General features: G+C 38.9%; 52 protein-coding genes, 1 riboswitch and 3 other annotated features (1 of these 56 running past the window's edge). Of the genes, 34 read left to right on the top strand and 18 right to left on the bottom strand.

The genetic code is table 11. The features are described 5' to 3' along the window. A protein-coding gene (pckA, locus tag AC1VU3_RS14050; protein WP_480390141.1) for a phosphoenolpyruvate carboxykinase (ATP) crosses the window boundary here: on the bottom strand, positions 1-214 show its beginning. It extends 1,373 nt beyond the left edge of the window; 214 of the gene's 1,587 nt are visible here — the first part of the coding sequence; the start codon lies at positions 212-214; the stop codon falls past the left edge of the window. Positions 215-403: 189 nt separating this feature from the next. Beyond that, positions 404-517, top strand: a riboswitch (SAM riboswitch). A gap of 192 nt (positions 518-709) precedes the next feature. Here pckA and metK point away from each other — a divergent pair. Beyond that, on the top strand, positions 710-1,909 hold the full coding sequence (metK, locus tag AC1VU3_RS14045) for a methionine adenosyltransferase (protein ID WP_482983826.1): 1,200 nt from the start codon (positions 710-712) through the stop codon (positions 1,907-1,909). A gap of 163 nt (positions 1,910-2,072) precedes the next feature. On the opposite strand, the gene AC1VU3_RS14040 is transcribed toward metK, so the two are convergent. Next, positions 2,073-2,582, bottom strand: a complete 510-nt coding sequence (locus tag AC1VU3_RS14040; protein WP_482983823.1) for a gamma carbonic anhydrase — start codon at positions 2,580-2,582, stop codon at positions 2,073-2,075. Between the two features lie 81 nt (positions 2,583-2,663). Here AC1VU3_RS14040 and AC1VU3_RS14035 point away from each other — a divergent pair, with 81 nt between their 5' ends. Further along, positions 2,664-3,455: an alpha/beta hydrolase gene (locus AC1VU3_RS14035; protein ID WP_482983822.1), complete on the top strand. Its 792-nt coding sequence runs from the start codon at positions 2,664-2,666 to the stop codon at positions 3,453-3,455. Between the two features lie 108 nt (positions 3,456-3,563). Here the strand turns inward: AC1VU3_RS14035 and AC1VU3_RS14030 are convergent, their stop codons facing one another. From AC1VU3_RS14030 to mnmL, 4 genes are read right to left on the bottom strand one after another with little or no spacing between them, the layout of a single operon-like run. Then, positions 3,564-4,106: an isoprenylcysteine carboxyl methyltransferase family protein gene (locus tag AC1VU3_RS14030; protein WP_482983821.1), complete on the bottom strand. Its 543-nt coding sequence runs from the start codon at positions 4,104-4,106 to the stop codon at positions 3,564-3,566. 1 nt (position 4,107) lies between these two features. Then, on the bottom strand, positions 4,108-5,190 hold the full coding sequence (locus AC1VU3_RS14025) for a type III polyketide synthase (protein ID WP_482983820.1): 1,083 nt from the start codon (positions 5,188-5,190) through the stop codon (positions 4,108-4,110). 47 nt (positions 5,191-5,237) lie between these two features. After that, on the bottom strand, positions 5,238-5,807 hold the full coding sequence (gene mnmM, locus AC1VU3_RS14020) for a tRNA 5-(aminomethyl)-2-thiouridylate-methyltransferase MnmM (RefSeq protein ID WP_482983819.1): 570 nt from the start codon (positions 5,805-5,807) through the stop codon (positions 5,238-5,240). Further along, complete coding sequence (gene mnmL, locus AC1VU3_RS14015) at positions 5,804-6,763, bottom strand: tRNA modification radical SAM protein MnmL/YtqA (RefSeq protein ID WP_482983818.1); 960 nt, start codon at positions 6,761-6,763, stop codon at positions 5,804-5,806. The genes mnmM and mnmL overlap by 4 nt, the downstream gene beginning before the upstream one ends. Before the next feature lie 120 nt (positions 6,764-6,883). Here mnmL and AC1VU3_RS14010 point away from each other — a divergent pair, with 120 nt between their 5' ends. Then, the gene (locus AC1VU3_RS14010; protein ID WP_482983817.1) at positions 6,884-8,053 is read left to right on the top strand and encodes an MDR family MFS transporter; all 1,170 of its coding nucleotides are present in this window, start codon (positions 6,884-6,886) and stop codon (positions 8,051-8,053) included. Between the two features lie 144 nt (positions 8,054-8,197). On the opposite strand, the gene AC1VU3_RS14005 is transcribed toward AC1VU3_RS14010, so the two are convergent. Further along, positions 8,198-8,857: a suppressor of fused domain protein gene (locus tag AC1VU3_RS14005; RefSeq protein WP_482983816.1), complete on the bottom strand. Its 660-nt coding sequence runs from the start codon at positions 8,855-8,857 to the stop codon at positions 8,198-8,200. 274 nt (positions 8,858-9,131) lie between these two features. Here AC1VU3_RS14005 and AC1VU3_RS14000 point away from each other — a divergent pair, with 274 nt between their 5' ends. The 4 genes from AC1VU3_RS14000 (at position 9,132) to leuS (ending at position 14,134) form a co-directional block, all read left to right on the top strand. Further along, positions 9,132-9,272: a hypothetical protein gene (locus tag AC1VU3_RS14000; RefSeq protein ID WP_482983815.1), complete on the top strand. Its 141-nt coding sequence runs from the start codon at positions 9,132-9,134 to the stop codon at positions 9,270-9,272. Between the two features lie 620 nt (positions 9,273-9,892). Continuing rightward, on the top strand, positions 9,893-10,582 hold the full coding sequence (locus AC1VU3_RS13995) for a CoA transferase subunit A (RefSeq protein WP_480390133.1): 690 nt from the start codon (positions 9,893-9,895) through the stop codon (positions 10,580-10,582). A 12-nt stretch (positions 10,583-10,594) separates the two neighbouring features. Beyond that, entirely contained in the window at positions 10,595-11,248 is a 654-nt protein-coding gene (locus AC1VU3_RS13990) for a 3-oxoacid CoA-transferase subunit B (protein ID WP_480390132.1), read from the top strand. 177 nt (positions 11,249-11,425) lie between these two features. Beyond that, positions 11,426-11,640, top strand: a binding site (T-box leader). Between the two features lie 82 nt (positions 11,641-11,722). Beyond that, positions 11,723-14,134: a leucine--tRNA ligase gene (leuS, locus tag AC1VU3_RS13985; protein ID WP_482983814.1), complete on the top strand. Its 2,412-nt coding sequence runs from the start codon at positions 11,723-11,725 to the stop codon at positions 14,132-14,134. A gap of 441 nt (positions 14,135-14,575) precedes the next feature. On the opposite strand, the gene AC1VU3_RS13980 is transcribed toward leuS, so the two are convergent. The 3 genes from AC1VU3_RS13980 to AC1VU3_RS13970 form a co-directional block, all read right to left on the bottom strand. Beyond that, positions 14,576-15,148, bottom strand: a complete 573-nt coding sequence (locus AC1VU3_RS13980; RefSeq protein ID WP_482983813.1) for an anthranilate synthase component II — start codon at positions 15,146-15,148, stop codon at positions 14,576-14,578. Further along, positions 15,145-16,533 (bottom strand): anthranilate synthase component I, encoded by a 1,389-nt coding sequence (gene trpE / locus AC1VU3_RS13975; protein ID WP_482983812.1) that lies wholly within the window; start codon positions 16,531-16,533, stop codon positions 15,145-15,147. Before trpE ends, AC1VU3_RS13980 begins: the two co-directional genes overlap by 4 nt. Positions 16,534-16,583: 50 nt before the next feature. Continuing rightward, positions 16,584-16,804, bottom strand: a binding site (T-box leader). A 23-nt stretch (positions 16,805-16,827) separates the two neighbouring features. Continuing rightward, positions 16,828-18,087: a BaiN/RdsA family NAD(P)/FAD-dependent oxidoreductase gene (locus AC1VU3_RS13970; RefSeq protein WP_482983811.1), complete on the bottom strand. Its 1,260-nt coding sequence runs from the start codon at positions 18,085-18,087 to the stop codon at positions 16,828-16,830. 105 nt (positions 18,088-18,192) lie between these two features. Here AC1VU3_RS13970 and AC1VU3_RS13965 point away from each other — a divergent pair, with 105 nt between their 5' ends. Together AC1VU3_RS13965 and AC1VU3_RS13960 are read left to right on the top strand one after the other, a co-directional pair. Then, positions 18,193-19,809 carry a putative polysaccharide biosynthesis protein gene (locus AC1VU3_RS13965; RefSeq protein ID WP_482983810.1) on the top strand — a complete coding sequence of 539 codons (1,617 nt, stop codon included), beginning with the start codon at positions 18,193-18,195 and terminating at the stop codon, positions 19,807-19,809. 9 nt (positions 19,810-19,818) lie between these two features. Beyond that, positions 19,819-20,541, top strand: coding sequence for a pseudouridine synthase (locus AC1VU3_RS13960; RefSeq protein WP_482983809.1), 723 nt, complete (start codon positions 19,819-19,821; stop codon positions 20,539-20,541). A 31-nt stretch (positions 20,542-20,572) separates the two neighbouring features. Here the strand turns inward: AC1VU3_RS13960 and AC1VU3_RS13955 are convergent, their stop codons facing one another. After that, positions 20,573-20,794: a DeoR family transcriptional regulator gene (locus AC1VU3_RS13955; protein WP_480390125.1), complete on the bottom strand. Its 222-nt coding sequence runs from the start codon at positions 20,792-20,794 to the stop codon at positions 20,573-20,575. Positions 20,795-21,139: 345 nt separating this feature from the next. On the opposite strand from AC1VU3_RS13955, the gene pepV reads away from it, so the two are divergent. From pepV to AC1VU3_RS13920, 7 genes are read left to right on the top strand one after another with little or no spacing between them, the layout of a single operon-like run. After that, a complete protein-coding gene (gene pepV, locus AC1VU3_RS13950; protein ID WP_482983808.1) occupies positions 21,140-22,543 on the top strand; it encodes a dipeptidase PepV in 1,404 nt (467 codons plus the stop codon). A 1-nt stretch (position 22,544) separates the two neighbouring features. Continuing rightward, positions 22,545-23,396: a D-amino-acid transaminase gene (gene dat / locus AC1VU3_RS13945; RefSeq protein ID WP_482983807.1), complete on the top strand. Its 852-nt coding sequence runs from the start codon at positions 22,545-22,547 to the stop codon at positions 23,394-23,396. After that, positions 23,393-23,935 carry an RNA 2',3'-cyclic phosphodiesterase gene (thpR, locus tag AC1VU3_RS13940; RefSeq protein WP_482983806.1) on the top strand — a complete coding sequence of 181 codons (543 nt, stop codon included), beginning with the start codon at positions 23,393-23,395 and terminating at the stop codon, positions 23,933-23,935. Before dat ends, thpR begins: the two co-directional genes overlap by 4 nt. A 1-nt stretch (position 23,936) precedes the next feature. Beyond that, positions 23,937-24,908, top strand: a complete 972-nt coding sequence (locus tag AC1VU3_RS13935; RefSeq protein WP_480390121.1) for a nuclease-related domain-containing protein — start codon at positions 23,937-23,939, stop codon at positions 24,906-24,908. Continuing rightward, a complete protein-coding gene (locus tag AC1VU3_RS13930; protein ID WP_480390120.1) occupies positions 24,901-25,842 on the top strand; it encodes a diacylglycerol/lipid kinase family protein in 942 nt (313 codons plus the stop codon). Before AC1VU3_RS13935 ends, AC1VU3_RS13930 begins: the two co-directional genes overlap by 8 nt. Continuing rightward, entirely contained in the window at positions 25,839-26,480 is a 642-nt protein-coding gene (gene trmB, locus AC1VU3_RS13925; RefSeq protein WP_480390119.1) for a tRNA (guanosine(46)-N7)-methyltransferase TrmB, read from the top strand. Before AC1VU3_RS13930 ends, trmB begins: the two co-directional genes overlap by 4 nt. A gap of 18 nt (positions 26,481-26,498) precedes the next feature. Beyond that, positions 26,499-27,344 (top strand): YtnP family quorum-quenching lactonase, encoded by an 846-nt coding sequence (locus AC1VU3_RS13920; RefSeq protein WP_482983805.1) that lies wholly within the window; start codon positions 26,499-26,501, stop codon positions 27,342-27,344. A 644-nt stretch (positions 27,345-27,988) separates the two neighbouring features. On the opposite strand, the gene AC1VU3_RS13915 is transcribed toward AC1VU3_RS13920, so the two are convergent. Further along, complete coding sequence (locus tag AC1VU3_RS13915; protein WP_480390117.1) at positions 27,989-28,303, bottom strand: hypothetical protein; 315 nt, start codon at positions 28,301-28,303, stop codon at positions 27,989-27,991. A gap of 174 nt (positions 28,304-28,477) precedes the next feature. On the opposite strand from AC1VU3_RS13915, the gene AC1VU3_RS13910 reads away from it, so the two are divergent. The 10 genes from AC1VU3_RS13910 to AC1VU3_RS13865 all read left to right on the top strand — a co-directional run bounded on the left by AC1VU3_RS13910 (position 28,478) and on the right by AC1VU3_RS13865 (position 37,993). Then, on the top strand, positions 28,478-29,551 hold the full coding sequence (locus AC1VU3_RS13910) for a M42 family metallopeptidase (protein ID WP_480390116.1): 1,074 nt from the start codon (positions 28,478-28,480) through the stop codon (positions 29,549-29,551). A 57-nt stretch (positions 29,552-29,608) separates the two neighbouring features. Further along, positions 29,609-30,130 (top strand): DUF84 family protein, encoded by a 522-nt coding sequence (locus tag AC1VU3_RS13905; RefSeq protein WP_482983804.1) that lies wholly within the window; start codon positions 29,609-29,611, stop codon positions 30,128-30,130. Positions 30,131-30,211: 81 nt separating this feature from the next. Next, positions 30,212-30,733, top strand: a complete 522-nt coding sequence (locus tag AC1VU3_RS13900) for a hypothetical protein (RefSeq protein ID WP_482983803.1) — start codon at positions 30,212-30,214, stop codon at positions 30,731-30,733. A gap of 3 nt (positions 30,734-30,736) precedes the next feature. Beyond that, on the top strand, positions 30,737-31,048 hold the full coding sequence (locus AC1VU3_RS13895; protein ID WP_480390113.1) for a thioredoxin family protein: 312 nt from the start codon (positions 30,737-30,739) through the stop codon (positions 31,046-31,048). 59 nt (positions 31,049-31,107) lie between these two features. Then, positions 31,108-31,917, top strand: a complete 810-nt coding sequence (locus tag AC1VU3_RS13890; RefSeq protein ID WP_480390156.1) for a DUF1444 family protein — start codon at positions 31,108-31,110, stop codon at positions 31,915-31,917. Further along, a complete protein-coding gene (gene ytpR / locus AC1VU3_RS13885; RefSeq protein WP_482983802.1) occupies positions 31,914-32,522 on the top strand; it encodes a YtpR family tRNA-binding protein in 609 nt (202 codons plus the stop codon). Before AC1VU3_RS13890 ends, ytpR begins: the two co-directional genes overlap by 4 nt. A 403-nt stretch (positions 32,523-32,925) precedes the next feature. Then, positions 32,926-35,274, top strand: coding sequence for a DNA translocase FtsK (locus tag AC1VU3_RS13880; protein ID WP_482983801.1), 2,349 nt, complete (start codon positions 32,926-32,928; stop codon positions 35,272-35,274). Positions 35,275-35,385: 111 nt separating this feature from the next. Continuing rightward, positions 35,386-36,687, top strand: coding sequence for a UDP-N-acetylmuramate--L-alanine ligase (murC, locus tag AC1VU3_RS13875; protein WP_480390110.1), 1,302 nt, complete (start codon positions 35,386-35,388; stop codon positions 36,685-36,687). Between the two features lie 259 nt (positions 36,688-36,946). Continuing rightward, positions 36,947-37,405, top strand: coding sequence for a DUF948 domain-containing protein (locus AC1VU3_RS13870; RefSeq protein ID WP_480390109.1), 459 nt, complete (start codon positions 36,947-36,949; stop codon positions 37,403-37,405). 18 nt (positions 37,406-37,423) lie between these two features. Then, positions 37,424-37,993 carry a YtxH domain-containing protein gene (locus AC1VU3_RS13865; RefSeq protein ID WP_480390108.1) on the top strand — a complete coding sequence of 190 codons (570 nt, stop codon included), beginning with the start codon at positions 37,424-37,426 and terminating at the stop codon, positions 37,991-37,993. A 52-nt stretch (positions 37,994-38,045) separates the two neighbouring features. Here the strand turns inward: AC1VU3_RS13865 and AC1VU3_RS13860 are convergent, their stop codons facing one another. Then, on the bottom strand, positions 38,046-40,178 hold the full coding sequence (locus AC1VU3_RS13860) for a cell division protein FtsA (RefSeq protein WP_482983800.1): 2,133 nt from the start codon (positions 40,176-40,178) through the stop codon (positions 38,046-38,048). Positions 40,179-40,343: 165 nt separating this feature from the next. Here AC1VU3_RS13860 and AC1VU3_RS13855 point away from each other — a divergent pair, with 165 nt between their 5' ends. Both AC1VU3_RS13855 and ccpA read left to right on the top strand, forming a co-directional pair. Next, the gene (locus tag AC1VU3_RS13855; RefSeq protein WP_480390106.1) at positions 40,344-41,429 is read left to right on the top strand and encodes a bifunctional 3-deoxy-7-phosphoheptulonate synthase/chorismate mutase; all 1,086 of its coding nucleotides are present in this window, start codon (positions 40,344-40,346) and stop codon (positions 41,427-41,429) included. Positions 41,430-41,601: 172 nt separating this feature from the next. Beyond that, positions 41,602-42,600, top strand: coding sequence for a catabolite control protein A (gene ccpA, locus AC1VU3_RS13850; RefSeq protein ID WP_480390105.1), 999 nt, complete (start codon positions 41,602-41,604; stop codon positions 42,598-42,600). An 829-nt stretch (positions 42,601-43,429) separates the two neighbouring features. On the opposite strand, the gene AC1VU3_RS13845 is transcribed toward ccpA, so the two are convergent. Genes AC1VU3_RS13845 through AC1VU3_RS13835 form a run of 3 tightly spaced genes read right to left on the bottom strand, consistent with a single transcriptional unit; the run spans position 43,430 to position 45,892 of the window. Further along, positions 43,430-44,584: an acetoin utilization protein AcuC gene (locus AC1VU3_RS13845; RefSeq protein ID WP_482983799.1), complete on the bottom strand. Its 1,155-nt coding sequence runs from the start codon at positions 44,582-44,584 to the stop codon at positions 43,430-43,432. Continuing rightward, entirely contained in the window at positions 44,581-45,225 is a 645-nt protein-coding gene (locus AC1VU3_RS13840; protein WP_482983798.1) for an acetoin utilization AcuB family protein, read from the bottom strand. The genes AC1VU3_RS13845 and AC1VU3_RS13840 overlap by 4 nt, the downstream gene beginning before the upstream one ends. Positions 45,226-45,259: 34 nt before the next feature. Next, positions 45,260-45,892 (bottom strand): GNAT family N-acetyltransferase, encoded by a 633-nt coding sequence (locus tag AC1VU3_RS13835; protein ID WP_482983797.1) that lies wholly within the window; start codon positions 45,890-45,892, stop codon positions 45,260-45,262. Between the two features lie 170 nt (positions 45,893-46,062). Here AC1VU3_RS13835 and acsA point away from each other — a divergent pair, with 170 nt between their 5' ends. After that, positions 46,063-47,781, top strand: a complete 1,719-nt coding sequence (gene acsA / locus AC1VU3_RS13830; RefSeq protein WP_482983796.1) for an acetate--CoA ligase — start codon at positions 46,063-46,065, stop codon at positions 47,779-47,781. A 200-nt stretch (positions 47,782-47,981) separates the two neighbouring features. Continuing rightward, on the top strand, positions 47,982-48,542 hold the full coding sequence (locus AC1VU3_RS13825) for a hypothetical protein (protein WP_482983795.1): 561 nt from the start codon (positions 47,982-47,984) through the stop codon (positions 48,540-48,542). Between the two features lie 40 nt (positions 48,543-48,582). On the opposite strand, the gene AC1VU3_RS13820 is transcribed toward AC1VU3_RS13825, so the two are convergent. Further along, positions 48,583-51,492 (bottom strand): transglycosylase domain-containing protein, encoded by a 2,910-nt coding sequence (locus AC1VU3_RS13820; RefSeq protein ID WP_482983794.1) that lies wholly within the window; start codon positions 51,490-51,492, stop codon positions 48,583-48,585. Between the two features lie 99 nt (positions 51,493-51,591). Continuing rightward, positions 51,592-51,789 (top strand) — a binding site (T-box leader). 92 nt (positions 51,790-51,881) lie between these two features. On the opposite strand from AC1VU3_RS13820, the gene tyrS reads away from it, so the two are divergent. From tyrS to AC1VU3_RS13805, 3 genes are all read left to right on the top strand, one after another. Beyond that, positions 51,882-53,147, top strand: coding sequence for a tyrosine--tRNA ligase (tyrS, locus tag AC1VU3_RS13815; protein WP_480390098.1), 1,266 nt, complete (start codon positions 51,882-51,884; stop codon positions 53,145-53,147). Between the two features lie 304 nt (positions 53,148-53,451). Continuing rightward, positions 53,452-53,700 carry a DUF3006 family protein gene (locus tag AC1VU3_RS13810; protein WP_482983793.1) on the top strand — a complete coding sequence of 83 codons (249 nt, stop codon included), beginning with the start codon at positions 53,452-53,454 and terminating at the stop codon, positions 53,698-53,700. Between the two features lie 205 nt (positions 53,701-53,905). Further along, positions 53,906-54,652, top strand: a complete 747-nt coding sequence (locus AC1VU3_RS13805) for an alpha/beta hydrolase (protein ID WP_482983792.1) — start codon at positions 53,906-53,908, stop codon at positions 54,650-54,652. Between the two features lie 84 nt (positions 54,653-54,736). On the opposite strand, the gene rpsD is transcribed toward AC1VU3_RS13805, so the two are convergent. Then, positions 54,737-55,339, bottom strand: a complete 603-nt coding sequence (rpsD, locus tag AC1VU3_RS13800; RefSeq protein ID WP_480387330.1) for a 30S ribosomal protein S4 — start codon at positions 55,337-55,339, stop codon at positions 54,737-54,739. A gap of 401 nt (positions 55,340-55,740) precedes the next feature. Here rpsD and AC1VU3_RS13795 point away from each other — a divergent pair, with 401 nt between their 5' ends. Beyond that, on the top strand, positions 55,741-57,594 hold the full coding sequence (locus AC1VU3_RS13795; protein ID WP_482983791.1) for a sensor domain-containing diguanylate cyclase: 1,854 nt from the start codon (positions 55,741-55,743) through the stop codon (positions 57,592-57,594). Positions 57,595-57,671: the final 77 nt, after the last annotated feature.

Genomic DNA, 57,671 nt, shown 5'->3' with positions numbered 1-57,671 from the left:
TTGCTCTAGAGATAGGTTCATCCACGATATATTTATCTTGCGGAGAGCGACCAGTATATTTTCCGGTTTCTGCTTTTACAGCCCCGGTGGAAGTAAGTACTGCTTCTCCTCGAGCTGTTGCTTTTTCAACAAGCTCTGGCACTGATAATTGAAGGCAAATATTATTCCCGGATAACAATTGGGTCAGTTCACTCATAGTATCAATTGAATTCATGTGATATTACCATCCTTTTTTATATTTTCCCTCTACAGGTGGAGGTGGTTATCTGATATGTGAATTAGTATAACACATTTGACTATATAATCTATACTAATTAGCATAAAATTTTTAAACTGTGAAATTTTGGACAAAAATTATTGACTTCTATTTTATGTTTACGTATGATGATAAATTGAACGGATACTCTTATTCCGAGTCGGTGGAGGGATGTCAGGCCCTGTGAAACCCGGCAACCTGTAATACTATTATTACAAAGGTGCCCAACCTGAGACAAGGTATAGCCTTGATTGATAAGAGTGAAAGGTGTTTATGATATGAATCCCTTTCCTCATTGTTTATTTGAACATGAGTGAAAGGTTTTTTTATTTACATCGCCCTAAATCCTTGTGTGCCAAGTCCGAAACGGCTTCAAGTTTAATATAGGCTTGACATGGGAATGAGTACCGTATCAATTCCTGAGAGAAATCTCGCAGGATATAGGAGGAAAGCATTTTGACACAACGTCGATTATTTACATCGGAATCAGTAACAGAAGGGCATCCAGATAAGATTTGTGATCAAATCTCTGATGCTATTCTAGATGCAATTTTAGCAGAGGACCCTAATGCTCGTGTAGCTTGTGAAACTACCGTGACAACAGGACTTGTTTTAGTTGCAGGTGAAATTACCACATCTACGTACGTAGATATCCCTAAAGTAGTACGCACAACTATCAAAGAAATTGGATACACAAGAGCTAAATATGGTTTTGACTCTGAAACCTCTGCAGTGTTAACTGCGATTGATGAGCAATCTCCAGATATTGCTGCTGGTGTAGACCGAGCACTTGAGGCAAGAGAAGGCTCAATGTCTGATTCAGATATTGATGCGATTGGAGCAGGTGACCAAGGTCTTATGTTCGGTTATGCTTGTAACGAGACACCGGAGCTTATGCCATTACCAATCAGCTTAGCTCACAAGCTATCTCGACGATTAGCGGATGTTCGTAAAGATGAAACGTTACCTTATTTACGTCCAGACGGAAAAACACAAGTAACAGTAGAATACGATGAAAATAACAATCCAGTACACATAGATACAATTGTTATTTCTACACAGCACCATCCAGAAGTGACGTTGGAGCAAATCCAACAAGACCTGAAGGAGGTTGTAATCAAACCAATCGTCCCTGCTGAATTAATAAGCGATAAAACAAAGTACTTTATTAACCCGACTGGTCGATTTGTAATCGGTGGTCCTCAAGGGGATGCAGGATTAACAGGACGTAAAATTATTGTAGACACTTATGGTGGTTATGCACGTCATGGCGGTGGAGCATTCTCAGGTAAGGATCCAACAAAAGTAGACCGTTCTGCTGCTTATGCTGCACGCTACGTGGCAAAAAATATAGTTGCCGCTGGACTTGCAGATCGCTGTGAAGTTCAATTGGCTTATGCTATTGGTGTAGCTCAGCCAGTATCTATCTCTGTAGATACATTTGGTACTGGTAAGATAATGGAAGCAGAGCTAGTAACATACATCCGTGAATTATTTGATCTTCGCCCAGCTGGTATTATTAAAATGCTTGATTTACGTCGCCCAATCTATAAGCCTACAGCAGCTTATGGACACTTTGGCCGTACAGACATCGATGCTCCTTGGGAGAAAACAGATAAAGCAGATGAGCTAAAGCAAAAGGCAGGAATTTAAAGAGAAAGAGACTTTCGTAACAGAAAGTCTCTTTTTTATTTAAGGAAAACTCATCATAATAGACAAAATGATAAATGTATATTTTTAGATTAGATATAGTGTATATACGTAAAGAATGCCTGTCCAATTACCACGCCATGTTTTCGCCTCTCTTATAGAAAGCTTATAAGAGTGATTTATAATATTTTCCTTTTTCTACGTATTCATTTATGATTCGATCCATATCTTTTTTGTCCTCATCATTTAATTCTCTTACGACTCTTGCTGGGTTACCTAAAGCTAATGTATTTGGCGGTATTTTCTTGCCTGGAGGAACTAAACTTCCCGCGCCAATAAAAGCACCTTCTCCAATTTCAGCTCGGTCAAGAATGATAGAGCCCATTCCTATTAAAGCTCTTTTTCGAATAGTACACCCATGTAATGTCGCCTGATGGCCGATGGTCGCTTCATCTTCAATAACTAAAGGATTATTTGGGCTTTGATGGAGACAGCTCAAATCTTGGATACTCACTCGGCTACCAATAATTGTTGGAGCGACATCTCCACGAATTACTGAACCAAACCAAATAGAAGTGTCAGGACCTATCGTCACATCCCCTGTAATCGTTACATAATCAGCGATATAGGCGCTCTGGTCTATTTTTGGTTCCTTACCTTTAAATGGATAAATCATTTTTTACTCGCTCCTTTGTATTTTAGAATATAATTAATGGTATCAAACTAATAATTTTTCAACAATAATGAGGTGGTTGTCATGTGGAAATGGGAAGCAGAAGAAAAACCGAAAGCTGTCGTTGTGATTGTTCATAGCGCATATGAGCACCATAGAAGGTATGCATGGTTAATCGAAAAGCTAAGAAGCTCCAACTGCCATATTGTGATGGGGGACTTACCAGGACACGGAGAGCTCGTAAAGCCAGATGCTGTTCACGAGGAATCCTTTGATGAGTATTATGATTATATAAAAAAAGCACTGAAAGTTGCTTTAGAATATGATTTGCCTATATTTTTGTTAGGACATGGTCTTGGAGCCACATTAATAATGAAGGTTTTCAATAAGCTTGAAATAGAATGTGCTGGAGTTATCCTAACCTCTCCATGGTTAGAACTGAAAAAAACTCCACCAAAATGGACAAATGCATTGGCAAAGCTTTCTGTACAGCAAAAGATACATCATGATATTCATCTGAAGGAGCTTACAAGGAATTATGAGGTTTTTAGACTCCTGCAGGACGACCATGTCTATCGTTCTGTTATTACAAATGATTGGTATCGAGAGCTTCATTTGTTAATGAAAAGTATTCAGCATTCGACCGAATCGATTAAAAACATACCGATATTAATCATGACTGCTGAAAGAGATAAGATTATAGAAACGGCTCCTGTAAAAAGCTGGCTTAAGAAACAGGAACTTTCTGAATTTCAATGGAAGGAATGGAAGAACTGTTATCATGATCTGTACTTAGAACCAGAACAAGAAGAAATATTCGCTTATAGCCATTCCTTTATCGATAATGTACTCCGTTCTATTGGTTATATTGTCTAACTTGGTTCTATCAAACATACAACTAGTAAGCTAGTATTGCTCCAAAATAAAATCCTTGAGACTAGAGCGTCACAAGGAATCTGTCTAAAGTAGAAGAGGGTCTGCTCTTTAAGGAGTAGGAACCCTCTTTTTCATTGTTTCGTTATAATCGGTTGCTTCCATTAATGCTTTTTCCTCCGTAGGAATACGGACAGAAAGCATGGCAAAGTTTAAAAGAGTAAATAGTATCGCTGTAAAATATGCTTGAAACATTAATGGCAATAAAAGAATTTCGGCACATACTACTACATAATTCGGATGGCGAATAAGGGAGTAGGGCCCCTTGGCTACTACCTTTGCTCCAGGCAAGATGATAATCTTTGTATTCCAAAATTGCCCTAGAGACATCAGACACCAAACTCTCATGCCTTGCACCAAAACAAATAGGCCAAATAGATATGGGAAAATAGGGGATAAGCCTCGTTCCACCAACAGAACCTCTAGTAGGAGAGAAAGGAAAAAACTCACGTGCAGGGCTATCATGATAGGATAATGAGAGGCACCCACTTCATAAGCTCCTTTTGCTAGCATCCTTTTCTCATTCCTTTTTGCAATCACTACCTCAATAAGTCTTTGGAGAATTACGAATGAGAGAATGATAGTAAATATCATGCTAGTCCCTCCATTTCAATAGAACTGCTTCCCCGCAAAAACCAGGACCTAGTGCCACTAGTAATCCTTGTTCTTCTGCAGGAATATCCTGCAACATGAACTGTTCTAAAACATACAGCACAGTAGGAGAAGACATATTTCCATGTTTTTTTAAAACCTCTCTAGAGACAGATGTCTGATTCGTGTGTAAGTGAAGTGTATCCTCGTATGCTTGAAGAACTTTCTTACCGCCTGGATGGGCAACGAAATGTTTAATCTGCTCACTAGATAACTGTTCTTCAGAAAGGAATTCACTCATAAAAGGGCCTAGCCATTTTGAAATAATGGAAGGAATACTTTTAGCAAAAACAACATGTAATCCACTATTTTTCACTTCCCAGCCCATCACGTCCTCGGAATCTGGCATCCATTTGGACGCAGTGTTCACAATTGAAGGTACAGGCTTCTTGAGTTTCACATCTGCTTCATCTCCGCAAACAAGGACACATGCTGCACCATCAGAAAATAGCGAAGCGCCAACGAGGTTACTTTTAGAATAATCATTTGGTTGGAAGGTGAGGCTGCAAAGCTCTATGCAGACTACCAAAACCTTAGATGTTGGATGTACCTTACAAAAATCGAAGGCTCTGCTTATTCCTGCAGCCCCGCCTGCACAGCCAAGTCCCCAGATGGGAATTCTTCTAACGCGGTCTGAAAAAGGAAGTACATTCATTACGCGAGCATCGATACTTGGTGTAGAAATCCCTGTACTGCTAACAAATATGATGGCATCTATATCTGTTGTAGCGATTGGATCTTGTAAAAAAGTATTATTTTGTAGGCAGCTACTGATAACCTCACTGCTGTATCTAGTTGCAAGCTTTACATACTCGGCATTTCTTTCCTCAAATGAATGCTCTTCTTTATGCCAGTCAAGTGGTACGCAGAAATTTCTTGTTTCTATTTCGCCATTTTTAAATACTCTTAATAATCTATCAAGCTGAGGAACCTTCTCCGAAAAAAGCTCTTTTGTTAATTCCTCAATATTTTCCTGCTTTAAAGTATAGGGGGGATTATATGTACTAACAGAAGCAATTTTGGGCATGGTATTCTCCTTTTATGTTAGTTTCCCCGCTCTAATTCCAAATATGCTTATTTAGCTTTCATTTTTTCAAGGGCTATAATGAAAGGAGGGTCATTTGCTTGATTTAAAAACTGGTAGCATAACACATGGACATAAGATTGGGGTAGTTTCTGAACAAAAGATAATAATTCCTCTTTTTCCTCTTTACCACCTTCATGTCCATGATAAACTACTAGGACAATTAAACCGCCAACCTTTAGTAAATCTAAAATCGTAGATATTGCCTCAATAGTAGAAGAACCCTTCGTTATGATTTCATGATTACTTCCTGGTAGATAACCTAAGTTAAAAATCGCTCCTGCAACTTCCTTCTGTACATAATTCCCCACTTTTTCATGCCCGTCTTGTATAAGTGTGACACGTGAAGCTAGATTAGCTTGAGCAATCCTTTCGGCAGTGGCCTGGATAGCCTGTGCTTGGATATCAAAGGCAAAAACTTGTCCAATATCTCCGACAAGTTCTGCTAAGAATAAGGTATCGTGCCCATTTCCTGCTGTTCCATCGATGGCTATATCTCCCGCAGAGATGGTAGTGCTTAATAATTCTTTTGCAAAGGGTAAAATTCTTTTTAGCTTCATGTTGTGGCACCATTCTTCTTATAGTATTTTCCTTGATAACTGTCTCTTCGTTTAAGCTCCGCATCAATTCCATTTAATACTTCCCATTTGTATACACTCCACATTGGTCCGATCATCTGATCGATTGGTCCGTCTCCTGTTATACGCTGAACAACCATAGTTGGAGGGATAACCTCTAGCTGGTCGGCAACGAGCTGAATGTAAGCATCTTTCTCTAAAAATTCAAGCATCCCTTTTTCATATTGTTTCACCATCGGAGTTCCTTTTAATAAATGAAGTAGATGGATTTTGATCCCTTGCACATCTAACTTTGCAACCTCTCTAGCTGTTTCCATCATCATTTCTCTATCCTCCATAGGAAGTCCATTTATGATATGGGTGCAGATAGAGATATTGTGCTTGCGTAATTTATCAACGCCTTCTTTATAGGTTTGATAATCGTGTGCTCGGTTTACTAGTGCAGCTGTCTTTTCGTGAACAGTTTGTAAGCCTAGCTCAATCCAAAGGAAGGTTCTTTTATTTAACTCAGCTAAGTATTCCACCACGTCATCCGGTAAACAGTCAGGTCTAGTCGCTATGGATAATCCGACAACTCCATCCAAAGCTAATGCAGCTTCAAACTTTTCTTTTAGGACAGGCAGAGGTGCATGCGTATTTGTGTATGCCTGGAAGTATGCAATGTATTTTCCGTTCTTCCATTTTTCATGCATTTTTTCTTTGATTTTTTCAAATTGAACTGGAATAGGATCTACACGATCACCGGCAAAATCACCGCTTCCTGCTACACTGCAAAATGTACATCCGCCATATGCCGCCGTGCCATCTCTATTTGGACAATCAAAACCGGCATCAAGGGCCACTTTAAATACTTTCATTTGAAATTGGTCTCGTAAATAACGGTTCCATGTATAATATCTTTTTCCGTCTGAGGGAAAAGGGAATAAATTATTTGTCATCTTCTTTCACTCCTAACAAGCCTATTTTACCATGGAAATCGGCATTTTAGATTTCCATATTGATGTGCCTGTAAAAAAGGAATACAATAGCTTGAGCATCATTAGAAAAGAGGGAAATAGATGCCAAAAGTAGTCTGGCTTTTAATTATAGGGATGTTCATCAATACTACTGGTAATTCTTTTTTATGGCCTTTACATACTATTTATATGCATGATTATTTAGGGCAGAGTTTAACTACCGCAGGCTTTGTGTTAATGCTTAACGCGGGAACCGGGGTTATTGGAAACCTGATTGGTGGTTTTTTATTCGACAGAATTGGTGGTTTTCGAGCGATTATAACCGGAATTGTTTTGTCTGTGCTCGCTCTCATCGCTCTAACATTCTGGAATGGTTGGCCAGAGTATATTTGGCTTATTGCTATTCTTGGCTTTAGTGGTGGACTTATATTCCCGAGTATGTATGCCATGGTAGGGAGTATATGGCCGGAAGGAGGAAGAAGAGCATTCAATGCCATTTATCTAGCGCAAAATGTGGGAGTAGCAATTGGCCCTGCTTTAGCTGGTGTAGTTGCTGCAAATAATATAAAGCATATCTTTCCAGCTAACTTGCTTTTCTACGTGCTATTTTTTATTATTGCTTTTCGGTATTATCGAAAAATTTCGGTGCCAGATTCTAAATCTACAACCATGCTTCCTGAAGAAAATAGTGTGAATCTAAAAGCACCGTTATATGCAATGGCTATCTTGACGTTTGGTTATATGCTGACATGGCTGGTATACGTTCAATGGACCTCTACTATTTCCACTCATATTACTGATTTGGGAATCTCCTTAAATGAGTATAGTTTGCTATGGACAGTGAACGGGGCTTTAATTATTCTTCTTCAGCCTGTGATTAAGCCTATTATTAGCAGAATGGAAGGACAGTTAAAATCTCAAATGGTACTAGGCCTGATTATTTATATGGGTTCCTTTATCGTTGTGGCTTATGCAGATAGCTATAATATGTTTGTTGCGGCAATGGTCATCCTTACAGTAGGAGAATTATTTATCTGGCCAGCAGTTCCAACTATAGCTAGTCAATTGGCTCCAAAAGGGAAGGAAGGCTTTTATCAAGGGATTGTGAATAGTATGGCTACAGTAGGAAGAATGATTGGACCAATGGTAGGTGGTGTGTTGGTAGAAGCCTACGGTACGCAGGCTATGATCCTTATCCTAACAAGCCTTGTTCTTATTTCTATTGCTACAAGCCTTTTATATGATTTACCTCTTAAGAAACGTGCTGAGTAGCGTGACTGGTTCAGATATCGAAAGCATTGATAAATATAGAAATAATAAAAAGCACTGGGAAAGCGGTGCTTTTTATATGTATTTGATTTTTGCGGATTGGGATACTTAGTAAAAAAATGATGTTACTAAACTAATGGGACTTCTTTATAAATAAGAGTTTTTCCTAAACATATCCGTGACCAGATGCGGATTGTCTATTTGCATATTTTCAATAAGTTTTAGAGCCTTAGTACTATCTTCTTTAAGCACCTCTAATTCTCTTTGTGTAATACCAACCAATTGCAAAAAATCTGCTTTTCCGTGTACAGTGTCTATGCTCTTGGCCTCGGTATCGTTCATTATAAGTAGAGCTGTTATTGCCGATTCAACTCCAGGATATAGGGAGCTTCCATTTCCTGCAATGAACTGCATTGGTTCGAAAAACCTCTCTTGTGTATATGTATATCGGGCGAGATTCGCTAGAAGATCTAGCACCCATAAACAATCATCATTAGATTGTTCTTTTATTTTAATTGTTAATTCAAAACCCCAACCGCTCCATTCACCTCCAAATGATTCCTCATTTACATAAAGTTCGCTGAAACCATATGTTAATATGTGTTTATAACCATTTGGGGATTGATAGATGCTATAGCCATCTAGATATTGGTCACCACCCAAAATAGCACGTTCATGTAGAGGTGTTCCATAATGTAAAGGTTCTTGATTCGGATAGAGCTCATCAAACACCTCATCAATAGCCTCCCACCCTGGAGCCCAATCTTCCTGGGTTGCCGCCTGTTCTTTATATTGTTTTAAATCCATCTAAGTATATACCTTCTTTCGCAACTCTTTATTATCCGATTCAGACATTCCTTTACCTTCAAGAAATAACAGAATTATATTAATTATACTTCATATTCTTCCTAGATTCTTCCGCAAGTTTGTTAGCATTCTGAAATTCCGATTAAGCTAGAGTATATTTTTTAGAGGGAACATTTATATGGAGCAGAATACAAAGTTTTAGAAGTGGTAATTGTCCTAGTAAAAAAATTGGTAATATAAGGATAAAAGGGGTCAAAATGATCGGAGAGACAGAATGACAAAGAAAAAGAAGCAGGATGGATTTTTTAAAGATGTGTTTGAAGAGATTGCTGGCACGTTCATTGTCGAGGTACTTTGGAATATCATCATCTTTATCCCTAGAATAATTATTCGTGCGATTTCAAAAATATGGTGAGTGTATGCTGGAAGGAAAAGAGCTGAGAACTAAAATTCTCAGCTCTTTTTTCATGCTACTTATCACTTTCAATTAACCAGCCAAACCTTGGATTAAGCAAAAGTGAAAAGCATGTTTCCAACGTTCTTCCAATACTTGCGGTTTTGTGATTGATACATGCGGTTGGCAGGTGGTTACTTGCGGAAACTGGGTACTTACTTGCTCTCATTCTAATGTTACTTGCAAATCCAAGTGAAATACTTGCGAAAGTCAATACTCTACTGTCAGGGAGGTACGCTGTCTGTTTACATGCCTCCAACTAGACAGTTTCTTAGGTAATGGCCCTTTTTTGCGGGCGAAAAGGGGGTTGCATTTCCAACGTTCTTCCAGTACATGCGGTTTTAGGATTGATATGTGCGGTTGTCGGGTGGTTAGTTGCGGAAGCAGGTTGTTTACTTGCGGTAGTTCCAAGGTTACTTGCGAATCCAAGGGGAATATTTGCGAAAGTCAATCCAATCTGACGCTCTTCGTTTATTTGCTTATGTATTTTATTTCCAGATTTATTGTTATTTGCGTAATTGTGGGATTTTTGAGAATATATAATAGAGTAATATATTTATTTTACGAAGGGGGACTGTACGATGAAACCTATTTATTCATCAGCTCGCGAGGCTGTCGAAGGTATTCAAGATGGTATGACGTTAATGGTAGGAGGCTTTGGATTAGTAGGTATTCCTGAGCAGCTTATTTTAGCGTTAGTGGAGAAGGGTGTAAAAGATTTAACGGTAATTTCGAATAACTGTGGAGTAGACGATTGGGGTCTAGGATTGCTCCTTAAAAATAAGCAAATAAAAAAGATGATAGGCTCTTATGTTGGGGAAAATAAAGAGTTTGAGCGCCAAGTTATTTCCGGGGAAATTGAAGTTGAGCTTACTCCTCAAGGTACCCTAGCTGAGAAGATTCGTGCGGGTGGAGCAGGAATTCCAGCATTTTTTACGCCTGCAGGAGTGGGAACTGTTGTAGCTGAAGGAAAGGAAATCCGTCAGTATGATGGGAAAGAGTATGTGCTAGAGGAAGCACTAAAGGCTGACTACGCATTAATTCGAGCTGCGAAAGCAGATAAATTCGGGAATTTAATCTATAACAAAACTGCACAGAACTTTAATCCGATGATGGCTGCAGCTGGGAAAATAACCATTGCAGAAGTGGAAGAAATTGTGGAAACAGGAGATTTAGATCCTGCACACATACATACACCAAGTATTTACGTACAAGGTTTGCTACAAGCAAAACAGGAAAAAAGAATCGAGCGTCTAACAACACGTTCTTAAGGGGAGATTCTAATGAATACACGTGAAAAGATAGCAAGAAGAGCAGAAAAGGAAATTGAACACGGCAACTATGTAAATTTAGGAATCGGTATTCCGACATTAGTTGCGAATTTTATTTCTCCAGATAAAACTGTAGTACTTCAATCCGAAAATGGTCTATTGGGGATTGGACCATATCCAACAGAAAATGAAGTGGACCCTGATTTAATCAATGCTGGGAAGGAAACAGTTACAACAATTCCTGGATCATCCTTTTTCTCTAGCGCTGAATCGTTTGCGATGATCCGTGGAGGACACGTGGACGTTGCAATTTTAGGTGCCATGGAGGTTTCCGAAACAGGAGATTTAGCTAACTGGATGATTCCAGGAAAAATGATTAAGGGAATGGGAGGCGCGATGGATTTAGTGCATGGTGCCAAAAAAATCATTGTCATTATGGACCATTGTGCGAAGGATGGCTCTCCTAAAATTAAAAAAGAATGCTCTTTGCCTTTAACAGGTAAAGGAGTAGTGAATAAGATTATTACAGAACGGGCAATGATAGAAGTGACAGAGGCTGGTTTGGAATTGAAGGAAGTATTTGAAGGCTATTCTATTCAGGATATTGTCGACGCTACTGAAGCAGAGCTAATCGTAAAAGATGTAAAGGAAAATGTAGCTATCTAAAACTTTTAAATAGTTCACCGTTTTCCGTCTTGCAGCTCAAGGTCAAAAGTTTGCCAGCGGTAGCTGGGGAACTCACTTGCTGAACTCCATTTGGGTGTCGGAGTTTCCATCTTGCACTTTTCTTTTATGGGCTATCTTGTATTTTCCATCAATATCGATTACAATAAATCACAATAATATGTGACTGAGAGAAGGAATAGTAAATAATACTCGTTTCTTTAGAGAGCTGACGGATGGTGCAAGTCAGTGGAGCGGATTATTGAACTCGCCTTGGAGTCTGTGTGGGTGAACTTATAGTAGCCTATACCGTTTTCCGCGTTAAGGAAACAAGTTGAGTGAAGCATATTCACTAATTTGGGTGGTACCGCGTGAGTATATCTCTCGTCCCTTAGTTTTAAGGGGCGAGTTTTTTTATTTTCACGTATAACGAAGTGGCTCGACGAAAATGTGGGCTTAATTCAAGGAGGAAGACTTATGAGCTTTAATCATGAAGCAATCGAAAAAAAGTGGCAACAGTATTGGAAGGATAACAAAACCTATAAAATGACAGACGATCCTTCTAAACCAAAATTTTATGCGTTAGATATGTTCCCGTATCCATCAGGAGTTGGTTTACACGTTGGGCATCCACTTGGATATATCGCGACTGATATTCTAAGTGCATACAAAAGAAAGCAAGGCTATAATGTGCTTCATCCAATGGGCTGGGATGCGTTTGGTCTTCCGGCAGAACAGTATGCGATTGATACAGGAAATGACCCTGCTGAGTTTACAGCGAAAAATATCGCTACCTTTAAGCGCCAAATGACGGACTTAGGATTTTCTTATGACTGGGACAGAGAAGTAAATACAACAGACCCATCCTATTACAAATGGACACAATGGATTTTCATCCAGCTTTACAAAAAAGGATTGGCTTATGTAGACGAAGTGCCAGTAAACTGGTGTCCTGCATTAGGAACAGTGCTTGCAAACGAAGAGGTAATCGATGGAGTTTCTGAGCGAGGTGGTCACCCAGTAGAACGTCGTCCGATGAGACAATGGGTACTTCGTATTACTGCTTATGCAGATAGATTATTAGAGGATTTAGATGACCTTGATTGGCCAGAAAGTCTGAAAGAAATGCAACGAAATTGGATTGGACGTTCAGAGGGTGCAGAAATCACGTTTGAAGTAGCTGATACAAATGAAAGCTTTGTAGCATTTACAACTCGTCCAGACACAATTTTCGGTGCCACATATGCAGTGCTTGCTCCTGAGCATAAACTAGTGGACGTTATTACAACGCCAGAGCAAATGGAAGCTGTTCAAGCATATAAGGACCAAGTGAAAATGAAGAGCGATTTAGAAAGAACAGACCTTGCGAAGCATAAGACAGGTGTGTTTACAGGGGCTTATGCAGTGAATCCAGTGAGTGGAGAGAAAATGCCTATCTGGATTGCTGACTATGTGTTAGCTTCTTATGGAACTGGCGCTATTATGGCTGTTCCTGCTCACGATGAGCGTGACTATGAATTTGCGAAGCAATTTGGTCTACCGATTGTAGAGGTAGTTTCTGGCGGAAACGTAGAAGAGGCTGCTTATACAGAGGATGGAACGCTTGTAAATTCTGATTTCCTAAATGGTTTAAATAAGGAAGAAGCTATTGCGAAAGCGATTGAATGGTTCGAGGCAAATGGTAAGGGTGAGAAGAAGGTTACGTATCGTCTACGTGACTGGTTGTTCAGCCGTCAACGTTATTGGGGAGAGCCTATTCCAATTATTCATTGGGAGGATGGTACTTCAACAGCAATCGATGAATCAGAATTACCATTAATGCTACCTGTTACAAATGATATTAAACCTAGTGGTACAGGAGAATCTCCACTTGCAAACATTACGGAATGGGTAAATGTAGTAGATCCTGTTACAGGGAAAAAAGGACGTCGTGAAACGAATACAATGCCACAGTGGGCTGGAAGCTGCTGGTACTACCTACGCTATATCGATCCACACAATGACGAAAAGCTGGTAGATCCTGAATTAGCAGAACGCTGGTTACCGGTAGATTTATATGTTGGTGGAGCAGAGCATGCTGTACTTCACTTGCTATATGCTCGTTTCTGGCATAAGTTCCTTTATGATATCGGAGTTGTGAAAACGAAGGAGCCATTCCAAAAGCTATTTAACCAAGGAATGATTCTTGGGGAAAACAACGAGAAAATGTCCAAGTCTAAAGGGAATGTAGTAAACCCTGATGATATTGTGAAGAGCCACGGTGCAGATTCCCTACGCTTATATGAAATGTTCATGGGACCACTTGATTCTTCTAAGCCTTGGTCTACTAACGGCTTAGACGGAGCACGTCGTTTCTTAGATCGTATTTGGCGTTTATTTGTAAACGAGGATGGAACACTAAGCGCGAAGGTAACAGATTCTTCCTCAGAGAATATGGAGAAGGCATATCACCAAACAGTCAAGAAGGTAACAGAAGACTATGAGGCAATGCACTATAACACAGCCATTTCTCAAATGATGGTATTCATCAATGAAGGATATAAAGCAGAAAAAATCTCTAAGGAGTTTGTAGAAGGCTTTGTGATTCTTATTTCTCCTATCGTTCCTCACCTTGCAGAAGAGCTTTGGAGCATTTTAGGACACGAAGAATCTATCTCTTATGTGGCATGGCCAACATATGATGAGTCTAAGTTAGTGGACAATGAAGTAGAGATTCCTGTTCAAATTAAAGGGAAAGTTCGTGCGAAGTTAGTGGTTGCGAAGGACGCTTCCAAAGAAGAGCTAGAGAAATTGGCTTTGGAATCTGAACAGGTTCAGCAATGGATTGATGGGCAAGAAGTGAAGAAAATTATCGCAATACCAGGGAAACTGGTTAATATCGTAATCTAAATTTATAATCGACGGTGAGAAAATACTTTATTTTCTCACCGTCTTTTTTATTCTATAGGTCAACGCAAGATTGGATTGCTAAATCGCAAGATACTCCCACTAAATCGCAAGATCAAGCCGCATAACCGTAAGATACAGGAAGATAATCACAAGATACTAAGAAGCCGCTTCGTTGAACGCAAGATTGGATTGCCAAATCGCAAGATACTCCCACTTAATCGCAAGATCAAGCCGCATAACCGCAAGATACAAGAAGAGAGCCACAAGATACTAAGAAGCCGCTTCGTTAATCGCAAAATTGGATTGGTAAATCGCAAGATACCCCCACTTAATCGCAAGATAAAAGCAGATAATCACAAGATACTAAGAAGCCACTTAATGTAGGATCCAATATTAAGGAGAGCACCTTTCTGAATACCCTCCAATCCTTCTTCAATAGAACTAGATCATTTGCTTGCTTCTAGCTATCTCCTCAAGCAAGCTCTTCACCAGTTGATCCCCGTTATCTGTACCAATGGACTCTGGGTGAAATTGAAGTCCGTATATCGGGTACTTTTCATGCTTTATTGCCATTATTTCATCATCATCTACTGCTTTCGCAAGAATCTTGAATTCTTTCGGTAATGAAGCTTCCTCGATAATAAGCGAGTGGTAGCGCATTACTTGAAGTGAATGGAGGAGATGGTCTCCATATAAGGATGACTGTTTTCCATGCTTGATGGACTTAGATTTAATAATATTTGCTCCAAAGGCTGCTCCTATTGCTTGATGTCCAAGGCAGATACCGATGATCGGAAGGCTTTTATGAAGTCTCTCGATTAGTTCAATGCATATGCCAGCCTCATATGGATTACCTGGCCCGGGAGAGAGTACAATGACCTCTGGCGAAAGACTTTTAACTTCTTCTATTGTCACCGCATCATTGCGCAGTACCGTTACCTCTTTTCCAAGACTGCTGATTTGCTGGTAGAGATTGTAGGTGAAGGAATCATAATTATCAATTAAGAGAATCATTGAAATACCTCCAATAATGCTTTTGCTTTGTGAAGGGTTTCATAGTACTCACTCTCTGGGTCAGAGTCATAGACGATACCGGCGCCGGCCTGGACATGTGCCATGTTGTCCTTCACAATCATTGTACGAATAGCCAATGCCATATCCATATCACCTGATGAAGAGATATAGCCTACCGCTCCAGCGTAGACTCCACGTTTTATTGTTTCGAGCTGGTTAATAATCTGCATAGCACGTATTTTGGGAGCTCCTGACACGGTTCCAGCTGGCAAGCAGGACGTTAATACATCTAGGGGATGACTCTCCTGTTTTAGCTTGCCTGATACCTCTGAAACAATATGCATTACGTGCTTATAGCGTTCGATTTTCATATATTTCTCTACCTGAACAGAGCCTATTTCAGAGATTTTTCCAATATCGTTCCTGCCTAAATCTACTAGCATTCGATGTTCTGCTACTTCTTTCTCGTCCGCTAAAAGCTCCTCGGCTATTCTTTGATCTTCTACAGGTGTTTTTCCACGTGGCTTCGTTCCGGCGATAGGGTTCGTGATAACACGATTATCCTTTACCTTTACTAAGCTTTCTGGAGAAGTCCCTAAAATAATGTAGTCCTCAAAGTCCATATAAAACATATATGGAGAGGGATTCGCGGTCCTCAGCTGCCTATATAAGCAAAAGGAGTCTCCGGTAAACGGAGAGCTAAATCGTTGGGAGAGAACGCCTTGAAAAATGTCTCCACGGCAAATATGTTCCTTTACAGTGTCAACCATGTGGAGAAACTGGCTTTTCTGCATCTGCGGTTGAAAATGTAGAGATGGTCTTTCATTTTCCAAGAACGATTCGGCTGATTGAAGCTGTTGAATAATTTCCTCCACAGATGCATTCATTTCTTCAAAATCTCTGCCGTCTTGAAATAGGTCAATTGCGGCAATTGTTATCGTTAACGTTAGATGGTCAAAAATGATGAATGTATCATAAAACAAGACATGGATATCTGGCATCTGGAGTGGATCTGCTAGTTGTTCTCCAATATCCTCATGATAAAAGGCATATTCATAGCCGAAATAGCCGATTGCTCCTCCGAAAAAGGGGAAGGGATACTTCTCTGGATGAATTGGTATGACTCTTTTTAATTCTTCTACGATCGATTCTGGATGATGGGAAGTGTGACCATCTTGGTCGACTAGTGAGAAGCCGTCTTCTGTCCCGATGATTTCTCTTATAGGATTTAATGCAATAAACGAATACTGGCCACTTTCCTCATGCTTCGCATGGGATTCAAATAACACCTTCTTTTTTCCCTTTACCTTTAAATAAAGGGAAACTGGAGTATCAGCATCCCCTTGTATTTCTCTACTTACAAAATTCCTCGTCTCTACTAACATGTCTCATCTCTCCTCGTCTCAGCTAAATAAATACAAAAAGGCCCCCTGTCAAAAAGGACGGGGAGCCGTGGTGCCACCTTTATTGATTACATTTGTAATCCACTCATTTGCGATTGTTCGCTTATCTTTAACGCAGACCTACGCTAAGGCATACTGATTTTCCGCCCGAGAACTCAGAAGTCCATTCAGCAAATGCTCTGTACTGACTTACACCATCCATCAGCTCTCTAAGACATTGCAAAAGCCTACTACTCTTCGTCATTGTTATTACCAAACATTCTACCTTAAATAGTTTCAACATTCAATCAATTTAGCGGCACTCATTCCTGCAATTTTTCCAGTTACTAAAGCAGAAGTGATGTTATAGCCACCAGTATAGCCATGTATATCAAGGATTTCGCCACAGAAGTAGAGGCCCTTCTTTTTCTTTGAAGCCATTGTCTTAGGCTCAATTTCTTTTACAGAAACTCCTCCGCCTGTCACAAACGCTTTTTCAAGAGGCTGTGTACCGTTTACCTGCACTTTAAATTGTTTCAGAAGATTTGCTAATACTCGAAGCTTTTCATGAGAAAGATTTTGACTATCTTCGTTTTCTGGGATACTTGCTTTTTCTAATAAAAAGAGAAGCCATCTTTCTGGCACGATACCTTTCCAAACATTTTTCACTGCCTTTTTAGGCTCTTCCTTCATTGCTTTTAATAGTGTTTGAAAGGTTTCCTCCTCATTTAAATGTGGGAGACTATCAATTCGAACATTCACTGGTGCTCCATTTTTCTTTATTTCCTTCACAACAAATTGACTGCAGCGTAAAATCGCGGGCCCACTTAATCCGAAGTGAGTAAAGAGCATGTCCATTTGATGGGTAATAATTGCTTTTCCTTTTTTATTTAACACGGAAACAGCGACATCTCTTAGGGCAAGGCCTTGCAGCTCTTTGGACTTGATAAAAGGCTCACTGGAAAGGAGGGGAACTTCAGTAGGATAAAGATCTGTTACTGTATGTCCTGCTTTTTCTGCCCAAGGATAGCCATCTCCAGTAGAACCTGTTTGTGGAACAGCTTTTCCGCCAACCGCAACAACGACTGCTTTTGATGTAATTTCTTCTCCTGTACTAAGACGTACTCCTAATATTTTTTCGTCATTCATTAGCAGTTTAGAAACAGGGGAGTTAAGCTTTACTTCTACGTTTAATCTTTTCATCTCGTTTAAAAGCGCATTTACGACATCCATTGCCTTATTGGATACAGGGAACATTCTTCCGTGATCCTCTTCCTTAAGAGGTACTCCTAAATTCTCAAAAAACGCAATAATATCTTCATTATTAAAGACAGAGAAGGGACTAAATAAGAATCGTCCATTCCCAGGGATATTTTTTACGATTTCCTCTTGTGGTAATCTGTTGGTCACATTACAGCGACCTCCACCAGAGATTGCAAGCTTTTTTCCAAGCTTGTTTCCTTTTTCAAGTAATAAAACCTTTTTCTGTTCTGCTCCAGCAGCAGCTGCGGCCATTAGTCCCGAGGGACCCCCGCCAATAATAATAACGTCATACATAGTAATTATTCACACTTTCATTTTTTCTTTATTATACATGATTGTAGTTTTGGATAGACAGTTGTAAACTGTTAGATAGACATTTTATAGGATTGGACGGGTTAGATGGCTTCAAATTTGCTCAAAGGGACGATGATTTTAACCATTGGTCTCTTATTATCAAGAATTCTAGGGGTTTTATATGTTATTCCTTTCTATCAAATCATCGGGGAAGAATATATGGCTCTTTATCAATATGCATATACACCATACTCCATTATGCTGGCAATTGCCGTTTCTGGAGTTCCGGTAGCAGTATCGAAATTTGTTTCCAAATATAATGCATTAGGCGATTATGCTACGGGACGAAAGCTTGTAAAATCGAGCATGGTTCTGATGTCGATTACAGGATTTTTAGGGTTTTTAGCTTTATTTTTCTTAGCTGAGCCAATTGCTCATTTAGTTATCAAGGACGATGAAGCGGACTTTTCAGTTCAGGACGTTGCAAGTGTCATTAAGTTTGTCAGCTTTGCTGTAATCGTAGTGCCTGTCATGAGCTTGGTCAGAGGATTTTTCCAAGGGTATCAGCATATGACACCGACCGCTGTTTCTCAGCTTTGGGAGCAGGTGGTGCGTATCTTATTCGTACTTGCTGGAGGATTCTTCGTTGTTTACGTGTGGAATGCTTCTGAAAAGACGGCAGTTTCTTTCGCAGTATTTGCTGCTTTTCTGGGTGCGATTGCAAGCTTATTGGTTCTAGGCTGGTATTGGAAGAAGTTAAAGCCAGAGTTTGATGATTTAATGAATGAGACAGGGAAAGTTAGCTCTGATATATCATTGAAGAATATTTACAAGGAAATTCTTATTTACACGGTGCCCTTTGCTTTAGTTGGGGTTATTAATCCATTATTCCAGTTTATTGACATGATTACGTTCAACCGAGCGATGAATATAATTGGTGTCACTGGAGATGTTTCCAATACGCTACTCGGTATGTTGAATTTTGGTACGCATAAATTAGTCATGATTCCAGTAATGCTTGCCACTGGCTTTAGCATGACGCTGATTCCCTTGATTACTACATATTATGCGAAAAAGGACTTTGGAGAGGTTCGAAAATCGCTAGACCAATCTTTCCAGATTTTATTATTTTTGACCCTTCCTGCTGCGTTGGGGATATCTGTCCTTGCAAATGAGTTTTACCATGTCTTTTATGAGCAAAGTGCTGCGGGAACGGATATACTAGCACATTATGCTCCAGTTGCTATTCTTTTTGCATTATATCCTGTTACTACTTCCATATTGCAAGGTATAGACCGACAAAAAATTATTATTTTAAACCTGCTTATTGGGATATTCACGAAGCTAATTCTCAATACGCCGCTTATCAAGCTTTTCGAAACAAACGGTGCTATTTTAGCTACGGCTACTGGTTATATGGTTGCAATTGCCTTGAACTTGTTCGCAATCCGTAAGATTTTACAATATAAATCAACGATGGTACTAAGAAGAGTATTACTTATTGGGATAATAAACGTTCTTATGCTGGCTATTGTATATATAGTAAAGCTGGGATTGGTGAACTGGTTTACAATCGATGGAAAAATAGATGCTCTTCTTGTAATCTTTGTTTGTGCTGGAGTAGGAGCGGTATTCTATGGATATGTGACGCTTCGCTTAGGATTGGCACAAAAGTTGTTTGGAGAAAGATTAACAAGATTTACGAAAAAATTTGGTTTTTAGGAGAACGGTATGCGATTAGATAAATTTCTTGCCCATATGGGATTCGGCACTAGAAAAGAAGTGAAGTCATTGATTAAATCAAAGGCGATTCAAGTGAATGGTGTAACAGTAAAGGATAGTGCTATGCAAGTAAATGAGCTAGAGGATAGCGTTATGGTGTACGGAGAAAAGGTCGAATACAAGCAATACATTTACTTGATGATGAACAAGCCTTCAGGCGTAGTCTCTGCTACAGAGGATACAAGAGATCGGACTGTGATTGATTTATTAGAGGAGGAAGACCGCCATTTTGCTCCTTATCCAGTTGGAAGGCTGGATAAGGATACGGTTGGTTTACTGTTGCTTACAAATGATGGAGATTTGACTCATCGCCTGCTTTCCCCTAAGAAGGACGTTCCGAAGGTTTATTACGCGAAAGTACAAGGTAGGGTAACGGAAGAGGATATACAAGCTTTTGAAGAAGGCGTAACGTTGGACGATGGGTATCATACAAAGCCAGGATATTTAAAGATCCTTTCACGTGGAAATATTTCAGAAATTGAGTTGACCATTACAGAAGGGAAGTTCCATCAAGTGAAGAGGATGTTTGAGGCTGTTGGTAAAAAGGTTATTTATTTAAAAAGGCTTTCTATGGGGGATTTAGTGCTCGATGAAGCATTGCAGGAAGGCGAATATAGAGAGCTTACAGATGAAGAATTACATATACTTGAACAAAAGAAGGACCAAGCTTAACAGCAAGGTCCTTCTTTTTCATATGGAATTTCTAAGATGTCATTCTCACTCTTTTGTTCGTCGTGGTCCATTTACCTCTTGTCGGGCTAATGACTAAGTCATTAAAAGCTAGCACATTCAAGTCTCGTTGAATTGTGCGAGGAGTGATGCCAAATTCATCGACCAGATCTTGTGTTGTAACAGTTCCGTTGTCTCGGATGAACATATACATGTCTTTGATTCGATTGAGCATCCGATCAGTAGTTGGTTTCAAAAGTACCCACTCCTTCATCTTCATATCTCATGGCAAGACTAGCGGACGACATGGGGTAATAGCAATAAATTGATTGCACTTAAGGTCCCCTTTACTATATAGGTATCAGAAAAAATATTATCTGACAATTATATTATAATAGATAGAAACAGAAAATTCTATAAAAAAACTAATCTTTTTGTGAAGAATTCGTAAATATTTCTTTTCTTGTGGTGGTTAAAAAGGGTTTGAAAAGATATAAAGGACTAAATCCTTATTTTCCCCGTCTTTAATTTTTAGAAGATATAATGTGAATAAATTCAAACTGGTGTAGAATAGTCATAAATATAAGTTGGAGGTAGCTACATGAATTGGTTAGAAAAAGTAGAAACGAAAAAAGAAGAGATAATTAGTGAGTTACAGAATCTAATAAGGATTCCATCTGTACTAGATGAAAAGAATGCAACAGAGGAAGCGCCGTTTGGAGCTAAACCACTCGAAGCATTAAATCATATGCTACAAGAGGGAGAGAAAGAAGGCTTTTTAACAAAAAATGTAGATAATATGGCAGGTCATATTGAAATGGGTGGAGGGGAGGAAATCTTAGGGATACTATGTCACGTAGATGTGGTACCTGAAGGAAAAGGATGGACTTATCCACCATACGAGGGGGTAGTCGCAAATGACAGAGTGTATGGTCGAGGAGCAATCGATGATAAAGGACCAACAATTGCTGCGTGGAATGCGATGAAGCTTGTCAAGGAATCTGGTATAGAGCTTTCTAAAAGAGTGAGATTAATCATCGGAGCAGATGAGGAAAGTGGTTTCCGTTGTATGAAGCGTTATTTTGAAAAAGAAGAAATGCCAGATATGGGCTTTGCACCTGATGCTGATTTCCCGATTATCAATGCGGAAAAAGGAATTGCAAATTTAATCTTTTCTCAAACAGGCTCCTCTGATGTAGAAACCATTCAATTTTTCCAAGCAGGAAAAAGAACGAACATGGTGCCAGATGAGGCATTTGCGTTTGTATTTGGCGGACTTCCTTCTATTAAACAAAAATTTCAGGAATTTTCTGCTGAGAATGGAATAACAGGAGAAGTAACACAGGAAGGTCCTGGAGTAAAGGTTTTGGTACATGGCAAATCTGCACATGCAATGGAACCAGACCAAGGCGTAAATGCAGCTGTTGTACTTGCAAAGTTCTTACAGCAGATTCCTCTTACTCCACACTCGAAGGCATTTGTAGACTTTTTAGTAAATGCATTTGGAGAAGACAGCAGAGGTCATGCATTAGACTTACATTTCACTGACGAGGTTTCTGGCGATACTACATTAAATCCAGGCGTCATCCATTATGCACCTGCACAAGGCTCCTGCACACAGGTTAGCATGAGGTACTCTGTGACCTATCCATTAGATGAAAAGCTTGCTGCATGCAGAGAAAAGTTGAAGGATACAGGTATCACATTAGACCTCGGCTCTAATTCAAAGCCGCATTTTGTGGATCAAAACGATATCCTCATTCAATCCTTACAGAAGGTTTATGAGCGTCAAACTGGAGAAAAAGCAAACCTGCTATCCATTGGGGGAGGCACTTATGCAAGAACTATGGAAAAAGGGGTTGCATTTGGAATGGTCTTCCCTGGCAGAGAAGATGTTGCTCACCAAGCGGATGAGTATGTAGATATTGAAGATCTGTTAAAGGCTACTGCCATCTATGCGGATGCTATAGTCGAACTAGCAGGCAAAAAAGGAAAGGAAGAGTGAGATGACAAAAATTCTTTGGAATAACCAGCTGATAGAAGAGGATAAGGTAGTCATTGGCTTTGAAGACAGAGGCTATCAATTTGGCGATGGCGTATATGAAGTAATTAAGGTATATGATGGAAATTTATTTACAGCAAAAGAGCATATTGATCGATTATACGAGAGTGCAGATAAAATCCAATTAGTGATTCCTTATACAAAGGATAAGCTGCATCAAATGATTTATGAGTTGATGGAGGAAAATAAATTAGAGAATGGTCATGTATACTTACAGTTTACTCGAGGTACTTGCTTTAGACAGCATCATTTCCCAAATCCTGCTGTAGACTCTGTATTAACTGCTTATACAAAGGAAACAAAGCGACCACTTGAAGATTTAGCTCAAGGAGTGAAGGCTTGCTTTGTGGAAGATATTAGATGGCTTCGCTGTGATATCAAATCCTTAAATCTGTTGGGGAACGTTATGGCTAAACAAGAAGCAGTAGGCAAAGGCTGCTTTGAAGCAATTCTTCATCGTGGGGAGATTGTAACAGAGGGCTCCTCCTCAAATATGTACGGAATTAAGGATGGTGTGATCTATACACACCCAGCAACAAACTTAATTCTTAACGGTATCACTCGCCAAGTAATATTAGATTGCTGCAAAGAAATAGGAGTGCCAGTAGTTGAAGAGGCTTTTACCAAGGAACAGGCACTTCAAATGGATGAGTTTTTTATGTCCTCAACAAGTGCAGAGGTAATGCCGATAATAAAGATTGAAGATACAACTATTGGAAATGGAGAGCCAGGAGAGATCACTCAAAAGCTTCAAAAAGCTTTTGAGAAAAGAATTCCTACATCTATACATGCATGAGTAACCACTATTTTATAGGAGTGAAAATTCCTCAATGGATTGCAGAGAAGATTGTCCAAGCAAGGCAAGAGACGACGCTTCGAAAAACGCATAAAAGCCTTCCATTAAAAGAGGATTTGCATATAACACTTAGCTTTTTAGGAGCTGTTGCCCCTGATGACTTAGAGGAGCTGATCCAGTCACTCGAGCAGATTGACTGGACTCCTTTTTCTTTAATGACTGATGGACTAGCCTTCTTTGGCAATGAAAGGACTCCTCGTGTTGTATTTGTTGGTGTTCAACATAAGGAAGAACTTCATACGTTACAAATGGAAGTAGCAAAAGTAGTTTCCTCCGTACTGGGTATTACTGATACAAGAGCCTATCGTCCGCATATCACCATTGCTAAAAAGTGGGCTTCTAGGGCTAGCTTAGATATAGAGAATTTTGATATAGAGGAAATGTCTTTTCAGGTAGAGAGCTTCTCCATTTTTCAAATAAATCCAACCAAAACCCCTCGTTATGAGGATGTACATTTATTCACTAGTAGGAGGGAATGAAGTGGCTCAGCTTGTTAAGCTTCAAGATTATATTTCAAGATATCAAATAGATTTGAAAAGATATCCCACTCAATTTGTTCGATTAAAAAAGCAACAATGGGAGCGTACGAAAAGTGAATGGGAAGATGGCTCTTTAAACGCTCAATGGGTAGAGGAAGAAGTGGTGGAGGACGACTTGGAGAAAAGCTCTTTTTTCTCCAAGCTCTTTCGTCGAAAGAAAGACCCCCTTTATGAGGAGGAAGTTGCGGCAGAGGAAATCGAAGAACTCATTCCTGAAGAAGATACCACCTTCCATTTTCAGCCCAATATCGTGTACCAGCCTCAAACGTTGGAGGAGCTAAAAAGAATGTATTTAGATCAGCTCTTTCATTTTCAAATTAAATGGGCAAGCTCTACATTGTTAGATAAATCCTACGTAGATCCGAAATTTATGAGGGACAGCTTATTAAGAACGCTGACATTACATTTACCTGATAATTATTTTTTATTGTACTATCCAATATTGAAGCTTAAAAAAGCACCAATAGAGTTAGAGATTCTATTAATCCTTCCTACTGAAATTATTTGTATAGTAGTTCTGGAGGGGCATGATTTAGATGCATTCATTGGAAGCAGTGACCGCTTTTGGCTTCGAAAGAGCGGAAAGGAAGAAAAAAAGGTACTTAGCCCGCTTATAAACCTAAATAGAATGGAGTCGATTATCCAACAGGTTTTTCAAAAGGAAGCAATCGATTTGCCTATTAGAAGAGTTGTGCTAAGTAGAAATGGCTATATTGATTACCCGGGAGCTGTGTACAATACGCAATTTATTGATACAAGGAAATTTCAAGCTTGGTTTAAGGCTCTTCAATCCAATCCTTCCCCTATGAAGCATATGCAATTCAAGGCTGCGCAGTCCCTTTTAAATCTTGTCCAAACAACTTCTTATTCTAGAGCGGGAGGGGAGTTGGATAGTGAGGGGTCAAATGATTAACGTGACAGTTATTATAAATGAGCATGCAGGAAACGGGAAAGCAAAGAAATTATGGAGTGATTGGCAGCCTAAGATTGTTTTCCCTTACACAGTCCTTGTAACAAAATATAGGGGACACGCTCAGGAGGTTTCTCAAAAGATTGCTGAACGTATGGAACCACAATTGATCATCATCCTAGGTGGCGATGGAACTGTACATGAAGTAATTTCAGGAATCATTGGAAGTGAACAAGTTCGAATCGGAGTCGTTTCCACAGGAAGCGGAAATGACTTTGGTCGAGCTTTTTCTGTATTTACTACAACTGAACAGCTTAACCAATATGTTGAGAATATAGATGCTGTCGATACTTACGATGCAGGGATATTTTCATTGAACGGCCAACAATTTAGCTTTGTTAATAGTGCTGGCTTTGGATTTGATGCAAAAGTGTCTGTCTCTGTTAATAATTCGTTTTGGAAGAGCAGGTTAAATACTGTAGGTTTGGGAAAGCTTGCGTATATTCTATTGCTGATAAAGGAATTATTTTTATTCCGAACATTTTCCACCACTTTACGAATAGGAGAAGATAGGGTAAAGTTTGATAATGTTTGGTTTGTCACAATAAGTAACCAACCGTATTACGGAGGCGGTATGAAAATATCACCGAAATCTTTACCCAACGATCAACTGTTCGAGATTACCGTCGTACACAACCTGTCGAAATGGAAGCTGCTGCTTGTTTTTGGTACTGTATTTTTAGGGACGCATACAAAATTTAAAGAAGTCAAACAGTTCCAGACAAATATGTGTCAGTTGACATTTAAAGATAGCACCCTGGTACATACAGATGGTGAATTTGCTTGTGGGGTTTCTCCGTTTGAAGAAGTCCAGGTATTTGTTCTCCCCCATGCGTGGAGAAATGCAACAACAAAGAAAAAGGAGTTAAAATCATGAGGTTAAGACATAAACCATGGGCTGAGGAATTTATCAATGCACATCCAGAAATTATTATTCCGAACCCAGAGGACTATAAAGGAAATTGGCAAGCTATATTTGGAAATGATAATCCTCTCCATATAGAAGTAGGAACTGGAAAAGGACAATTCATTACGGGTATGGCAAAGCAGAACCCGGAAATTAATTATATTGGAATTGAGCTTTATGATAGCGTCATCGTGTCTGCACTAGAAAATGCATTAGACGCTCAGCCACTGCCAAATTTACGTTTATTAAAAGTAAATGGTGCACATTTGGACAAGTATTTCGCTAAAAATGATGTTCACCGTGTTTATTTAAACTTTTCGGATCCATGGCCAAAGACGAGACATGCAAAGAGAAGATTAACACATGAAGGATTTTTAAAGCTGTATGAGTCAATTTTAATAGACCATGCGGAGATTCATTTTAAAACAGATAATCGTGGATTATTTGAGTATTCGTTAGTTAGTATGTCTTCTTATGGCATGAAACTAAAGTATGTATCATTGGACTTGCATGCTGAAATGCCTGAAGATAATATTATGACGGAATACGAAGAAAAGTTTTCCGCAAAAGGGCAACCGATTTACCGACTGGAAGCTCAATACGTTTAAAAAAAGGGGTTGGCATGAATGGATATGTTCACTTTTCATGAAATGACATTTACATGGCTGAAGGGAGGGACTACTCATTTGGACGGGGGTGCCATGTTTGGAGTAGTTCCTAAGCCATTATGGGAAAAGAAATACCCTGTAAATGAAAAAAATCAAATTGAATTAGCTTCAGACCCTATTTTTATTCAATACAAGGGACATCGTATATTGGTGGAAACGGGACTTGGCTTTGGCAAATTTAACGAAAAGCAGCTTCGTAATTATGGGGTTAGTGATCAATCGGTAGTAGATGATAATTTAGTAGAGCTTGGGTATTTGCCAGAGGATATTGATATTATTCTAATGACTCATTTACATTTCGACCATGCTTGCGGATTAACAAAATGGGTAGATGGGGATCTGGTTCCTGCCTTTCCGAATGCGAAAATATATGTATCCGAGATTGAGTGGAATGAGATGAGAAATCCAAATATTCGATCGAAAAATACCTATTGGAAGGAGAATTGGGAGCCTATTCAGCACCAGGTTGTCACGTTCTCGGATTCCATGGAGGTAGTAGATGGGATAGAGATGATCCATACTGGCGGTCATAGTGATGGACATAGTATTTTGGTGTTTAAGCAAAATGGTGAGACGATTGTTCATATGGCGGATTTGATGCCGACGCATGCTCATCAAAATCCACTATGGGTGCTAGCTTTTGATGATTATCCGATGACTTCTGTGTTTGCGAAGGAAAAGTGGATAAATGAAGGCTTGCAGAATGGGTATTATTTTAGTTTTTATCATGATGCTTTTTATCGGTTGGTTAAGTGGAGTGCCGATGGGAAAGAGATTGTGGAGAAGGTTGAGCGAACAAAATAGTTTTTTTCAAGCGATAATCCGAATTGGGTTATCGTTTTTTTTAGTGCCTGCGGCTTTCTGGGAGAGAAGAAGATGAAGAAGAGAGGTCGCTCTCGGCGGACGCTTTCCGGAGGCCAACAGGATGTTGGTCAGGGAAACGTTGTCACACGATGTGACGTTCTTAGTTTCCCCTCCTTCAAACATGCCATCGCCGAACGCTTGCGCGTGCCGTTGCGATGTCTCATCTTTCTCACTCATCCCACCGGAGTCGCCGCCAGCCGCTTCCTGTTAGAGATAGAGTGTATGGAGAATAAGTAAAAAATCTAGTATCTTCTCTAATCTTTTTACTCTATAGAGATTGGAGGCGTAAAGTTCCATTCTTACAATCTAATCAGTACATATAGAATAAGCCATACTTAACGATGATATATACATTACTACACACCCCCACCATCTTTTCTGTCCATAGAAAAAGTAAAGAAACCCTCCTATGCAAAGAGCCGTCTTATCGAGTTTCATGTTGTCGATAAGATGGCTCTTTTAGTTACTCAAACCATTGGGCTTTTGGCAATTTGATTTGGCTGAGTCCAAGGGGAGTAGTTATTATATAAAAAGTTCAAAAGCAGGATAGCAGAAGTCTATTAGACTCGTTAGTGTTTTGATTTTTAGATTTTTACTAGATCAACAACGGTGCCGGTTTTTGCGTCAGCTGCAAATTCGAATTGTTCGAGCTCGCCGTTTTTAATGCGGGAAACTCCGCCTTTATATACATCTAATTTAATTACATCTTTTTGATATGGTTCGGGAGACATGAAAATCCAAGAACCGTCAATTGGTCCTTCTTCTTTAAAGGAATCTTTAATATTATTAAGAACTAAATCTGCAGGTTTGTTTTTATTTATTCTGGAAGCAGCTTGACTAGCAACCACTCCAATGACAATACCTGTGCCTAGACCCATCATATAATCTCTAAGTTTCATCCATATTCCTCCTCTTCATCATTTATTTAAGTGTATCACAACACTGGAAAACTTATAAATTTTTCGATTATCGAAGTTTTAGTATAGTAAACGGGTAGAACTTTTATTACAATAGAAGATGAATCTTTTTGAAATAAATAGAAAATACTAAAGCTTTAGGAGGATACTTGCACTATGAATGGAGAAACACTTTCCTTATTTAAGACATTAACCGAGTTACCTGGAGCACCTGGTAACGAGCATGCAGTACGTTCTTTTATGCGTGAAGAGCTAGCAAAGTATTCTGATGAGATTGTCCAAGATAATCTTGGAGGTATTTTTGGCGTTAAAAAGGGCGATGAAAACGGACCAAGAGTGCTAGTTGCTGGGCATATGGATGAAGTAGGCTTTATGGTTTCAGGGATTACGGATAATGGTATGCTACGCTTTCAGCCACTAGGTGGTTGGTGGAATCAAGTATTGCTTGCCCAACGCGTAGAAATCGTGACAAAGAATTCTACGATTCCTGGAGTAATAGGCTCTATACCTCCTCACCTCCTAAGTGATGAGGTTCGCAATAAACCGATGGATATAAAAAATATGTTAATTGATGTTGGTGCAGACGATAAAGAGGACGTAGCAAGAATGGGTATACGTCCGGGAGACCAAATAGTACCTGTTTGTCCATTTACTCCGATGGCTAACGAAAAGAAAATAATGGCGAAGGCTTGGGACAACCGTTATGGCTGTGGACTTAGTATTGAGCTATTAAAGGAGCTTCAAGGCGAAAAGTTACCTAACATGCTCTATTCTGGTGCTAACGTAATGGAAGAGGTTGGACTAAGAGGTGCCCAAGCATCTGCTAACATGATTAAGCCAGATATCTTTTTTGCGCTAGATGCTAGCCCTGCAAATGATGCCTCGGGCAATAAGAATGAATTTGGTCAGCTTGGCAAGGGCACGTTGTTACGTATCTTTGACCGTTCCATGATTACTCATCGTGGTATGAGAGAATTTGTATTGGATATGGCAGAAACACATAATATCCCATATCAATACTTTATCTCTCAAGGCGGAACAGATGCAGGAAGAGTGCATACTGCGAATGAAGGTATTCCGAGTGCTGTAATAGGTATCTGTTCAAGATATATTCATACATCTGCATCTATCATACATACGGATGATTACGCAGCTGCGAAAGAGCTCCTAGTGAAGCTTGTAAAGGCATGCGATAAGACAACCGTAGAGACAATTAAAGCGAATGTATAAAAAGATGCCCTCGAGGCATCTTTTTTCACATCATCATTCGTTCATAGGAGATATTTAATGAAAATATTAATTGGAACAAAAAATAAAGCAAAAACATTAGCTGTAAAAAACGTCGCAAGTCTTTATTTTCCGGAGGCTATTTTTGAGAATCAATCCGTTTCATCTCTTGTTGCGGATCAGCCTGTGAGTAATGAGGAAACCAGACGAGGAGCTATCAATAGAGCCAGACAGCTTCTAACGAAATTTGATGGGGATATAGCAATTGGATTAGAAGGTGGGGTAACCCAATTGGAAGAGCAAATGTATGTCTGCAATTGGGGGGCATTAGCAACAGCTGAAGGACAAATCTATACAGCGACTGGTGCTGGTATTCCTTTACCAGAAGAGGTTGCTACTCAAATAAGAGAAGGGAAGGAACTTGGTCCGGTCATGGACGTCTTTACGAATAAGAAAGGTATACGTCATGAAGAAGGGGCTGTTGGTGTATTTACGGATGGTCTTGTCAATAGAAGTGAAATGTTCGAGCATATTATGAAGCTCCTAATTGGACAATATTTACTCTCGCAAAAACAGAAGTAAGAAGAAAAGTACTTCTAGTTGCAAGGAAACATAATCATCGTTAAAATATATAGCAGTCATGCTTGAATGGGAGGAACCAAAATGACTGGAAAATGGATGCGACTAATTCTCGCGTCACTAGCTGTCATTTTATTAGTTGGATGTGCTTCTTTGGAAGAAAGAGCTGTCGATGGATTAGAAAGTGCAAAAGAAACATTTCAAGGTGAGCCAGAGACACCAAACAATGAAGTTGGCAATATAAAATTATTTTTACCTAGTGGATATTCTGTAGAAGATGAATCGAACGAATCGAATATACTCTTATCAAAAGGCAAAGATTCTTTTATATTATTTATTAATCCAAATGAAACACCAAAAAGTAAATTATATTACGAACTGATGATGGCAAATAGTAATGTGAATATCATAAAGGAAGAAGTGTTTGAGGCAGAGAACCGTTTTGGTTTTGCTGCAATCATTCAGAATGGTGAAGAAAGCTTCGAACTGGTTACAAGTATCGGTGGAATGAAGCTAACGACTATTTCTTCTGAAAAGAATATTGCAAGTAATTTGAACGAAATGATGACGATAATCCGATCTATCCAAACACAAAAGGAGGAATAGAGAATGGAGAACCTAGCAAACTTGGAGCAATTTGAGAAATTGACACAAGGAAAGAAGACTGTATTTAAATTTACAGCCGATTGGTGTCCTGACTGCCACTTTATCGATCCTTTTATGGACGAGGTAGAAAAAGAGTTTTCGGATTTCACTTTCATCTCGGTAGATCGAGACAAATTTTTAGACCTATGTAGCCAGCTGGACATCCTTGGAATACCAAGCTTTGTTGCATTTGAAAATGGTAAAGAAATAGGTCGTTTCGTTAGCAAGAATCGCAAAACTCGAGAAGAGATTGAATCATTTCTTCGAACGCTTTAAGTGGACGGTTCACGTATGTGAGCCGTTTTATACTTTACCATGATGGAAAGGGTGGTATGATGAAGGCTCTTGAATTGATAAGAGAATTTAAGAAGAGACTATCCGAGGATACGTATAGTTACGACTACAATAGAGAAACGAATAAGCTTCGTTTAACCCATAAGGGTCTGGAGAGAGGAATTGAGATTTCCGTCCCGCCTATCCTAGCTAAATATGAAACAAAAAAAGAGAAAATAATTGAAGAGGTTGTTTACACTATCCATCAGACGTTCGAAGCGATGGAAAAAGAAACAGCTATCGATTTGTCCGGAGCGATTTATCCTGTTATCCGTTCTACCTCCTTCCCAAAAGAATCGAAGGATGGCAATAAATTCGTCATGAAGGATCATACGGCTGAGACGAGAATTTATTATGCAATAGATTTAGGAAACACCTATCGCTTGTTGGATGAAAAGATGATTGCAGAGCGAGGTATACGAGAGACAGAGGTTCGTGAACGTGCGCTTTTCCAAGTAAGAAACTTACCAAACAAATATAAAAAAGATGAAGTAAATGGTAATATCTTTTATTTCTTTAATAACAATGATGGTTATGATGCAAGTAGGATTTTAAATGAATCTCTATTGAAGGAAATGAAAAGCCAAATTTCTGGAGATATGACTGTATCCGTACCTCACCAAGATGTTATGATAATTGGAGATATACGAAACGAAGTAGGCTATGATGTGCTAGCTCAGATGACGATGCACTTTTTTACTGTTGGGACTGTACCTATCACCTCTCTTTCCTTCATCTATGAAAACGGAGAGCTGGAGCCTATCTTCATTATGGCAAAGAATCGAGTGACAAAGGAGCAAGAAGACAAATGAATATTTTTTACAATGCTGCAGGCGTAGGAGACGTACTATTAATTCAATTAAACACTGATAAGGTGGAAAACGTTCTAACGGAAACAAAAGGAAATGTTACTTTTGTCAAAAATGCAGAAAATGAGGAAGTAGTTGCAATAAACATTTTTCAGTTTGGCAGCTACCATAAAATAGAGTCAGCTGGCCCGGTTACACTTACAGAGGAATTCGTAAGTATTGTCCAACAAGCATTGGACGCAAATGAAGCGAATTATCAACTGGATGTTGATCTATCACCAAAATTTGTAGTAGGCTTTGTTGAATCCATTGACCAGCATCCAAATGCAGACAAGCTAAAAGTTTGCCAAGTAGACGTAGGTGACGAGAAGCTACAAATTGTATGTGGTGCACCGAATGTTGATGCGGGACAAAAAGTTGTAGTAGCTAAGGTGGGGGCTGTAATGCCTTCTGGAATGCAGATAAAGGATGCAGAGCTTCGTGGCGTTCCTTCTCATGGTATGCTTTGCTCTGCAAGAGAGCTTGCTCTTCCAAATGCACCTGAAGTTAAGGGGATACTAATTTTAGATAATGCTGCAGTGGTTGGAAGCCCATTTGAAGGTAACTGATTAGCAAAGCGATAAGTTATAAACAATTGGTTGTCGTTTGATAACTCTCGAAAAAAGCATGGCAAGCAAATAAAGCTAGCCAAACATTTGAGAGCGTTCTACGACAACCAATTTTTTCGTGGGTTGCATGGTAAATTTAAAACGATATAGCTTTGTGGATGAATATTTGACATACATAACAGGGAAAACGTTCTTAGATAATTAACTCCAAAACTAAGGTCATGATGTATTAATAAGCGTTTACATATTATAAAAATATGATGTGGAGTAAATGTTATACAACTAACTTCTTAGTAACTCCCGTATACTCATACTTTTTTTGACCTATTATTTAATATAATAAGGACGGATACCTTAATTATTGGTAAAATAAAAGGTATCGAAAAGAAAGAGTGATGAAGAATTGAATTGGTTAAAGAAACTTTTTAAAACAACAGATGCAGAAAATATAGAAGAAGTAGAGCTAGAAGAGGAAGTAGTGGAGAAACAAGTTCGACAATCGAAAACACCATTTCGGTTTCCTTTAATCTCCGATCATGAAAAACAAGAAATTTTACATGGCAGGACTACTGAATACAAGAGGGAAATCCCAGTTGTAGAGAAAGAGCGAGAGAAAGACCCTTTTTATGAAAGAGAAACCATTTTCCCTGCGCCACCTCGAAAACGGGAGACAGTGGTTCCTATACAGCCAAAGCCAAAGCCGATTTATCAACAGCCCCAATTTAGCAAAGAGCCAGAGATAAGACAAGTTACAAAGAGGAGACCTTTTACACCTACCGATGTTCCTTCTCCTATCTACGGTTTTAAGAGACCTTCTCAGATAGAAGAACTGAATAAGCAGTTAGTAGAAGAGAAGCCAGTTACTAATCCGATTGATATTCCATCCCTTCAAGAAGAGACGGAAACAATAGAAAAGCCAATCGCAGCTAGAAGCTCTATAGAGCTTAGTACTGCTGAGGTTGATGTAAAAGCAGCTTTTGTACCTGTTGAACTACAGGAAGAAGAGGAAAAGGCAGAAGAGATAGTTGCTGAACCGGTAGAAATAGTTACAGAACAGCATGTACAAAAGGATCCAGGCATTCAAGAGGTAGCTATTACTCAGGTAGAAGAGCTTACATGTGAGGAAGTCCCGGTCGAGTTGAAACAAGAAGAACCTAAAAAGAAAGAAAACATTCGACCATTTAATGTCCTGATGTTGAAGTCAGATAAAGAAAAGTTGAATAAGTTAGAGAATAGAATAAAAAATATAGAACCTGTTTCCACAGGCATTCGAAACACTCCCAGTAAAACTTCCTTAACAGTTGTGCCAGGGGTGAAAGAGGTCGAATATGAGCCACTAACTACTGCTTATCAAACACCTTCCTTTAGTTATTTGCTTCCTCCAGAGGAAAAGGATGAAGACAAGGAGTGGATGGAGGAGCAGGCTAAAACATTAATTGAAGCCCTTTCTTATTTCCAAGTAACTGGAGAAATTATCCGGGTAGTCCAAGGACCTGCTGTTACTCAATTTGAGCTTACTGTAGGACACGGAACGAAGGTAAGTAAAATCCGTAACCTTTCGGATGATTTGAAGTTAGCACTTGCGGCTAAAGATATTCGAATTCAAGCTCCAATTCCAGGAAAGAGTTCAATAGGAATTGAAATCCCAAACCGTCGTTCAAGGGCTGTTAGAATCTCCGAAGTGTTAAATACAGAGACATTTAAACAATCCGACTCTCCGTTAGAGGCAGCTCTTGGTCTTGACCTTACAGGAAAGCCGTTAACATTGGATTTACGAAAGATGCCTCATGGTTTGATTGCAGGGGCAACAGGCTCTGGGAAGTCTGTCTTTATTAATTCCTTATTAATCAGCTTGTTGTATAAGGCGACTCCTGATGAATTAAAGCTGATGTTAATTGATCCGAAAATGGTAGAACTCGCTCCATATAATCATATTCCACATTTAGTGAGCCCTGTTATAACAGATGTCAAAGCAGCCACAGCAGCTTTAAAATGGGCAGTAGATGAGATGGAAAGACGCTATCAATTGTTTGCTCATGTGGGAGTTCGCGATATAAGTAGATATAACACGCTAGCAACGGAGAAGAGACAGTTTGCACAGAAGCTTCCGTATCTTGTTATTGTCATTGATGAGCTTGCTGATTTAATGATGATGGCGCCTACGGACGTGGAGGATGCTATTTGCCGTATTGCACAAAAGGCTCGAGCTTGTGGTATACATTTAGTACTGGCAACACAACGTCCTTCTGTAGATGTTATTACAGGATTAATAAAGGCGAACGTTCCTACAAGGGTTGCTTTTTCTGTTTCGTCACAAATAGATTCAAGAACTATTTTAGATCAACAGGGAGCAGAGCGCCTATTAGGAAAAGGAGATATGCTATACCAAGGGAACGGGATGTCGAGTCCTATCCGAGTTCAAGGCACGTATGTGTCTGATGAAGAAATTGAACGTATCATTGAGCACGCAAGAACACAGGGAGAACCTGAATATCTATTTGAGCAGGAAGAATTGCTACAAAAGGCGGAAGTGGCCGAGCAAGATGATTTATTTGAAGAGGCCTGTCGATTTGTAGTAGACCAAGGTTCTGCTTCTACCTCTTTATTACAGCGTAAATTTCATCTTGGCTATAATCGGGCAGCAAGGTTAATAACTGCCATGGAGGAATGTGGTTATATTTCTGAGCAACGGGGTAGTAAGGCTCGAGAGGTAATACTATCCAGTGAAAAGCTTGATGAAATATTTAGTTAAATGTAATTATTAAGGTATTGGATTAAATAGTGATATAATGGGAAATACGTCTAATGAGGACGAGACGCTATTTAATGTATATAAGTGGGACTGATCCCAGGAGGTTTACGTATGACAAAGTATCATTTTACAGGGATCAAAGGATCCGGAATGAGCCCTCTAGCACAAATCCTTCATGATGAAGGTCATTATGTGCAAGGTTCTGATATCGATAAGTATTTCTTTACTGAAAAACCATTACATGACCGAAATATAAAAATCCTATTATTTGACGAGGCGAATATTGAAGAAGGAATGACGGTAATTGCTGGTAACGCATTCCAAGACTCTCATCCCGAATTAACAAGAGCAAGAGAGTTGGGACTAGAGGTTATTCGATATCATGAATTCCTAGGAAATTACATGAGCAACTTTACGTCAATCGCAGTTACAGGGGCACATGGAAAGACCTCTACAACGGGGTTATTATCCCACGTATTAAGTGGATATAATCCTACCTCGTATTTAATCGGTGACGGAACAGGAAAAGGTGTGGAAGATGCTTCTAACTTTGTATTTGAAGCATGTGAGTATCGCCGACACTTTTTGTCCTACCATCCTGATTATGCGATTATGACGAATATTGACTTCGATCACCCGGATTATTTCTCTGATATTGAGGATGTATTTAGCGCATTCCAATCAATGGCCATGCAAGTCAAGAAGGGCATAATTGCTTGTGGAGATGACTTATATCTTCAACGTATCACAGCAGCAGTTCCTGTTGTGTATTATGGTTTTGGAGAGCATAATGATTTTGCGGCACGGAATATAGAGATTACAGAAAAGGGTACTTCCTTTGATGTATTTGTAAGAAACGAATTTTATCATCGTTTTTCCATCCCGATGTTTGGAGATCATTTAGTCCTTAACTCGCTTGCAGTTATTTCTTTGTGCCAATATGAAGGAGTGCCAGCGGAAGTTATACAAAAGGGCCTTGAGACCTTTGAAGGGGTTAAGAGAAGATTTACGGAAACGACCATAGGCAATCGAATCATTGTCGATGATTATGCTCATCATCCAACTGAAATAAGAGCAACTATTCAATCAGCTCGTCAAAAATATCCGTCTAGAAAAATTGTTGCTATATTTCAGCCTCATACTTTTACTCGTACACAGAAGTTTTTGCATGAGTTTAAAGAAAGCTTGATGCTTGCTGATGAGGTGTATCTGTGTGATATTTTTGGTTCAGCAAGAGAAGATGCTGGAAACCTAACAATAGAAACCCTTGCAGAGTTAATCGAAGGAAGTCATATCCTTCATGAGGATACTGTGGAACAACTGCTGGCATATGAGGATGCATTATTTATCTTTATGGGAGCAGGCGATGTACAAAAGTATCAGAGAGCCTTTGAAAACCTATTAACAAATTGAACAAAAAGGATGTCTAAAAAGTTTTTGCTTTCTAGGCATCCTTTTTTATTGTGGCTTTAGCCGGAGAGATGAGCATAGGAAAACGACCAGTATGACAACAATTTGAAGTATTTGACTGTTATATTTGAAGGTTCTACGAAGTTTTATTATTTTTAAAGGATTATCCAAAGAAACGTAGTATAGTATTAAGTAGGAAGTTTAAATCATTTCTTTTAGGGTAAAATTACAACATACTATTTAGTTAAAGGAGAGTGTTCGGATGGAGAATTTATTATACATAGCTGCTATAGTTGCTGCAATTGCTTTTCTAATACTTTGTATTAGTTTAGCTGTTACCTTATCATCCGTGAAAAAGACATTAAACAATGTAGCAGAAACGTTGAATGGTTTGGAGTCACACTTACAAAATGTTACAAAGGAAACTGCTGATTTACTTCATAAGACCAATGAGTTGGCTGATGACATCCAACATAAATCGGAGAAACTAAATACAGTAGTAGATGCTGTTAAAAATGTTGGGACTTCTGTTAACACTTTTAATCACTCTATTCAACGCTTTACGGATACAGTATCGAAGGAAGTAGAGAAGAATGAGGATAAAATAGCACAGGTTGTCCAGTGGAGCAGTATTTTCTTTGGTATCCGTGATAAATGGAAAGAAAGAAAAGCACTAGAGCAAGCTGGTTATTATACATTTGAAGAAGAAAAAAAACGATAAAAAAATGGAGGAATGTACATGAGTAACTTTGAAAATAGCAAACCGAATTATAAAGATGCAAATTTTAATCATGAATATTTTTCGAACCAAGCTTCCTATGATCGACAAGCGAACAGCTATCCTCCGATGCCATCTTACAATCAAAGAAGTAGCATCTATGAGGAGAAAGAGGTAAATGGAAAGGATTTTATCCTTGGCGTCCTAATTGGTGGAGTTATTGGAGCTGCAACAGCTCTTCTATTGGCACCAAAAACTGGACCAGAGCTACGAGATACTCTAAGCAGCCAAGCAGGCCAATTGAAGGAGAAAACAATTGATTTATCCTCTACTGCTAAAGAAAAAACAACACAGCTTTCTAAGCAGATTCAAGAGCAATCGGGCCAACTTGTGGATAAGGTAAAATCCTTAAAAGGCTCACCGTCTTCTCCGCAGGACGATGGAACTGCTTCCTCAGAAGGTGAGGAGCCATTAGATTTTATGGAAACCATTACAAATACTTCGGAAGAATTAACAGCACAAGAGGAAAATGCTACTGCAGTAGCGGAAGCAATTAAAGAAGCTATCTCCGAGGAAAACAACAAAAAATAACATCAAAAAACTGTAGCCAGGTGATAAATACTTGGCTACAGTTTTTTAATGCTTAACGGAAAATAATGTCCAATTTATCTCCATTTACAATTTCTTCGTTAAATCCTGATGGGTTTCCATTCCTTAAGATTTCGAAAGAACCAACATTTTTAGGTAAGGTCCATTCAATATAGCGAAATACATCCTGAAAAATCCATGGTGTGTTCTCTTTTTCCTCCCAAATTATACTAGAGCCATTTGGTACGAGGTCAGCGGATGCTAGTTTTTTATTCTGGAAGCTAACTGTCGCACATTCTCTTGTTAGTTCCACAAGGTCTCCTTGAAAGAAAACGGTTATTTTATCTGTTAGCTTCTTATCCAGACATTCAGCTATTTCATGAAGTGATGGACTCCTATTTCCCTCTATGTGAATGACATCATCCTGCTGTATCGGAGAGGATAATCTAGCTGGCGAGTTATTTATAGAAAGAGTAGAGGAGAGCCTCGGTACAGCATAATTCTGATCGTTTATTTTGATTGAATAAGGGGCAAGCTTCTCTAAATATTTTGGATGCCTTGTCTTTAAGAACTGCTCAATCGTCTGAATTGGTTCTACTTGTACTTTATCTCTCTCGTGCAGAACAGAGGATAAACCAGCGGGATTGCCGTTGATAGTTATGACTGGCTCTAATGTATATAGGACGCCTTGGAATGTAATAGTCCTGACAGAAGCCTCATCTAATAAATCACGTATAGTCGCTGTAGCTGGTTTTCCATCTTCTCCTTCTATTACTTCAATTTGATCATGATGATTGATCTGTGTTTTGGTTGTAGAGCTAGCTCCATTTACTTTTAAAACAGCTGGATGTCCATGCTCACCAGGAACATGTATTGTTTGTCCATTGATGGTTACTGATAAAGCAGGGCCAGGTTTTCCGTAAAGCTTTCTTGAAGGAATGTTTGCTGCGAGTAATGCATCTCCAACCGTCATCTCTTTCAGTTCAAAAAGTCGAACTAACTGGTTATTTACTTCTACCGTCATATACTGGATTGGTGCTTTTTTTGTTGCAATTGCAATTCCAATTGGAGTCACTAACTCAGGTGAAGTAGGGATATGATATTCCTTCGTAAGCAAAGGAATGGCATCTATTCCTCTCACGGCAACACGGTTAGCTGGAAGCTGAAGCTTTTCTGCTAGGATAGAAGTGATTCTTGGTGTCAAGCTACCTCCTCCAACAAGCATGACAGCCTTAGGAGATTTTTTGTTGTTCAATCTTAGTATTTCTAACGATATGTATGTAGCTAACTCGTGAATGGATGGTAAAATGGAGTCGATTACTTCCTCCTTTGGTATTTGCTGTTTGAAGCCCAAGATATCTTCAAATTCTATTAGCTCGTTGTCGTTGATTTGTCTTTTTGCTTTCTCGGAGAGTGGAAAGTCTAAAAGATAATGGTCACTTAGTGCCTCTGTTATTTCGTCTCCTGCATATGGAACCATTCCATAGGCTACAACGGTTCCTAAATCCGTAATTGCGATATCGGAGGTTCCGGCACCGATATCTACTAAAGCCACATTCAGCCTTCTCATGCTTGGAGGTATTAGGACATTTATTGCCGCAATTGGCTCTAAGGTTAGCGCCTCCATTTCTAGATTAGCTCTCTTTAATGCAGATAAGAGCGATTCGACTACAACCCTAGGTAAGAAGGTAGCAATCACTTCAATAGATGCTTCATTACCCTGTTGATCTACTAAGCTACCAATCTCCTCTCCGTCAAGCTTATAATAAAGGACGCTATAGCCGACACAGTAATAATGACTAGTTAACGGTCCTTCTTCAGCTTGAACAAGCTGTGACTGGGCTTTTTGGACAGCTGATAATTCTAAACGACTAACATCCTCCTCAGAAAAAATCGGTCTATTTTTTATATTTATCGTCACAGAAGCCTGCTCTGTCTTAAGTGCTCTACCAGCAGCAGCCACACTAACCTTTTCAAGCTTTCCATATTTTTCTTCTAATTTTTCTTTAATAGATTGGATAACTTCTGCTACTTTAAGTACATTATGTATCTGACCATCAAGCATGGCCCTTTCCTTATGCTCTTCCACCAAAATGTCTTTCACATGAAAGCCTTCTTCTTTTTCTTCCAGGATTATTCCAACCACGGATCTTGTCCCAATATCTAAAGCAAATAGAGTAGATGACAACCATTTCACTTCCTTTTCATTCACGCACTTTAACGAGTTAAATCGCTAAAATAAGACGTGACATTCTCAGTTATATTGATTATAATAATGTTTATATCTAAGAATGTATCATAATTTTCAGTCGATAGAAAGAGTGATTGAAACTTTGAAAGGGGAAATAGAAGAATGAAACAAGTTGATTTAGAAGCCCTTCGTAGCCGTGTGGATGATATAAATGTGGAAATCCTTCGTCTAATCAATGAGAGAGCCGAGGTTGTCCGTGAAATAGGAAAAGTAAAAGAGAAGCAGGGTGTTAATCGTTACGATCCCTTACGTGAACGACACATGCTCGATCATTTAAAGGAAAATAACAACGGGACCCTTCCGCAATCAACCGTAGAACATATATTTAAAGAAATTTTTAAAACAGCGCTTGAGCTTCAAGTAGACGATCAAAAGAAAGCCCTTTTAGTTTCTCGTAAAAGGAAATCGGAGGACACAATTGTTACGATTAATGGAGAGCAAATAGGAACAGGTACTCCTTCTTTTGTATTCGGACCTTGTGCAGTAGAATCGTATACACAAGTGGCAGAGGTGGCAGCTGCAATCCAATCAAAAGGCTTAAAATTAATCCGTGGGGGAGCATACAAGCCTCGTACATCCCCTTATGATTTCCAAGGTCTAGGATTAGAGGGCTTGAAAATATTAAAACAAATTTCTCAAGAATATGGCTTAGCAGTTGTATCGGAAATTGTGACACCAAGTCATCTAGAGGAAGCTCTTGACTATATCGATGTCGTACAGGTTGGAGCACGAAATATGCAAAATTTCGAGCTGTTAAAGGCAGTAGGATCAATTAATAAACCTGTTCTCCTTAAACGAGGTATAGCGGCTACTATTGATGAATTTATTCATGCAGCAGAATATATTATTTCTCAAGGAAATGACCAAATTATTTTGTGTGAACGCGGTATTAGAACATATGAAAAAGCAACAAGAAATACGCTAGACATTTCAGCAGTGCCAATTCTAAAGCAAGAGACACATTTACCGGTGTTTGTGGATGTAACACATTCAACTGGACGAAGAGATATCTTACTTCCAGCAGCAAAAGCAGCAATTGCGATAGGGGCAGACGGAGTAATGGCTGAAGTACATCCAGATCCAGCGGTTGCACTTTCTGATGCTGCTCAACAAATGAACCTAAAACAATTTGATGAGTTTTATGATTCATTACAGAAGTTTATGAAGTCTCATGATATTCGTTCATAGGTAACTGAAGATACTTGCCTAAAATGATTTCTCTCGTATAAATAGAATAATTCGGTAGGGTGTTCAGAAAGTTATCACTTTTTGGGCACCCTCTTGTTAATTTAATTTGAAAGTCTGAAGGATTATCAAGTATTATGGTTATTATAAGAATAAAAGAAGAGGAGGGTGAGCAATGACTATCACTATATATGATGTGGCGAGAGAGGCGAACGTTTCCATGGCTACTGTTTCACGTGTAGTAAATGGAAATCAAAATGTTAAGCCTGCCACACGTCAAAAGGTCCTAGCTGTTATTGAACGTCTCGATTATCGTCCAAATGCAGTAGCGAGAGGACTTGCAAGTAAAAAGACGAAAACCGTAGGAGTAATTATTCCTGATATATCCAATGTGTTCTATGCAGAACTTGTTCGAGGTATTGAAGATATAGCTACCATGTATCGTTATAATATAATTCTTACCAACTCGGATCAACAAGAAGACAAAGAAGTACAGCTGCTCTCCACATTATTAAGTAAACAAGTGGACGGGATTGTCTTGATGAGTGATGATTTATCCCCAGAGATGCAAAAAGAAATGGAAAGAGCAAATGTGCCGATAGTTTTAGCAGGCACTGTGGAAAAAACAAATACATTTCCATCTGTGAATATACATTACCAAGAAGCTGCTGAGGAAGCAGTGAGTCGTATTATTAGGAATGGTCACAACCGGATAGCTTTTATTTCTGGAGCAATGTCCTCTATTATTAATCGCGACTATAAGCTTGCTGGATATAAGGATGCAATGAAAAAGGCAAAGCTAGAAATTGATGATGATTTGATTGTCTGGGTAGATAATACATATGATGATGGATTAGCGGCCTGGGAACAACTGCAACAGCTTGAAAATCCACCAACAGCCTTTTTTGCAGGAAGCGATGAGATAGCTATCGGGTTGATTCATGGGGCTCAAGATGCAGGGAAAATGGTGCCAGAGGATGTAGATGTTATCAGTTTTGAAAACTCAAAGCTTGCTCGAATGGTTCGTCCGCAGCTTACAAGCGTTGTCCTTCCTCTTTACGATATCGGAGCAGTATCCATGAGACTGTTGACGAAGTTCATGAATAAAGAAAAAATTGATGAGCAGACGGTCTTTCTACCATATCGGATTGAAGAAAGGGATTCAGTAAAATAAATGCTTGGATTATATCCCCAGAGAATGAGAAGCACTTATGATGATAAGAATCATAAGTGCTTTCTTATGTGTTGGGGAGTGTTTGGAACAAATAAAGGTTAATCGGTAAAAGAGATAACTTTCTATAATGGAACCTTGGGTTCTCCGCTGCGTCGGACGCTTTCCCGGAGGCCAACAGGATGTTGGTCAGGAAAACGTTGTCACACGATGTGACGTCCTTAGTTTTCCCTCCACAAGGCAAGCCAGCACCCATCGCTAACGCGCGTGGCTGTGCTGTCTTGCCTACCACCCTGCTCCCACAGGAGTCGTCGCCGCTGCTCCGAACCAATAGAGATACTACTAATGGTAAGCTATGATCAATAAATTCTTATAAGAATAGAACATATCAAGAAAGGATTAGTTTTGTTCAGCTTCTATTATTAAATTGGATAAATGATTCCCCAAAAACATATAACCCATCAGAAAGGGTTATTTTGTAGCATCTTTTCTGCTGCTTGCCTACCATCCTCTCCGTACCAATAGTACACTTTTTATTCTAGATTAAAATGGATAAATAAAAGCGGAAAAGAAAAGGGCACCTCAAGAATGGAGGGGGGTAATATCCTTGGCTCTTCCTTCGGTCTAAGTAGTTCAGAGTAATGGTTAGGTAGCAATAATTCATTCTATTCGCGCCTTGCCAACCGCCAGAGCATGACGAATGAGACTGCGCTCTTTTTGCAGGCTCAAGCGGCATGGGCGGTAGCGCGAATAGTAGACTACTAAACTTTTGGAAATTCTAAGAGTTACTAATGCCTTCTATATAGATTTCCTAAGATACCTCCACCTCAGGTTATTGGTTTCGCAGTAAATATAATGCTTTGTCTAGCATTTGTTTGTTTTTTTCTGTTATTTCTGCTTTTCTAGGAATAGCTTCATATAATGGTTCCGGATCCATCCAAGTTGGGATAAAGGGCACTGGCGATTCTTTCTGCCATTTCTCTATCCATGTCTGAGGGAGAGCACCATTTAGAATAGGAAAATCATTCATTTCCATCCAGAGCATTGACCAAGCTCTCGGTACTACTCTCCAAATGTCATAGCCGCCTCCGCCAACAGCAATCCATCGACCTTCACAATATTGGTGAGCTAATTGATGGGCCAGCTTGGGAATCTCTCTATAGATATTCATGGTACCATACAGATGAGTTAAGGGATCGAAGTAGTGGGCATCTGCACCATTCTGACTAAGTATTACATCCGGTTTAAACGATTCAATAATTTCTCTGAATGCAGTCTCGTAAATATCGAGGAATGATTCGTCCTCCGTGAATGCATCAATTGGAAAGTTATATGAAGTTCCATAGCCCTGACCGGAGCCCCTTTCTGTAATATTACCGGTTCCTGGGAACAAATATCTACCTGTTTCATGAATAGAAATAGTGCAGACGTTCGGGTCCTCATAAAAACTCCATTGAACACCATCACCATGGTGAGCATCTGTGTCTATGTAAAGCACACGAGCATTATACTTTTCTTGCATATATTTTATTGCAACGGAACTGTCATTATAGACACAGAATCCAGAAGCTCTTCCTTTAAACCCGTGATGTAATCCTCCACCTAGATTTAAGGCATGAATGGCTTTTCCCTCCATCACATAATCGACAGCAGTCAGTGTACCTCCTACGAGGGTCGCGCTTGCTTCATGCATACCCGGAAAAACAGGTGTGTCTTCTGTCCCGATACCGTAGCTTTCATATATAGAAGTATCTCCAGTTTCGTTACTTGCCTTTTTGACGATATCAATATAGTGAGGATCATGAATTAAACTGAGCTCTTCATCAGTAGCAATCCTTGGAGCAACAATATCCGATAAAGAAAGTGCCTGACTTTCTTGTAGTAAGTCAACCGTTAACTTTAGCCTTTTTTGGTTAAACGGATGTGAGTCTGAAAACTTATAGCCTAATTGGTTTTCCGAATAGACAAAGACAGCATTTTTCTTCATAGATTTGTTCCGAGAGGGCTAGGCCATAAAACTTCATAGCCCTCTGTTTTTAGATCTGCTACGAGCTTAAGTGGATTCATTGTTTTAATTCGGACAACCAGTATTTTATGGTTTTCATTTTCTTTATCGGGGTATACCAATACACTTAATACATTTACTTTTTGCTCATAAAACACTTTGGATATCTCATACAAGACACCAGTTCTATCTGGAACTCGAATTTCTAACTGAGAGCCGGGTTGATGAACACCTGTAAGCTCTATAAATTTGTAGAGTAAATCCGATTCAGTTATCATGCCTACTAGTTTTCCTTGGCTAATGATTGGTAAGCATCCGATTCTATTATCGTAAAAAATGCAAGCGGTCTCTTCTACAAAATCTAAAGGGTGACCAGTTATCGGATTTTTAGTCATGATTCGTTCAATCGGGCTATTTAAAATTCCTCTATCCTCGTTGCCTAAAGAGGAAGGAGTCGCTTCCTTCAAATCACGATCGGTGACTACTCCTATGACCTCTCTTTGCTTATTAATAACCGGAATATGTCGGATTCTTTTTTCCTTTAAAAGCTGGAGAGCCTCCTCTATGGTGTTATTTGGATATAGGGTAGGAACAGACTTATTCATTATCTCTTCTACTAGCATTTTAGGAACTCCTTTACTGTGAAAGTTTAGCCACTCAATACATAAAGCGATTCATAAAGCGCAGCTGATCGAACTTCTCAATCGATTTATTATCGACTCTCTTCCCGATTTTAGCCATTAGGCAATTTGCCGGGTGAGAGCTAATTTCTGGATCATCTGTGGCAAAATATTCTAAGCCACCAGCTTGCATCATTTTTTCCATCATTTTTCGATACTCCCAGACGTTTAGTCCAGTGCCTTTTAGATCCCAATGCCAATAATATTCTGTTGTAATGGTAATGTAATCTTCCATTGCATCATCCATCATGGAGACACGTAATAGCTGTTTTCCAACTCCTGTTCCTCGAAAAGATGGAATCACTTCAATAGCACCAAGTTCAATTAGGTTATCCATATTACCCTGAGACCATCTTTCTAATGGATCAGGATGCAGAAATGTACAATAACCTACAATCATATGCTCTTTTCTTACAATGATAATTCTACCCTCAGGTAATTTTGCTATTTCCACAAGAGCTTTATGCTGTTGTTCAGGAACACGAAAGGCAACTAAATCTTGATGAAATTCTAAAGCTGCCAGCTGCTCAGAAGAAACGGGACCCTCAATGATTACAAGACCATTCTTTGTTTCCTTTTCAACAGCATAATACGTTTTTTTATGTTCCACACATTCACCACCTAATATAAGTTCTTTGTTGTTATTATACATGAAATAGGAGAGAGAAAGCGATTTCTTCCATTTATGTAACGGAACATTCAAAAAAGTTAAAACATTGGCATAAATTCAAGGAAGTATTGTAGAATAAAAGAGTAAAGTTATAGAAAGGGTGAATAGGGATGAAAATCGAAATGTTACCAGTAAAAGAGGCGGAGTATCAATTAAAAGACTATAATGCTGCTGTTAAGAGCTTTGATTGGCAGGACGCAGAAAAGGCTTTTTCATGGTATGAAACTGGAAAAGTCAATATAGCTTATGAAGCTATTGACAGACATGCAGAGTCTGATAAGAAAGACAAGATTGCTCTTTATTATCAAGACGCAGATCGAAAAGAGTCTTACACTTTTTACGAGATGAAAGCCTGGTCAAACAAAGCTGCAAACGTTTTCAAAAACAGTTCTACTTTAACCAAAGGGGATCGCTTGTTTATCTTTATGCCAAGGTCACCAGAACTTTACTTTGCGTTGCTTGGTGCTCTAAAAAACGGATTAATAGTAGGTCCGTTATTTGAGGCGTTTATGGAAGGGGCAGTATATGACCGTTTAATGGATAGTGAAGCAAAGGCGATCGTTACTACTCCTGAACTATTAAGCAGGATTCCACTAGATAAATTACCTGCGCTAGAAACAGTGTATCTGGTTGGTGAGGGAATCGAAGAAACAGACAAATTTGTGGATTTTAATAAAGCATTAGGAGAAGCATCAGAGGAATTTGAAATGGTGTGGGTAGATAAAGAAGACGGACTTATTTTACATTATACTTCTGGGTCTACCGGAAAACCAAAAGGAATTCTTCATGTACATTATGCAATGGTTCTTCATTATCAAACAATGAAGTGGGTCATGGATATTCGAGATGACGATATATATTGGTGCACAGCGGATCCTGGCTGGGTAACTGGAACTTCTTATGGAATATTTGGTCCGTGGCTAACAGGCACTACCTCGCTTATCTTAGGTGGTCGTTTCTCTCCGGATGCTTGGTATAAAGCAATCGAGGATTATAAGATAACTGTTTGGTATAGCGCACCTACTGCCTTTCGAATGCTGATGGGAGCGGGCGATGGGATTGTGAAAAAGTATGACCTATCCTCCTTGCGCCATGTATTATCAGTAGGGGAACCTTTGAATCCGGAGGTTATTAAATGGGGTGTGCAGGTCTTCAACAAGCGCATCCATGATACTTGGTGGATGACAGAGACTGGCGGGCAAATGATCTGTAATTTTGGTTGTCTTCCAATAAAACCTGGCTCCATGGGGAAACCATTACCAGGGATCCAAGCCGCAATTATCGATAATAACGGCAATGAAGTTCCACCATTCACCATGGGGAACCTAGCGATTAAGAAAGGCTGGCCATCTATGATGCGTCAAGTATGGAAGAACAAGGAGAAGTATGATTCTTATTTTATTAATGATGAGTGGTATTTCTCTGGAGACTCTGCGTACATGGATGATGACGGATACTTCTGGTTCCAAGGACGAGTAGATGATGTGATAATGACATCTGGAGAGCGAGTAGGTCCCTTTGAGGTCGAGAGTAAGCTAATCGAGCACCCAGCAATATTAGAAGCAGGGGTAATAGGGAAGCCAGATCCTGTTCGAGGAGAAATTATTAAAGCTTTTGTAGCGTTAAACGAAGGATATGAGCCTTCGGAAGAGTTGATTGAGGAAATCCAACAGTTTGTCAAAAAGGGTCTAGCAGCTCATGCCGCTCCAAGAGAGATTGAATTTAAGGATAAGCTTCCAAAAACAAGAAGTGGTAAGATTATGCGTCGCGTGTTAAAAGCATGGGAGCTTCAATTACCAACGGGCGATCTTTCTACAATGGAAGATTAATAGAGAGAAAATACGAATATTAGCGAGTACATGAAAGAATGTCATTCATGTGCTCTTTTTTTATATGGATTTCCGAACAATTAGTTCCCTTAAACCTTCCACATGCTCTAGAATATCAGAAGAAATTGTAATGGAAATTACTAAATGAATGTAACCATTTCCTTAAAAAGAATGTCTACTCTATAAAAGGGGGAGAAGGAATGAGGTTCTTTTTAGGGGTGCTTTTAGTAGTGGGTTTATTAGCTGGTTGTGGGACAAATCAGGAAAATGTGAATGGAAAGGTTGATTTAGCTTCCATTGAATTGGTGCCGTTAAGTGAGTCCGAGATGGATGGGTTTACTTTTCGACTTAAGAGCGAGAAAGCACAGTATAAAGAAGGAGAGCCATTAGATATTGTTGCTGAACTAACATATAGTGGTGAAGATGATATTGTAATAGGTCACGGTGGTTCCTGGGTGGCGCTTAGCACGACAAATGTATCCAAGGATTACCACTTTGGGAGTGCTATGAATGAGCCATATATAATTCGTCAAATGAGTAGTGGAGAAACTATCACAGATACTTACTCATTTTCAGGTGGAACCTATCATGAAGGGAATACAGGGGAACCCTATTCAGAAGAAGAATTTAAACGCATGGCGGAAGATGATTTTCCACCAGGTATCTATAAGATTGAGGCTGTAACTGACTTTGTTATTGACGGAGAAGAAAAAAGATATAACCTAAAAGGTGAAATAATATTTGAAGTAGTAGAGGAATAGAAAACCTCGAGAGCAAGGCTCTCGAGGTTTTTGCTTTCCATTATTCTTCTGTATCCTCTTCAGGAGGGGTTTCCTCATCAGGTGGTTCGGTCGGGTCAGTCGGCTCTGGAATCGTTATCTCATCTTCTGGATTACCATCTTCGGGTTCCTCTTCATCCGTTGGTTCAGATGGAGTAGGGATAAACTGTAGGTTGTTTACTTGGTTAGAAGCGCCAGATTGTAAACCAGTAATATCAACTGCTACTACCATAAATGTTCCTGGCCATCCTAAAGTATAACTATTCTCATGTGCCTCTAGTTGTGTAGCTATGAAAGACCAGCTGTCATTTATCTGTTCATATATTCTATAGCCCACTACATCATTTGAAGCTGAGTCTGTCCATGAGATGGTGCTACCAGACATCGATACTGTTACTGGAGCAGGCGGGGCCGTATCTGCTTCAAAAACCTGTTCAGAAACTACACTGCTTGCAAATGAAGAATTATTAGGAAAAAGCTTACTCGCATCTCCTCCTAATCTTCCTAGCATTCTGCTGATGAATTCTTGATTCACTCCATGACCACCACTAACAACAAACTCAGCTGGGGTTGAGTCAAGGGCTCTGTATCTACTTCCATTCATCACTACATAAGAGGAAGTAATTAAGCTATCATCTGAATCTTTAGGTAGCATCACGTTTTTATTGAATAAATCAGTTTTCACTAATCCTGCTTGCTGACAAGCATCAGAGACAGCTAAACCGGAGATACCACAGAAGGATTTGGATACGACTCCTTCGGGCTGTGTAAATTTATTAGGACCGTTGACTATGTCTGGATTTACCTCATACATTGCATTCATCATATCCGCCCAAAGTGTATTGATCCTAGTACTTGGATGGCCATAGCGGTTGTTCAAGCGGTTTAATGTAATCGTATTATCGTCATATCCAAGCCATACACCCATCGAAATGTTTGGATTATAACCAATAAGCCAAGAATCATTGTGATTTTGTGTAGTACCAGTCTTAGCCGCAAAATCTGATTGGAATTTTAGTCTAGAGCCAGCAAGCTTCGCTGTACCTGTTTTTACAACATCTCTTAGAATATCTGTTGTAATATAGGCAGTCTCTGGACTAAATACATCTACAGGTTCTACTTGATGCTCATATATGAGATTCCCATCTACATCTTCAATCTTTTCAATCATATAACCTTCTATAAACTGTCCATTGTTAGCAAATGTACCATAGGCGTTTGTTACTTCTTCTAACGTGGCTCCATTATTCATACCACCGATAGAAAGTGCTAGGTTTGCATATTCATTCTCACCAATATGGTCAAATCCCATTTTTGTCATAAAATCAGTCGGCTTACGATCCTTAATGAGATCATACAAACGAATGGTAGAAAGGTTTTGAGATGTAGTCAGTGCTTGACGGGCAGAGATAATACCCAGTTCTTGACTTACCGTGTAGTTGTTTGGTTTCCAGATGGTTCCGTGATCATTATACTCAAACTTCACATCCACTACGGGACTTCCAGCGCCAATTACTCCATATTCTAATGCAGGGGCATATACAAGTAACGGTTTGATAGTAGATCCCATCGAACGTTTTGCTTGTGTTGCATGATTATACTGCCCTAGATTATAATCTCTTCCACCAAGGAACGACAATATTTTGCCGGTAGAGTTCTCAATAATCATGCCCCCTACCTGTACAGGGAAATCCTTCTTCACTAATTCTCCTGTTACACTATCCTTTACCTCTCTATCCGTATAAGTGGCTCCATACAGTTCAAATTCATCTCGTACCTTGAGCATTGTTTCATACATTTCTTTATTAATTGTTGTATGGATTCGATAACCACCAGTGCTTGCGGCACGCTTAGCCATGATTGTATATTTTTCTTTCGTACTAGCTTCCTTATCTAAGCGTTCTGGATCAACACCATCTTGTTTTGCCAGCTCTTTACTTAAAATGTCGACAACACGCTTTTCAATTTCCACTGTAAGCCAAGGATATTTTTCCTCTGGAAGAACCTCAGGCTCTCTAAAATCCTTTGTAATATCATATTTTAAGGCTGTATTATAATCTTCGTCTGAAATATATCCAGTTTCCTTCATTCTAAAAAGTACTACTTTCATACGGTCAATGCCGGCTTGGAGGGATTCGTTCTCCTTTAGCTCTCCACCATTTTTAAATGGAGTATATTTGAATGGAGCTTGTGGAATACCAGCAATATAAGCTGCTTGAGGAAGGGTAAGGTCCTTTGCCTTCACATTAAAAATTCCTTGAGCTGCTGTTTCTATACCTGCAATATTTCTTCCATTCGCATTTCTACCATATGGGATAATATTTAGGTAGGCTTCTAATATTTCGTCTTTCTCCATAAACTTTTCAAGACGCATTGCTAATAGAATTTCTTTTGCTTTACGCTCGTAGGAAACCTCGTTCGTAAGAATCTGATTTTTAATTAGCTGTTGGGTTAAAGTAGAACCACCAGTTTGGGTATCAGAATTTGTTACGTCTTGGAGGAGACCACGGAAAATAGCTTTAGGAACAATTCCGTTATGCACTTCAAAGTATTCGTCCTCCGTTGCAAGTACTGCATCTATTACATAAGGAGAAACCTCAGACAACTTGGTTTCTGTTCTTTCCAAATCCGTTCGAAGTTTACCCAAGTATATATCTCCGGCAAAATAGATTTCGGAGGTTTCTTCATAGTTAAAAACCGCACTTCTCATTTCTTCCTTCGATCGAAGCGGTTCATCTTTTACGAGGGAGGCAAAATATCCAGCTGCAACTGACGCTCCAAAAACTCCTAAGGTCACTCCTACAACTAGAAAAATTAGGCCTAAGTTCCAGATTACGCTTCCTGAGACTCGTAATCCTTTTGCCCATTTTGTCGCTTGCCAAGCGTCGTACTTGTCTTTATATATTTTTAATTTTTCGAGCCATTTGTTCATTTATCACTCTACCTCCACATCCACCATATTATAACATAGACATATATTAGAAGACGATACTTATTGACAACCGTATCAGATTAGGTAAAATAGGAATATCTTTTAATGGTGAAGAGTCCGAAGTAGTTGTTATGCATACTGTATAGAGAGCTAGCGGTTGGTGCAAGCTAGTCAGTGTATAATTACGAATTACAGGCTTGGAGTTAAACGTCGTCACAACGATACAAGTGAGCAAAGCGGAAGGGAATTCCCTTCAAGCTGGGTGGTACCGCGCTAATCGACTGAAGCGTCCCTGCATACTTTTTATGCAGGGACTTTTTGTATTTAGAAGGAGTACGCTGATCATTCGTTTTAAGCTTTGCTAACGATAATTTAAAGGAGGAATAAAAATGACAAACGCGTTACTGGAAGATTTAAAATGGAGAGGTTTGTTATATCAACAAACAGATGCAGAAGGTATGGAGGAGTTATTATCAAAAGAAAAAATTTCTCTATATTGTGGAGTGGATCCAACTGCTGATAGCATGCATATTGGTCATATCGTTCCGCTCTTAACACTTAGACGTTTTCAGTTACATGGACATCAGCCTATCTTGCTGGTAGGTGGAGCAACTGGTATGATAGGCGATCCTTCAGGTAGATCAGAGGAGCGTCAGCTGCAAACAGTTGAGCAAATAGATAAAAATGTAGCAGGGATTAAAAAGCAAATGGAGCAGATTTTTGACTTTGATGCTAATAACGGTGCGAAAATGGTAAACAACCGTGATTGGATAGGGCCAATGTCTGTAATTGAATTTTTAAGAGATTATGGAAAGCTAATTAATATCAATTACATGCTTGCGAAAGATTCTATTGCATCTCGTTTGGATTCAGGTCTTTCCTTTACGGAATTTGCTTACACCTTAATTCAAGGGATCGATTTTAAATATCTCTATGAGCATCATGGCTGTCGAGTTCAGGTTGGTGGGTCTGACCAATGGGGGAACATTACAACAGGGCTAGAAATAATTCGTAAAACAAAGGACGAAGAAGCGAAAGCATTTGGTATTACCATTCCTTTAGTTACAAAAGCAGACGGTACAAAGTTTGGAAAATCAGCTTCTGGCTCTGTTTGGTTAGATCCAGAGAAAACCTCTCCATACGAGTTTTACCAATTCTGGATTAACACTGCGGATGCGGATGTAGTGAAATACTTGAAAATCTTTACTTTCTTAGAAAGAGAACAAATTGAAGCATTAGAAAAAACGGTGGAAGAGGAGCCTCATCTTCGTAAGGCACAAATCACATTGGCTGAAGAAATGACTACGTTAATTCATGGTGAAGAAGCATTACAGCAAGCAAAAAGAATCTCTCAAGCATTGTTCAGTGGCAACTTAAAAGATTTAACTGCTGCAGAAATGAAGGACGCTTTTAAGGATGTTCCGTCAGTTGAAATGAGTAAAGAAGAGAAGAATATAGTTGATTTTATTGTAGAAGCTAAAGTATCTCCTTCCAAACGTCAAGCAAGAGAAGATGTAACGAACGGTGCAATTTCTCTAAATGGAGAAAAAGTTACAGATATTGGATATATTATAAGTAATAAAGATATTTTAGATGATACATTTATGATTATACGTCGAGGAAAGAAAAATTATAAAATGATTAAATTTATATAATTCTTATTGCTACTTCTTAAAATAATTAAGAAGTAGCTTTTTTGTTCATTTCATTTAGAAATTCTCGATAATTTTAGGAAAAAGTTAATGAATTATATAATTTTTTTAAAGTTTTTTTAAAAAGTTTCCTAATTAAGAAGGAAAATTATTATTTAATAGAGAATAAATAAACACTAATCATAATAGATGAAAAGTAAGTGGTTAATAGTATAAAATAAGAATAAGAAAGAAAATAGCTATCAAATACAAATAACTTTTTGTTATTTTGTTTTATAAATAGAGCGGAAACGAGGTGTGGTTCTAAATGGAACCGAAGAAATACGTTTTAGACCATTTTGATGATTTTTTTGTTATCTTATTTAGTAAAAATGATAAGTCAGATAAGCTTGTCATTCTGAAAGAGAAATTCACGATTGATGCGAAAGAAGGAGATCAACTGGAAATCAGCATTAATGATGAAAAATCAGGATATAATTTTAAGCTTCTCAAAGAAGAAAAAGATGAAAAGAGAAAAAGATTGCTAGATTTAATTGAGAATATGGATAATAACTAGTTTCTTGGGGTGTGCCATAAGTAGAAAGCTTATGGTACGCCCTTTTTCTTTTGCAGAAAACCTATTTGTTGTGCTCCTGCGGAGGTTGCATAGTCATGCCACCATCCTCGTCGCGAATGGAGCGTCTCAAAAAGATTTTTCAGATGCTCCATTTTCTATATATGGTAAAATGTAGAGGAATTTGTATGAAAGGGGGAAAGGATTTATGAAATATGAAGTAATGAAAGAAGCAGAGGCTTTTTATTTTCCGGGAAATGAAATTGGCGTTTTAGTCATTCATGGTTTTACGGGCTCTACACAAAGTATGCGATTTTTAGGAGAGAGAATAGCAGAGGCGGGCTATACGGTATTTGGTCCTCGTCTAACTGGTCATGGTACAGATCCAGAGGATATGGAAGCTTCTAGCTATGAAAATTGGGTAGAGGATGTCCAAAAGGGTGTTGATAAGTTAAAGGAAACTTGTCAAAGTATTTTTGTGTGTGGCTTATCTATGGGTGGTACGCTAACCTTATATTTAGCTGAAAATAACCAAGAGATTAAAGGGATTATGCCAATAAATGCTGCTATTGATCTTCCAGAGTTTATAAGCAATTATGAGTTGTTGTCCAAATCAAATACTAGATTTGTAGAAGGAATCGGCTCTGATATTAAACAAGAGGGAGTAAAAGAGTTAGCGTATTCTAAGACACCTGTTAAATCGATGGCTGACATTATTACTTTAACCAATGAAGTGAAGGATAGGCTTAGTCATATCACTGCACCAGCACTAATCTTTAAATCACAAGAGGATCATGTAGTTCCTCCACAAAATTCTGATCTTATTTACGAATCTATCTCCTCTCAGGATAAGACCTTAGTCGAATTAAAAGAAAGCTATCATGTGGCAACTCTTGATAACGATAAAGAGGAAATTGCACAAAAATGCATTGCTTTTATGAAAGAAAGAATATAACTTTCTATAGTAGGAAACAGAAAACCCCTAGAACTCCTTTTAAGGGTTCTAGGGGTTTATTATGCTCACTAGTGAGCAATTTAATTAACGAGAGTAGAACTCAACGATTAGAGCTTCGTTAATTTCAGCAGATAATTCGCTGCGCTCTGGAAGGCGTACGAATGTACCAACTTTTTTGTCAGCGTCGAAAGAAAGGTATTCAGGAACGAAGTTGTTCACTTCAATAGCTTCTCCAACTACTGCAAGGTTTTGAGATTTTTCACGAAGAGAGATCTCTTGACCTGGTTTTACGCTGTAAGATGGGATATCTACGCGTTTTCCGTCTACTAAAACGTGACCGTGGTTTACTAATTGACGAGCTCCACGACGAGTACGAGCAAGACCTAAACGGTAAACTAGGTTGTCAAGGCGAGTTTCAAGAAGGATCATGAAGTTTTCACCGTGTTTACCTTGCATTTTACCAGCTTTATCAAATAAGTTACGGAATTGACGTTCGTTTACACCATAAGTATGACGAAGTTTTTGTTTTTCTTGTAATTGTTGACCATATTCAGTCAATTTTTTACGTTGGTTAGGACCGTGTTGTCCTGGTGCGTATGGGCGTTTTTCTAATTCTTTACCAGTACCGCTTAGTGAGATACCAAGACGACGTGAAATTTTCCAAGATGGACCTGTATAGCGAGCCATGAATGACTCCTCCTTTTTATTGGTTTTATTTTGTTGTAAAATAAGACCAGATGTATTCAGTCTAGAAGCCATTTCATTTTCATGCATCATCGCCCTTGCAGCCAAAGGGTTACGGGATACACCATCTACGTGAGTAGAGGAACAAAATGAACAAACTAGTCCATACAACTGCTGCGTTTATTTTACACAAAGTCTATTGTATCTCTCGGTAATAGGAAAGTCAATAAATTTAAAAGGAGATTTCAAATAAACGGAGGAATTTTCTATAAGATTGGAAGTAAATGATTCCCTATGAATTAATAACTTCATATATTTGACAAAAAGTAAATTTTATAGTCAAATAGATATAACGAGGGAATAGGGATAAAAGCATCATTTCTTTTAAAAACTGAGGTGTCCACATGGAAAGCGATGTTAACTTGTTACTGTTAAAAAGCCGAATGTTTGACATTTGGAATGAATATTCATTTAGCCATGAATCAAGTGCTAAATGGTTTCAGGATTTAAGGGTTTTGCTCGCAGAGTTCTTCGATATACATGAAGCAAATTATTATATTAATGACACAAATACCTTTGTACAGGTTAATTGGAACAGCTCCTTCTTTCAGAAGAGAAACATCATACTTTTGAAAGAAATTGAGGGCTTCTTCTTTGAAAAGGACTATGCGGAAATTGCTTTTATTCATGTGGGGCAATCCTCTAGACCGACCGTTTCTGTTTTATTGCGAGAAAACGCAGAGGTACTAGGCTTGCTAACATTAGAAGTAACAGATAAGTGGATACAGTTTACAGAAACACCATATTTGAATGAATTCATTTCATTAGTAACTAAGTTAGTGAAGACAATCAGAACCTCTATCTATCTTTCTCAGCAGGAGCATCAGTATAGGAATTTGTTTAATATAACAAAGACTTTCTATTCAACTTTGGAAATAGGGGATATTTTGGAAGGGACATTATCTGCGGTGAAGGATGCCTTCCCAAACTTCCAATCAACGCTTATTTTATCAAATGATCAAGACAGAAAAACTTCTATTCCATACAAACTTTTTGATTTTACAATCGAGAGACCGGCTACTGTAGAAGCTTTCGTGTCTGGGGAAATCACTTCAGAGTTGGCAGAGGATTTAGTCGTCCGTCTTTTGAATGTCCCTATTAAAGGGAAACAAGGTATATACGGGGTCTTACGTGTTGCTACCCCTTTAGATTATCTGTTTTCCACTAGACAGAAGGACTTCATATCCATGCTCGCGAATACAGCAGGTAATGCTTTAGAGAATGCCAAGCTATATATTCAATCTCATCGTCTAGTAGCAGATTTACAGTTAATTAATGAAACATCTCAAAAGTTAAATATGAACCTATCTAAACAAGAAATGATTGAATTTCTAACAAACCAATTGATGAAATCCTTTCACCCAGAACAAGTATGTTTTGTTTTTATAGAGAACGAGGAAAATCAAATTTTTAGCGGGTCGGAATATTTCTATACATTGGATGGGCAAAGGTATATACAGCATGTAGGGAATCATTTTAAAAAGCAGAAGGATTCTTTATTTATTGCTGACTTTAATAGAATCACAAGCATAGCTCAACGCTATCGTTCGTTAATAGCTATCCCCTTGCGTGAGCAAGATACAATTGTAGGCTTTAGTATTGTGATGCACAGTGAACCTTACTTTTTTTCTTTTGATAGCTTTAAATTAATGCAATCACTTATACAGCACTCGTCACTTGCCATTAGTAACGCTGCATTAAGAATGAAGCTTCAGGAGATGGTGGATCGAGATCATTTGACCAATTTGTATGCTCGAATATATTTGGACAAGTATGTAGAGCAATCCATTGGAAAGGACCAAAACGGAGTATTTGTGTTAATGGATATTGATAATTTTAAACAGATCAATGATACACATGGACATCAAACGGGAGATATAATCTTACAGCAAATTGCCACACTAATCCAACGAAAAGTCGAGAATATCGGTATCGGAGCTAGATGGGGAGGGGAAGAACTGGCTTTATATTTCCCAAACATGACACTGGAAGAAGGTATTAATAAATGCAAGGAGCTGCTTGAGGTTATTCCATTATATTCAGAACCAAGTGTCACAGTATCTATCGGATTGGCTAGCTGGTCAAAGGATACAGTTATCAATTATCATCATCTGTTCCATAATACAGATATTGCACTTTACGATGCTAAAAATAATGGAAAAAATCAGATGTGTATATTTGAAGGTGCTCGTCTTTAGGGTAGTGACCCCTTAAAGTTAGAGTTTAATTTATGCAGCTAATCGGCTGGTATGAGTTCGGTATTTTACCGGGCTCA

The sequence above is a fragment of the Psychrobacillus sp. Z16_25 genome, from assembly GCF_056856695.1.
The sequence above is the reverse complement of the archived record's forward strand: the minus strand, read 5'-3'. Positions and strand labels throughout refer to the sequence as shown.

Coding starts and splice junctions, on each gene's coding strand:
- AC1VU3_RS13870 (WP_480390109.1), top strand. CDS start 36,947: ATGGAGAATTTATTATACATAGCTGCTATAGTTGCTGCAATTGCTTTT.
- AC1VU3_RS13970 (WP_482983811.1), bottom strand. CDS start 18,087: ATGTATGACGTTATTATTATTGGCGGGGGTCCCTCGGGACTAATGGCC.
- AC1VU3_RS14035 (WP_482983822.1), top strand. CDS start 2,664: ATGTGGAAATGGGAAGCAGAAGAAAAACCGAAAGCTGTCGTTGTGATT.
- AC1VU3_RS13805 (WP_482983792.1), top strand. CDS start 53,906: ATGAAATATGAAGTAATGAAAGAAGCAGAGGCTTTTTATTTTCCGGGA.
- AC1VU3_RS13915 (WP_480390117.1), bottom strand. CDS start 28,303: ATGAAACTTAGAGATTATATGATGGGTCTAGGCACAGGTATTGTCATT.
- AC1VU3_RS13895 (WP_480390113.1), top strand. CDS start 30,737: ATGGAGAACCTAGCAAACTTGGAGCAATTTGAGAAATTGACACAAGGA.
- rpsD (WP_480387330.1), bottom strand. CDS start 55,339: ATGGCTCGCTATACAGGTCCATCTTGGAAAATTTCACGTCGTCTTGGT.
- AC1VU3_RS13820 (WP_482983794.1), bottom strand. CDS start 51,492: ATGAACAAATGGCTCGAAAAATTAAAAATATATAAAGACAAGTACGAC.
- mnmL (WP_482983818.1), bottom strand. CDS start 6,763: ATGACAAATAATTTATTCCCTTTTCCCTCAGACGGAAAAAGATATTAT.
- AC1VU3_RS13965 (WP_482983810.1), top strand. CDS start 18,193: ATGGCTTCAAATTTGCTCAAAGGGACGATGATTTTAACCATTGGTCTC.
- murC (WP_480390110.1), top strand. CDS start 35,386: ATGACAAAGTATCATTTTACAGGGATCAAAGGATCCGGAATGAGCCCT.
- AC1VU3_RS13810 (WP_482983793.1), top strand. CDS start 53,452: ATGGAACCGAAGAAATACGTTTTAGACCATTTTGATGATTTTTTTGTT.
- AC1VU3_RS14025 (WP_482983820.1), bottom strand. CDS start 5,190: ATGCCCAAAATTGCTTCTGTTAGTACATATAATCCCCCCTATACTTTA.
- AC1VU3_RS13795 (WP_482983791.1), top strand. CDS start 55,741: ATGGAAAGCGATGTTAACTTGTTACTGTTAAAAAGCCGAATGTTTGAC.
- AC1VU3_RS13865 (WP_480390108.1), top strand. CDS start 37,424: ATGAGTAACTTTGAAAATAGCAAACCGAATTATAAAGATGCAAATTTT.
- AC1VU3_RS13890 (WP_480390156.1), top strand. CDS start 31,108: ATGAAGGCTCTTGAATTGATAAGAGAATTTAAGAAGAGACTATCCGAG.
- trmB (WP_480390119.1), top strand. CDS start 25,839: ATGAGGTTAAGACATAAACCATGGGCTGAGGAATTTATCAATGCACAT.
- AC1VU3_RS14010 (WP_482983817.1), top strand. CDS start 6,884: ATGCCAAAAGTAGTCTGGCTTTTAATTATAGGGATGTTCATCAATACT.
- AC1VU3_RS13995 (WP_480390133.1), top strand. CDS start 9,893: ATGAAACCTATTTATTCATCAGCTCGCGAGGCTGTCGAAGGTATTCAA.
- AC1VU3_RS13980 (WP_482983813.1), bottom strand. CDS start 15,148: ATGATTCTCTTAATTGATAATTATGATTCCTTCACCTACAATCTCTAC.
- trpE (WP_482983812.1), bottom strand. CDS start 16,533: ATGTTAGTAGAGACGAGGAATTTTGTAAGTAGAGAAATACAAGGGGAT.
- AC1VU3_RS13920 (WP_482983805.1), top strand. CDS start 26,499: ATGGATATGTTCACTTTTCATGAAATGACATTTACATGGCTGAAGGGA.
- mnmM (WP_482983819.1), bottom strand. CDS start 5,807: ATGAAGCTAAAAAGAATTTTACCCTTTGCAAAAGAATTATTAAGCACT.
- ytpR (WP_482983802.1), top strand. CDS start 31,914: ATGAATATTTTTTACAATGCTGCAGGCGTAGGAGACGTACTATTAATT.
- AC1VU3_RS14000 (WP_482983815.1), top strand. CDS start 9,132: ATGACAAAGAAAAAGAAGCAGGATGGATTTTTTAAAGATGTGTTTGAA.
- AC1VU3_RS14030 (WP_482983821.1), bottom strand. CDS start 4,106: ATGATATTTACTATCATTCTCTCATTCGTAATTCTCCAAAGACTTATT.
- AC1VU3_RS13905 (WP_482983804.1), top strand. CDS start 29,609: ATGAAAATATTAATTGGAACAAAAAATAAAGCAAAAACATTAGCTGTA.
- AC1VU3_RS13990 (WP_480390132.1), top strand. CDS start 10,595: ATGAATACACGTGAAAAGATAGCAAGAAGAGCAGAAAAGGAAATTGAA.
- AC1VU3_RS14005 (WP_482983816.1), bottom strand. CDS start 8,857: ATGGATTTAAAACAATATAAAGAACAGGCGGCAACCCAGGAAGATTGG.
- tyrS (WP_480390098.1), top strand. CDS start 51,882: ATGACAAACGCGTTACTGGAAGATTTAAAATGGAGAGGTTTGTTATAT.
- AC1VU3_RS13910 (WP_480390116.1), top strand. CDS start 28,478: ATGAATGGAGAAACACTTTCCTTATTTAAGACATTAACCGAGTTACCT.
- AC1VU3_RS13825 (WP_482983795.1), top strand. CDS start 47,982: ATGAGGTTCTTTTTAGGGGTGCTTTTAGTAGTGGGTTTATTAGCTGGT.
- AC1VU3_RS13930 (WP_480390120.1), top strand. CDS start 24,901: ATGATTAACGTGACAGTTATTATAAATGAGCATGCAGGAAACGGGAAA.
- AC1VU3_RS13960 (WP_482983809.1), top strand. CDS start 19,819: ATGCGATTAGATAAATTTCTTGCCCATATGGGATTCGGCACTAGAAAA.
- thpR (WP_482983806.1), top strand. CDS start 23,393: ATGAGTAACCACTATTTTATAGGAGTGAAAATTCCTCAATGGATTGCA.
- acsA (WP_482983796.1), top strand. CDS start 46,063: ATGAAAATCGAAATGTTACCAGTAAAAGAGGCGGAGTATCAATTAAAA.
- AC1VU3_RS13845 (WP_482983799.1), bottom strand. CDS start 44,584: ATGAAGAAAAATGCTGTCTTTGTCTATTCGGAAAACCAATTAGGCTAT.
- leuS (WP_482983814.1), top strand. CDS start 11,723: ATGAGCTTTAATCATGAAGCAATCGAAAAAAAGTGGCAACAGTATTGG.
- AC1VU3_RS14040 (WP_482983823.1), bottom strand. CDS start 2,582: ATGATTTATCCATTTAAAGGTAAGGAACCAAAAATAGACCAGAGCGCC.
- dat (WP_482983807.1), top strand. CDS start 22,545: ATGACAAAAATTCTTTGGAATAACCAGCTGATAGAAGAGGATAAGGTA.
- AC1VU3_RS13855 (WP_480390106.1), top strand. CDS start 40,344: ATGAAACAAGTTGATTTAGAAGCCCTTCGTAGCCGTGTGGATGATATA.
- ccpA (WP_480390105.1), top strand. CDS start 41,602: ATGACTATCACTATATATGATGTGGCGAGAGAGGCGAACGTTTCCATG.
- pepV (WP_482983808.1), top strand. CDS start 21,140: ATGAATTGGTTAGAAAAAGTAGAAACGAAAAAAGAAGAGATAATTAGT.
- AC1VU3_RS13900 (WP_482983803.1), top strand. CDS start 30,212: ATGACTGGAAAATGGATGCGACTAATTCTCGCGTCACTAGCTGTCATT.
- AC1VU3_RS13840 (WP_482983798.1), bottom strand. CDS start 45,225: ATGCTAGTAGAAGAGATAATGAATAAGTCTGTTCCTACCCTATATCCA.